Genomic DNA, 57,165 nt, shown 5'->3' with positions numbered 1-57,165 from the left:
AAGTTTGAGCCAGTCGAGCACCTCCGAGGTCGAAGGTTTCTTTTTCAGCCCTTGCGTGTCGCGAATCTCGTAGAATTGCGTCAGAGCCGCGCCGAGCAGGTCGGATTTCAGCCCCGGAAAATGCACCTCGACGATCTGTTTCATGGTCTCCATGTCGGGGAAGCGGATGTAGTGGAAGAAACACCGGCGCAGGAAAGCGTCGGGCAGTTCCTTTTCATTGTTCGAGGTGATGATGACCACAGGGCGCTGTTTCGCGCTGATGGTCTCGCCGGTCTCGTAGACATGGAAGGCCATTTTGTCGAGTTCCTGCAAGAGATCGTTGGGAAACTCGATATCGGCCTTGTCAATTTCGTCGATCAGCAGAACAACCTTCTGTTCGGCTTCGAAAGCCTGCCAGAGCTTGCCTTTCTTGATGTAGTGGCGCACGTCCTCCACCCGAGGGTCGCCCAACTGGCTGTCGCGCAGCCGCGAGACCGCGTCATATTCGTAGAGGCCCTGCTGGGCGCGGGTGGTGGATTTGATGTTCCACTCGATCATCTCCAGCCCCAAAGAGGTGGCCACCTGCCGCGCCAGTTCGGTTTTCCCTGTGCCGGGCTCGCCCTTGACCAGCAGGGGACGTTCCAGCGCGATGGCGGCATTGACCGCCACAGTGAGGTCGTGCGGGGCAACATAGCTGTCCGTCGAGGAAAATTTCATCTGGGGGCCCTGTCCTGTGCTGTCTTCGGTCGAGATCATAGCGCAGGCGGGCAAAGGTGCAACACGTGCCATATTGTGACGTGACATCCCCGAACAAACGGGGTAAATGAGCCGCAATTGGAGGACGCCTTATGGCTGATAAATCTGAAAATGTGGCCGAAGGCACGACAGAGGTGAGCATGATGAAGGCTGAGGTTTTTCTGGATGAAAATTATCGTCCGGCAGAGGACGAACCATTTATGAACGAGCGCCAGCTCGAATATTTCAGACGTAAACTTCTGGCTTGGCGGGCCGAGCTTCTTGACGAAAGCCGCCACACGATCGAGGGTCTGCAAGACGGCACCCGCAATATTCCCGACATTTCCGACCGTGCTTCCGAAGAGACCGACCGTGCTCTGGAACTGCGCACGCGGGACCGTCAGCGCAAGCTGGTGACGAAAATTGACGCGGCGCTGCGCCGGATCGAAGAGGGCGAATACGGGTATTGCGAAGTGACCGGCGAGCCGATTTCGCTCAAGCGTCTTGATGCGCGTCCGATTGCGACCATGACGCTGGAAGCGCAGGAACGCCACGAGCGCCGCGAGAAAGTCCACCGCGACGACTGATGCGGTTTCGGCTGGTCTGATGCGCCTGCACCGATGAAGCCCGACCTCAGTGCTTCTGAGACGGGGATTCGGGAAAGACGCATGGGGCGCGCGCGGGGTTTTCGGCCTGCGACGTTTGCCCTCGCGGCAATTTGGCCCCGTGAAATCCGCGACGGATTATGACAGAACACCGGAGGTAACTCCGGTGTTTTTTGTTTGGCATTTTCGGCTTTGTGGTGAAATCTGACACATTGGAGGAGTGCCCTGCCTCTGGGGGTCAGGGCGGGACAGCGTTGCGGAAGGAGAGGCCCATGTTGATCGGTCAGGATATTGCAGTTTTAGGTGCCGGTGTCGCAGGGCTGGCCGTGGCGCGGGCCTTGGCGCTGCGCGGGGCGACGGTCACGGTGTATGAGCAATCGCACGAGATCGCCGAAGTGGGGGCGGGACTTCAGATTTCGCCCAATGGCGCGCGGGTTCTGGCCGCTTTGGGGCTGGATGCGCCCTCTGTGTCGCTGCGTTCCGAAGGCGTTCGGCTGATGGATGGCTATATGGGGCGCGAGGTGCTGCATCTCGATTTCGCCAAGGCGCGGCCCAATGACGATTTCCTGATGATGCATCGCGCCGATCTGATTGCGCTTCTCGAAGAGGGCGTGCGCGATCTTGGCGTCAATATCCGTCTGTCCTACACGGTGGAGAGCATCCACGGAGATGGCGACGGGGTGCGCCTGAGTTTCGCAGGCGGAGGCGGTGCGCGGCACGGGATTGTGTTGGGGGCAGACGGGTTGCATTCGCGGCTGCGTCCGAAGCTCAACGGTCCGGAAAAGCCGTTTTTCACCGGCCAGACCGCATGGCGCGCCATCGTGCCGGCCCTTGGCAATGAGGAGCCAGTTGCGCTGGTGCATATGGCGGCGGGGCGGCATGTGGTGAGCTATCCGCTCAGGGATGGCAGCCTGATCAACATCGTGGCCATCGAGGAGCGCTCCGACTGGATGGAAGAGGGCTGGAACCACGCGGGGGATCCGGCGGAGATGATGCGCAATTTCTCGAATTTCTGCCCCGGAGTGAAAGGGCTTTTGAACCGTGTCGAGGAGGTGTCGCGCTGGGGGCTGTTCCGGCATCCGGTGGCGCAGAACTGGCATTCGGAGCGCACGGCCCTGTTGGGGGACGCGGCCCATCCGACCCTGCCGTTTCTGGCGCAAGGGGCGAATATGGCGCTGGAAGATGCGTGGTGCCTTGCGGACTGTCTTGCGAATTTGCCTCTGGATCAGGCGCTTCCGGCCTATCAGGCCAAGCGGCGCGCGCGGGTTGTGCGGGTGATCGAGGCGGCCAATGCCAATGCGAAGAACTACCACCTGAGCGGGGCGAAACGCGTGGTGGGTCATGCGGCCTTGCGTCTGGCGGGCAAGCTGGCGCCGAAACAGGCGGTGGAGCGGTTTGCGTGGCTCTATGATTATGATGTGACCGCGGAGTGAGAGCGCAGGCGGGTTGCGCCTCCGGCGGGAGTATTTGGGCCATCAGAAAGCAGAAGCGTTTTGAAGGTAGAGGCACGAAAAGCATCTCAAATTTACATTGTTGTGCATGTTTAATTGAGTGGATACCGAATTGGCTTTGGTTTTAGCTGTGCGGACTGTGTCATTCTACTTATTTCCTAGGATAGAGTTCAGGAAAAACATTTGAATATTATGCGAATATTTAGCTTTTATCCTGTGTAGGAAGAACGTCCTTCGCAAAGATTTAAATTGAGGAGAGGGCTTGAGGTGGCAAAATCTTTATCAGACTTTATTGTTCAGAAACTTCTTGCTGAAAAAGAAAAGAGATTGACCGCCCGGCAGATCGCCGAGTGGATATTTGAAAATGAACAGGAATGGTGCGCTCGGAAGAAGGAGCGCAGCGCGGCAATTTCCACTGATAGCGAATTGATCCAGCAGCTTGTTGCGGAAATAGGTTCTCAAAGGCCCGCTCTTCAAAAGAGGTATCCGGAAATCAAGACAACAGCGGAGCGTCCCAAGAAATATTATTGGAGCGACAAGTCAGAGGAGGAAGAGGTTGCGGATGCTCTTGATCAAGCTATTGACGCGGGGTCATCCAAGTCAGTGTCCGAAGCCGATATGTATCCGATATTGTCTAAATATTTGCGCGATGAACTGGGTGTTTACAGTAAGAGGATTGATGAACGTAAATCTTCTAATTCCTTGAAGTCGGGAAGCAATCAATGGCTTTATCCAGATTTGGTCGGGATGGAAGATTTATTCTCTTCTTGGGATGATGATGTGCAAAGGCTTGTGAAGGAAACCTCGCACCAGCACGCAAGCCTTTGGTCATTTGAGGTTAAGATTAAGGTGAATAGATCAAACCTTCGCCAAGTTTATTTTCAGGCTGTTTCAAATTCAACGTGGGCCAATTTTGGTTATTTGGTGGCTGGCGAGATTTCGGGAAATGATACCATGTCTGAACTTCGTATGTTGCATGGCCTTCATGGTATTGGCGTGATTCAATTGGATGTGGAGAACCCGTCGGAAAGCCAGATACTTATTCCAGCCCGCGAGCGTAGCGATATTGATTGGGCTACATGTTCGCGCATCTCTAAAGAAAACCGTGACTTCAGAGATTACCTGAAGCTCGTTCGACAATTTTACCAAACAGGAGATCCGCGAAAAGAGCGGTGGGACAAAGGCACGGGGGAATGACTTGCGTATGACTTTGCGCGTGTTGTCTGCGGATAATATTCTCGTTTCACCTTGATTTTGTTTCGGAGGCCATTCGATAATTATTCTCAAGGATTTCTTGTATGTTTCAGAAAGCAGAAGCGCCGCGCTCCGTTGGGAGGCGGCGCTTTGTTTTGGTGGTCTGCGTTTTGCAGGCCTGCGTTTTGGTCGTTTGCGAGGATCAAGCGGCTTCGAGGGCTTTCACGATGCCGGAGAAATCCGCCGCCTTGAGAGAGGCACCGCCCACCAGTGCGCCGTCGACGTTGGAGGTGGCGAAGATCTCGGCGGCGTTGGCCGGTTTCACAGAGCCGCCATAGAGCAGGGGGATGTCCTTTGCGCCGTCGCCGTAGCGGGCCACAAGGGTGGCGCGCATGTCGTCATGGACTTCGGCGATCTGTTCGAGCGTCGGGATTTTGCCGGTGCCGATGGCCCAGACCGGTTCATAGGCGATGACGAGCTTTTCGAGATCGACCGCATCAGGCAGCGAGCCGGAGAGTTGCTGGCGGATCACGGTGAGGGTTTCGCCCGCTTCGCGCTGCGCCAGTGTTTCCCCGACACAGACCACGGGGGAGAGCCCGGCCTGTGTGGCGGCCACAGTTTTTTCGGCGACCATCTGGTCGGTCTCGCCATGATCGGCGCGGCGTTCGGAGTGGCCGAGGATCACATGATCCGCGCCCGCATCCAGCAGCATTTCGGCGGAAATATCGCCCGTATGCGCGCCCGAGGTCTTCATGTGGCAGTCCTGACCGCCCACATGCACCTGTGTGCCGAAGAGGGCCTGTGCCATCGGGGCGACCAGCGTGGCGGGCGGGCACAGGAGGATGTCGACCTTGGGAGCGGGGAACATCTCGGCCAGCGCGGTGGCCTCGCCGAGGCTCGCTTTGACACCGTTCATTTTCCAATTTCCTGCGGCCAGTTTGCGTGCCATGCGGAATCCTCCTTGTTCATATGCGCTTGCATCATTGCAGCCTGTGACGGGCAGTCAAGCGCAGGCTTGCGCTCTGGGACGCGACGCCGCACAAAAGGAGGGCGCGATGGCGGAGGACGGCTTATTTTCCGGCGGAGAGGCTCTCGTCGAATTTGATGCTCTCGCCGCAGCCGCAGGCATCCACCACATTGGGATTGCGGAATTTGAAGCCGGATTCGAGCAGGGAGACCTCGTAATCAATCTCCGTGCCGAACAGGAACATCTGCGCCATCGGAGCGATCATCACGCGCGCGCCATCCTGTTCCACGACCTCGTCCATCGGGTCGATTTCGGAGACGTATTCCATGGTATATTCCATGCCCGCACAGCCGCCTTTCTTGACGCCGATACGCAGCCCCTTGGAACCGTCCTGTTTCATCAGCTTTGCAATCTGTGCCGAGGCCGCGGGGGTCATGGTCACAGCCTGTTTTCCGGGAATGCCGAACATATGCGTGTCTCCTTTGGGGATAATCTAGTGGTTCGGGAGCGAAATTCCAACAGGCGGCAGCAAACTGGCCATGAACATCACCGCGAGCGTGACGGCAATGGCCCAACCAAAGGAGGCTAGCGTGCCGATGATCACCCATTCGGCCTTTTTGCCATCCTGTGTCGCCTCGAAACGCAGCACGGATTTGGCGGCGACGAGAAAGCCGATTCCGCCGGGCATCTGGCCGATGAGCAAAAGAAAGATCAGGGTGCGTTCCAGCAGGCCGATCCAGAAACCACCCTTGTCGAGACTGTCTTCGATGGGGTTGTCGCCGAAATGCGCCATGAGCTTGCCCACGGCGAAACCGCCCGCGCGGGTGGCATAGATCGCGCCTGCACCGAGCAGCATGAGTTTGGGCAGCCACGTCACATCGCCATAAAGGCCGGTGGCGAAAAGATCGGGGCAGAGCAGGGCGGTGGCCGCCAGTGTCACAAGGTGCAGCGCTTGATCGGTAACATGCGGGATGAAACTGTCGGAGAAGCACCGGACTTTCACGGCGTCGATCACGATATGGACCAGCGCCAGTGCGTAAACGGCGGGAGAGGCCAGTTGGCCGGTGCAGAGCATGGCGGTGAAAACAACGGCGAGGAAGTGCAGAAACAGGGTCTCGGGCTTGGCCTTGTCCTCGACCATCCATGCGGGCTGGACAACGTAATCGGCCAGCACATGGGCGAGAAAGAGGGCGGCGAGGGTTTCAGGCATGGGCTTCTCCTCTTTTTACGAGGATTTTTTTCTCTTCGATGGATGTCATGGCGTAATTCAGTGTTTCGAAGCTTGCCGCAGAGAGAGATTTTGAGATTGCTTGTCTGGACTTCTCTAGTTTTTTCGCGACTGCGGTATAGGTCCAAGGTGCCTTCGGGTGAATAACTTCCAAAACCGCTTCGGATTGTGTCTGCGTCCATTTCGACGATATGGCTTCAGCAAGAATGAAGGCGGCGCCGAGTGGTCCGAAACCGTTTACAAAAAAACGAGATTCAAACTGCTCCATTTTTGCGAGTTCAAGGCATTGCCCAGATAGGACAAATGGCGCGAAGGTTGCCAAGTTTAAATTGGAGTAGGATTCTTGAGGGGCCTCCCCCTCGGCAATCCCGATATAGCTGTCGAATTCTTCGCCCAACGCTCGCAATGCGGCGCGGAAGCACAGGGCGGATCGGAGGGCGTATTTCGGGTCTGCCAAGGCCACCTGCCAGCCGTCGCCACGGTGGCGGGTGAAGTGGAGGCTTTGACCCTCCATCCAGTCGGCTTGCATCTTGGCGCAGGCTTCGAGCGCATCAAAAGCGCGTTCCACGTTTTCGGGGCCGAGCTCTGTGGAATTGACCAGATCGCCGGTGAGGACGGCTATTTTGCGGAGTTTGTTGCTCATGATGCAGCCAGTATAGGTTGCGTTTTGATTAATGCAACCGTTTTGGGTTGCGTTTTGGGCGTTGCAGCCTTTTCCGGTTGCGCTATGTGGCTTGCTTAGCCTGAGAATGCACGGCCAAAACAAAAGCGGCCGCAGGGGCCGCTTTCGGAACGTGTCTCACACCATCACCGCAAGATCACCGCAGGGCGGTCAGCGGCGGATTACATAAAGCCGAGTTCGAGACGTGCCTCGTCGGACATCATCTCCATGCCCCACGGCGGGTTCCATGTCAGTTCGACATCGACCTGTTTGACGCCGGGCAGGGGTTCGATGGCATCTGCGACCCAGCCGGGCATTTCTCCGGCCACCGGACAGCCCGGCGCGGTTAGGGTCATGAGCACAAGAACCTCGTTCTCGTCGTTGATCTCGATCGTGTAGACAAGGCCGAGATCATAGATATTCACCGGAATTTCCGGATCATAGACCGAGCGGCAGGCCTCGACCACGGCTTCATGCAGCGGATGATCCGTGGTTGACGGTTTGATCAGCGGGGCGCCCTCGATGGGGGTGTCTTCGGATTGTGCTTGTTCGCTCATGCGCGCATTCCTCTATTTCCGAGAGAACATATAGGGATTGGGGCGCGGGGCGTCCAGTGATTAGAATACAGGATCAAAGCGACAGATTGCCCTTCCATGACCGCAGCGGCGCGAGGCGGGCGGATTTTTTCGACATATGGCGGTCCATCCGGCCAAGGATGCGCGACAGGAAATGGATGGTGTCGAGCACATAGGGGCCTTTGTTGAGCATGACGCAATCGGCGCGCTGCGCCATGGCGGCGTCGGTGGTCTCGGCGCGGGTGGCCAGCCCCTGTTTCATCAGCCCTTCGAGCACCTGCGTGGCCCAGACCACGGGGGTATGGGCGGCTTCGCAGAGCCAGAGCAGCTCTTCCTGAATCTCGCTCATCCGTTCCATGCCGATCTCGACGGCCAGATCGCCGCGTGCGATCATCACGGCGGTTTCGCTCAGGGCTCCCGCCTGCACGATCAGCCGCGGCAGGTTGCGCACGGCCAGCGCGGTTTCGATCTTGAGCACAAGCCCCGGACGTGCGGCCCCTTTGGCAAGGCGTTGGTCCACCTCCTTGATCAGCAGGCGGATGTCTTCGGGGGTCTGGACAAAGGAATAGCCGATCATATCGGCGTGCCCGACGACGAAGTCGAGCGCGGTGCGGTCGGCCTCGGTGAGCGCGGGAATGTCGATCTCCACCGACGGCAGGTTGAAGCCTTTCTCCGGCTTGACCTTCACGCCTTTGGGACCGGCGCGGGTGACACGCAGCCTTGCGCCTTTCTTGGTGCGCTTGACCACCTCCGCGCCGATTTTGCCGTCATCTATAAAGACCGGCATCCCCACGGTGAGATGGTCGATCAGTTCGGGATGGCTCAGGGTGGTGCTGATATGTTTGACCTTGCCCGCTGGTGTCTCGCGCAGGATGTCGAGCCGGTCGCCGACAAAGACCCGCGGCTTTTTCGGGCCGAACACCGACCCCGTGCGCAGTTTTGGCCCCGCCAGATCCATCAGCACCGGCACAGAGCGGCCGATCTCGTCCTCTGCTGCGCGGATGCGGGCGATCATGGCGGCCCAGACTTCCGGCCCGTCATGGGCACAGTTGATGCGCATGGAGTCGGCACCGGCGCGGATCATCTCGGGGATGAGGTCGGGATCAGATGCGGCGTCGGTCGGCAGGGTCAGCAGGATGCGCGAGCGCGGCGCACCGGAGGCCCCCGCTCCAAAGAGCCTGTCGCGGCGGGCGGCGAGGCGGGCGGGGCCTTGGGCGAAATCCTCGCAACTGGGGCGCGGCAGACGGTCCCACGGCCCGCCCTCGGCAAGCGTGGCCAAAGTGGCTTCCACAGCGTCAAGCGAGGCGCGGACATGCGGCTCGGTGCGGCCCAGAGTGGACAGGCCAAGCCCCGCCAGATCGGGTTGCAACGGGGTCAGGTCGGCATGGCGCAGGGCCAGATAATGGGCGAGGTTCTGCGCCGAGGGGCGAAACTCCGGACGCATGTCCTCGCTCTCCCACGCGTTCCACAGCGCCTTGCATTCGGCGGTGATTTTGGCGCGGAGCGTTTGAAACTCGGTCAAAAGCCGTTTCGGGTCGGGAGACTGCGGGCAATGGGTTTTGGTCATCGGGCACCTGTAAAATATCGACCATGCACCTGTGGTCACGGTATGGAATAGGGAGCGTGTAACAGGAGAATGTCACGATAACAGATGGGGAGGCGCAGCGCGGTTTCCCAGAGGGCTGCGACGTTATGGTAGCGATTATAGCAGCGGTGGTCTGTCGCGGGCTGCGTCAGGGCTTGCCCTTGCGTGCAGGCGGTGCTTTCTTTCTCCGACTTTGTAAAATATGAAACCTGACGGGATGCTGTATGGCTTCGGGTCTCATGAAAACGGGTTCGACAGAAAACGGGTGTGACGGGTGATGAAACAGGCTGCGGATAAACAGGCCGCCGGAGAGCTGCGGGTGGATTTTGTCAGCGGTCCGGTCGCACACCGTTTGCGCTTTGGCGGGGGGCGCGGTCAGGCGCTGCCCAAAGCGATGGGGCTGCGCAACGGCAAGACGCCCAGCATCATTGATGCGACTGCGGGTCTGGGGCGGGATTCATTCCTGCTGGCCTCGCTGGGCGCACAGGTGACCCTGATCGAACGTTCTGACAAGATGCATGCGCTGCTGGCCGAGGGCATGGAACGGGCCGCGCGCGAGGGGGGCGAGTTGCAAGAGATCATCGGGCGCATGACGCTTTTGCACGGGGATGCAAAGGATTTGCTGCCGCAGCTGGACGGGGAAGCCATCCTGATCGACCCGATGCATCCGCCGCGCAAGACCACGGCTCTGGTGAAGCTGGAATTGCGTCAGGTGCGCGAGATTGTCGGCGCAGACGAGGATGCGGCGGATTTGGTGCGCGTTGCTCTAGACAACGCGCGTTCCAGAGTTGTGTTGAAATGGCCCGCCAAGGCCGATCCGATCGAGGGGATCAGGCCGTGTTCGCACCAGATACGCGGGAAAACGACGCGCTATGATGTCTGGATGACGGGCTGACGCGAGAGGCGGAATGCCCCGCGTGCGGCCTCGCACACCGGCTTCGCTTACTGACCTCACTCACACACCGGCCCCGCGCATGGTCTGCGGCGAAACTCCGGTGCGCGAGGCATTAGCCGTCACTCAGGCGCTTTTGGTGCGTGACTTTCGTGCGGGCGCAGGACGAACCCGCTTTTCGATTACATCGAACAAAGCTCCCGCGAGATCCTTGCCGGTGGCGGTTTCTGCCCCTTCAAAACCGGGAGAGGAATTGACCTCCAGCACTTTCGGCCCGTCATCGGCGCGCAACAGATCGACGCCTGCCATGCGCAGCCCGAAGGCCTTGGCCGAGCGCAGGGCGGTTTCGCGTTCGAACTTGGTGATCCGCACCGGAGAGGCCGTGCCGCCCAGATGCAGGTTGGAGCGAAAATCCCCGCCCGAGGCGCTGCGTTTGATCGCGGCCACCACCTTGCCGTCGATGACGACACAGCGGATGTCGACTCCGGCGGCCTCTTTGACAAAATGCTGGACGAGGAAATTGGCCTTGAGCCCGCGAAAGGCGGAGATCACCGATTGCGCGGCTTTCTTGGTCTCGGCCAGAACGACGCCGCGCCCTTGGGTGCTTTCCAGAAGTTTGACGATCAACGGGGCCTGACCGGCCAGCGCGATCAGGTTGTCCGTATCTTTCGGAGAGGCGGCAAAGGCGGTGGTGGGCATGCCGATGCGGTGTCGGGCGAGGACTTGGTGCGCCTGCAGCTTGTCCCGCGATTTGGTGATGCCTTCGGAGCCGTTGAGGCAAAAGGTGCCGATGGTTTCGAACTGGCGGATCACGGCGGTGCCGTAAGAGGTGACCGAAGCCCCGATGCGCGGGATCACCGCGTCATAGCGCGGCAGACGTTCGCCGTCATAGTAGATTTCCGGTGCCATAGCGTTGATCGCCATATAGCAGCGCGTGGTGTCGATCACCTCGACCACATGGCCGCGCGCCTCGCCTGTGTCGATGAGGCGGCGCGTGGTGTAATTGTCCGGCTCGCGCGACAGGACCGCGATGCGCAGCGGCCGGTTGGGGGTGGCATGGCGGATGGCGGAGGTGAAATAGACCGCGTCATCGCGTTCGGGCTGACAGAAGCTTTCTGTCGGCTGCACGATCATATCGTCCTGTATCGCCTGACGCCCCAAGAGCATCCGGTAGGCCATATTGGTGCGGTTGGTCAGTGTGATCTCGATGGGCCAGCGACGCTCGCCGATCTCGATCTCCGTGCGGATGACATAGCGCAACTCGGTCTCGCCGTTGGACGAGGTGACTTCGCGGCGGTCCACCACATCCGCCGAGCAGGAAATGGTGATGTCCTCGCGTCCGGGCACGGGGTGGATATTGAACCGCACTTTGGGCGTGTCGGCCTTGCCGAAAGGCTCGATATCAAAGGCATGCAGCGCAGAGGTTTTCGCGCCGGTGTCTACCTTGATCTTGAGCGCAGGCAGGCCGAGAGCGGGCAGGGCGGCCCATTCTTCCCAGCCCAGAGCGAAGCCATAAGGCGCTTTGTCCGTCATCTCGCATATCTCTCATGTAAGGGGAGAGGTCCTGCACGGTGAATCGTGGCGGACCCTGTTTCGCCCAATGTCAAACTTGTCCGAGTCTGGCAAGAGGATTTGTGGGTTTTATGACATCGGCGGCGTTTATTTTCATGCGCGTCATAGGGGCTCTGCGGTGCGGCTTGAGTGCGGGCCTGTGTGTTGACCTGTGTGGGGAGAAAGGCGCGATGCAGCAAACTCTCGTTTGATGAATTTTTAGGCAGTCATTGCGAGGAGTGCGGAGACCCGCCTGTTTCTTGTGCAGCTTTTCTCCGGCGCCGGACGGCTGCTGCGTAACGCTTTTGTTACAGACATCCTCACCGCAGGCTTGGGGCAGGGACATAAAAACCAAGGGGAATTAAAATGAGCAAAGAAGATTTCATACCGCTCGTCTACAAACTGGACGATGTGCCGCCGCCACCCAAAGCCGCTCTGGCCGCGATCCAGCATGTTCTGGCCTCGATTGTCGGCATCGCCACACCGTCCCTCATCATCGGCGGAGCTTTGGGGCTGGGCGAATATATCCCCTATCTGATTGCCATGGCGTTTTTCGTCTCCGGTGTGGCGACCTTTATCCAGTGCAAAACCATCGGTCCGGTGGGTTCGGGGCTTTTGTCGATACAGGGCACGTCTTTCGCCTTTTTGGGTGCCATTCTCGCCGCAGGGTTTGCGGTGAAGGGGCGCGGGGGCACGCCTGAGGATATTCTGGCGATGATTTTCGGCCTCAGTCTGGTCGGCTCTCTGGTGGAGATCATCCTGTCGCAATTCCTCGACAAGCTCAAACGCATCATCACGCCGACGGTGACGGGCATCGTCATTACGGTGATCGGGCTGTCGCTCATCAAATCGGGGTTCACAGATTTCGCCGGTGGCGCGCGTGCAGGCGAAGACCTTGGCAAGCCGCTCTATCTGCTCATGGGCGCGCTGGTGGTGGCGATCATTCTGGTGATGACCTTTATCGGCAAACCGATGCTGCGCATTTCCGCCATCATGATCGGGCTGGTTGTCGGCACGATCGTGTCGAGTTTCTTCGGAATGGTGGATTTCGGCGCGTTGAGGACGGCCGAGCTTTTCGCCCTGCCGGTGCCGTTCAAATACGGGTTCGATTTTGATCTGGGCCTCTTTATCCCGCTGGCCTTTCTCTATCTGGTCACAGCGATTGAAACCTCCGGCGATCTGACCGCCAACTCGGTGATTTCCGGCCAGCCGGTCGAAGGCCCGCTTTATATGAAGCGCATCAAGGGCGGGGTTCTGGGCGACGGGGTGAATTCGGCCATTGCGGCGGTGTTCAACACTTTCCCGAACACCACGTTCTCGCAAAACAACGGTGTGATCCAGATGACCGGTGTCGCCTCGCGCCATGTCGGGCTGTATATGGCAGGGTTTCTGGTGCTTATGGGGCTGTTCCCGATCATAGGCACGTTTTTCCTGATCATCCCGAAACCGGTTCTGGGCGGGGCGACGCTGGTGCTGTTCTCCACCATTGCGGTGGCGGGTATCCGTATCCTGTCCTCCGAGGAGATGACGCTGCGCAGGGTCTATATCATGGCCGTGTCTTTCGGGCTGGCGCTTGGCGTGACGCTGGTGCCGGATGCAACACAGAACCTGCCGCCCTTCCTCAAACAGGTCTTCGCTGCGCCCATCACCATCGGCGGTCTGTCCGCGATCATCCTGTCGCTGGCCATTCCCGAAGATGCCAAGGCGACGATTGAAGCGGCGGAGTGAGAGCTGCGGAATCGTTTATGTTGATCTCGCGCTTTGATTGTATGCGATGAGCATGTGTTCCGAGTGCAGACAAGGCCCGCCCCTGATCGGGGCGGGTTTTGAGTATTTGGACCATCAGAAAGCCGCAGGGGCAGCGCGCGGGGGCTGGCAGCTGTGCTCTGGCCTCGGGCGGGGTTTACGGGTAAATCCGGCGGTATGACCCAGAATATACAGCCCCAACGATTCTCATTTTCCCTCAATGCCACGGATGGCAAGGCGCGGACCGGTGTGATTTCCACCCCGCGCGGCGAGATCCGTACGCCGGCTTTCATGCCTGTGGGCACGGCGGCCACCGTCAAGGCGATGATGCCCGAAAGCGTGCGTGCGACGGGGGCGGATATTCTGCTGGGCAACACCTATCACCTGATGCTGCGCCCGACGGCGGAGCGGATTGCCAATCTTGGCGGGTTGCACAAGTTCATGAACTGGGAACGGCCGATCCTGACCGACAGCGGCGGGTTTCAGGTGATGAGCCTGTCCGAGCTGCGCAAGCTGACGGAAAAGGGCGTGACCTTCCGCTCCCATGTGGATGGCTCCAAGCATGAGTTGACGCCCGAGCGGTCGATGGAAATCCAGAAACTTCTGGGCTCCGACATTGTGATGTGTTTCGACGAATGTCCGGCGCTTCCGGCGGATCGGGACCGGATCGCGGAGTCGATGCGTTTGTCGATGCGGTGGGCGGCGCGCTCGAAAGAGGCCTTTGGCGACCGTCCGGGCTATGCCCTGTTCGGCATCCAGCAAGGCGGGTTGGAGCGCGATTTCCGCGAGGAGAGCGCCGAGGCGCTCAAGGAGATCGGCTTTGACGGTTATGCGCTTGGCGGTCTGGCCGTGGGTGAGGGGCAGGAGGCGATGTTCGACACGCTTGATTTCGCCCCTGACATGCTGCCAACCGACAAGCCGCGCTATCTGATGGGCGTGGGCAAGCCCGATGATATCGTGGGCGCGGTCAAGCGCGGCATTGATATGATGGATTGCGTGCTGCCGTCGCGGTCGGGGCGGACAGGGCAGGCATGGACCCGTCGCGGGCAGGTCAACATCAAGAACGCACGCCATGCCGACGATCCGCGTCCGCTGGACGAGCATTGCACATGCCCCGCCTGTCGCAACTATTCGCGCGCCTATCTGCACCATGTGTTCCGCAGCCACGAGATCATTTCGTCGATGCTTCTGACATGGCACAACCTGCATTATTTTCAGGAGATCATGCAGGGAATGCGCGATGCGATTGCGGGAGGGCGTTTCGCGGCGTGGGAGAAAGAGTTCCATGATACGCGGGCTCTGGGCGACATCGAGCCGCTTTGAGCGCAGGTGAACCCCGGTCCGGAGCGGCGCGATTTGCGCCATACACGGAATTTTGTGTGATCCGGTGCTTTTAAGCGCGTTTTTATGCATTTCAGGGTGAAAAACCTGCAGTATGGCTGCATTTCCGCCCTTGCAGGGCAGGGCCATGAAAGGCAAACTGTTCGGCAAGCTGCAACTTGCCTTGGTTGAAATCATGGGGACAGGCCCCCAGATATAGTCACCAAGACAGGAAAGAGTCTATGGCTGCCATTCGTGGGGTCCGGCTCTTTTGCCAAGATAAGGAATGACAATGCACGAGCAACTCCAATCCTATCCCGTTCTGCCGCTGCGCGACATTGTGGTGTTCCCGCATATGGTCGTGCCGCTCTTTGTGGGACGTGACAAATCCGTGAAAGCGCTCGAAGAGGTGATGGCGCAGGACAAGCAGATTCTGCTGTCTGCCCAGAAAGACCCCGCTGTGGACGATCCGGACACGGACGGGATTTACCGCGTCGGCGTGCTGGCCAATGTGCTTCAGCTTCTCAAATTGCCCGACGGCACGGTTAAAGTGCTGGTCGAGGGCGAACGCCGCGTGCAACTGACGCGTTTTCTCGACAATGACAGCTATTTCGAGGCCGAGATCACCCCGCTTGAAGAAAGCGCGGGCGATGCGGAAGCTGTGACCGCTCTTTTGCGCTCTGTGCGCGAGGAATTCGAACATTACGCCAAGGTGAAAAAGAACGTGCCGGAAGAGGCGCTGGTGGCGGTGTCCGAGACCCGCGAACCGGCCAAGCTTGCCGATCTTGTGGCGGGCCATCTGGGCGTTGAAGTGGAGCAAAAGCAACGGCTTCTGGAAACCCTTGCAGTGGACGACCGTCTTGAGGCGGTCTACGGGCTGATGCAGGGCGAGATGTCCGTCTTGCAGGTCGAGAAAAAGATCAAGACCCGCGTCAAATCGCAGATGGAGAAAACCCAGCGCGAATATTACCTGAATGAGCAGATGAAGGCCATTCAGAAGGAGCTGGGTGACGGCGATGAGGGGGCTGGCGAAATTGCCGAGCTCGAAGAAAAAATCGCCGCCACGAAACTGTCGAAAGAGGCGAAAGAAAAGGCCGAGGCGGAGCTGAAAAAGCTCAAGAACATGTCGCCCATGTCGGCCGAGGCCACTGTGGTGCGCAATTACCTCGACTGGATGCTGTCGATCCCGTGGGGCACGAAATCGCGTGTGAAAAAGGATCTGGGACGGGCCGAGGAAATTCTCGACGCGGATCACTACGGGCTTGAGAAGGTCAAGGAACGCATCGTCGAATATCTCGCGGTGCAGCAACGCTCGCAAAAGCTCAAAGGCCCGATCATGTGCCTTGTCGGTCCTCCGGGTGTGGGGAAAACCAGCTTGGGCAAATCTGTTGCCAGAGCCACGGGACGCGAATTCATTCGCATCTCGCTCGGTGGTGTGCGCGACGAGTCCGAGATCCGCGGCCACCGCCGGACCTATATCGGCTCCATGCCGGGCAAGATCATTCAGGCGTTGAAAAAGGCCAAGACGACGAATCCGCTTATCCTGCTCGACGAGATTGACAAGATGGGGCAGGACTTCCGTGGAGATCCGGCATCGGCCATGCTCGAAGTGCTTGATCCGGAACAGAATTCCACTTTTGTGGATCACTATCTTGAGGTTGAATATGACCTCTCGAACGTGATGTTCCTGACCACCTCCAACAGCTACAACATGCCGGGGCCGCTTCTGGACCGGATGGAGATCATTCCGCTGTCGGGTTACACCGAAGAGGAAAAATCCGAGATCGCGAAACAGCATTTGCTGCCCAAGCAGATCAAGAACCACGGTCTCAAGTCCAAGGAATTCTCTGTCTCGGATGATGCGATCATGGATGTGATCCGCTATTATACCCGCGAGGCGGGGGTGCGAAATCTGGAACGTGAATTTGCCAAGATCGCCCGCAAGGCGGTGACCAAGATCATCAAGAAAGAGGTCGAAAGCGTTCATGTGACCTCCGACAATCTCGAAGAGTTCTTGGGTGTGAAAAAGTTCCGCTATGGTCTGGCCGAGAAAGAGGACCAGATCGGCGTTGTCACCGGATTGGCCTACACCTCCGTTGGCGGTGATCTGTTGCAGATCGAGGCTCTGAAACTGCCCGGCAAGGGGCGGATGAAGACTACGGGGAAACTGGGCGATGTGATGAAGGAATCCATCGACGCGGCCAGTTCCTATGTGCGCTCGATTGCGCCGAAAATCGGGGTCAAACCGCCGCTCTTTGACACGATGGACATCCACGTTCACGTGCCGGACGGGGCGACGCCGAAGGACGGGCCGAGTGCGGGGCTGGCGATGGTCACGACCATTGTCTCCGTGCTGACGCAAATTCCGGTGCGCAAGGATATCGCCATGACGGGCGAGGTCTCTTTGCGCGGCAATGCCACCGCCATCGGCGGGCTGAAGGAGAAACTCCTTGCGGCATTGCGCGGCGGGATCAAGACCGTGCTGATCCCCGAGGAAAACGTCAAGGATCTGGCGGACATTCCGGACAATGTGAAGGAAGGGCTGGAAATCATCCCTGTCACCCATGTGTCCGAAGTGCTCGAACATGCTCTGGTGCGTCAGCCGGAGCCGATCGAATGGGATGATGCCGCAGAAGAGGCCGCACGACTGGCCAAAATTACGGCAACCGGTGAAAATCAGGGCGCTGTGGCGCACTGATCTCACGTTCTGACCTTTGGTCGGTCCTGACGTTACGGGCGCGGACTGATGATATTTGGAGAAAGCCGGCTCTTGGAGTCGGCTTTTTCATTTCAGCGGCGCAGATATGGGCCGTTTGTGGTTTCTGGCGCGTAAATTTTTTAACGCGCATTGCATCAGTGCGGCGCGCGGCGTTACAGTTGCTGCACAAGCAACATACGTCCAGACGAGGCTCCTATGGCTAAGCGGAAACCCGCATCGAAAAAGACAGCGACATCTTCCAAAACCGGTCGAAAAAGCGCAAGCGCGACCACCGAGACAGCAAGGACCGCACCTGTGACAGATAACGAGAAACCCGCCCCCGCCCCGAAAACCACGGTTTCGGCCATTGCCGATCCGGCTCCGGTTGAAGCGCCCGAAGCGAGTCTGGTGACGGTTGTGAAGAAAAAAGACCTGATCGAAAAGGTGACCGAGGCCTCCGGCGTGAAACGCTCCGAGGCGAAAAAAGTCATCGAGGCGATGCTCAAGGAACTCGGCGATGCGCTGCAGCGCGAGGATGAGTTGAACCTGCCGCCCTTGGGCAAGATGAGCGTCAACCGTATCCGCGAGGGCTCCGGCGCGCATATCATCATTGCCAAACTGCGTCGTCCCAAAGCCATGCTGGGCGAGGTGACACCACCGGCTTCGACTGCGGATGACACGGCTGTGGACGAGGCGTGAGATTGCCGCTCTGAAAGCGGAATTTTCTCGCAAAAACCTCTTGCATCAGGGTGGGGCAGCCGCTAAATACCGCGCCACGGCGGGTGATTAGCTCAGTGGTAGAGCGCTTCGTTCACATCGAAGATGTCAGGAGTTCAAATCTCTTATCACCCACCACCGAATTTCCGGGCGCCTAAGGGCGCCCTTTTTCGTATCATGAGGTCGTGTAAGTCATTGTCATGATGAGTGTTTCCCGCTCCGCCAGCCTGTCTGCGTTCTTACGAATTTTTTAAGGGTCCGCTGCTTGCAGGGCGGGTGCCTCTTTGATGGCATAGAGGCTATTGGCTTGGGAGACAGACATCGGACGGGCGTAGAGGAAGCCCTGATGCAGGTGCAGCCCCATGCTGAGCAGGATGTTGCGTTGCGCATGGGTTTCCACACCTTCTGCAATGATTTCAAAATCCAGAGCGTCAGCCAGTTGGATGATCGAGCGCAGTGCCTCGCGCGAGCGGCGGTCGGTGACGATCCGGTCGATCAGGGACTTGTCAATTTTGACGATATCAATAGGCAGATGGGTAAGGCGGTTCAGGTTGGAGGCCTCTTTCCCGAAATCATCCAGAGCAATGCGGATGCCATGACTGCGCAGGATGGCGATTTCCATGATGACCTGATCCATGTCGACCCGGTCGGTGATGGTATCCTCGCAGAGTTCAATGACGATATTGTGCCGGTGGGTGCTGAAATCACCGAAACTTTTCATGATGGTCTGAGCTGCGCCGCGAAACGCCAGTGATTCCAGCCGCGTGTTGAAGCTGATGAACGCGCCGGGACAGGCGGTCAGGCCGGACAGAAGCGCGTTGCGCATATGTCTGGGCACGTCCGCGTAGTTTTCATGCAAAAGCACATGGCGCAGTTGCGGCATGAATTGGCGGGGGACGACGAGTGTGCCATCCGCCCGCTCCCATCGCATCAGAGCTTCAAATCCGACAATTTCCGAACTGGATGAATCGAAAATGGGTTGAACATATTTTTTGATCTCATCCTTTTTCAGCGCCTCGATAATGTCCTGATGGTTCGTGAGTTTGCCAATGTCGCGCAGTTTTTCGGTGAAGGCCTCATCGGCAACGACGACCCTGTTGCGACCGTCCTCTTTGGCGTCGCGCAGGGCCCAGTCCGACCATTTGATGGCCTCTTCGAGACGGTCTGTCCGGTTCAGACGCGTCACGCCGATGGAGACCGTGCGGGTGATCGGGCCCGAGGCGGTCTGTAGCGTGGCCGTCGAGATCGCTTTCATAAGCTCTTCTGCAAAGGCGCGGTCGGGGGAGTGGCCCGTTGCGGGGCGTATAACGGCAAATTCCTCCCCACCAATGCGGCTGGCGCATCCCAGTGGTTGTGTTTTGACCTCCAGAACCTGTGCAATGAGACGGAGAAGGTCATCGCCGGTTTCATGCCCGTAGGCGTCATTGACACTTTTGAAATGATCCACATCGATCATGAAGAGGTCGAAATTGCAGGGGCGCTGGCCATCGGCATAAAATGTATTGAAACCACGCCGCGACAAGAGGCCGGTCAGGTCGTCATGGGCCACCAGATGTTCGAGTTTCTGCCGCGCCAGCGAGATGTCGGTGATGTCGATGAGCATGACGATGTTGAGCCACCTCCCGTCTTGCTGTTCGATCACGCTGCGCAGCTCGACGATCCGCTTTTCTCCGGTTTTTGTGAGCAAGGTCAGGGTGTTGTTGCGGGGTTTGCTGTCTTGGACCTTGGAGAGGACTTGAGTGCGGAAGGTCGTGGATGTGGCGCGGTCATCTTCGGGCATGAAGTCGTTCAGGTCTCGCCCGATGGTTTCCTCGCGACTGTAACCGAAATGCGAACACCATGCGTCGGAGGCGGATTGAATGCGCCAGTTGCGGTCTTGAGACAGGACAATGGCGGCGTTGCGGTTAAGCAGGGTCTCGGTCAGGCTGCGGTGGGCTTCGAGCTCGGTGACATCGGTGAAGAGAACAACATATTTCGGCTCGCTCCCTTGCGCCAGCGGGTCGATGATCCGGCATTCGGCTTTCACCTTGAGGATGGTGCCGTTCTTTGTTCTGACTTCGAGCACTTTATCAGAAGGCTGCGCCACGGAATCGCCTTGGGTTCTGGCATTTTCGACGAATTGTCGGGTCTCTGAAGTGGTCAGTTCGATGGCATCTTTCCCGATCAACTCCGTGCGGGAAAATTCGAGCAGTCTGCACAGGGCCGGTGCGACATCAAGCGTGATGCGTTTGGCATCTTGCACCAACAAAAGCGCAGGGCCTTCCTCTAAGGTCAGTTTGTAGAGGCGGCTGTTGCGGTGAAGTGCAGTCGTATCCGTGATTTGCGCGAGATAGTGAAATTGCGTTCCGACGGTGCTGGACTTGTGGATTGCGGCAAGGGCTTTGCGCAACTGACCATCGGGTCTCCGGATGTCGATTTCGAGGGTGAAATCACGATCCGGCGTTTTGCGGATAAAGTCCTGCATATTGCGTAAAGCGGTATCGGGTATTCGGAGAAATCCCGCTTCGTAGGGTGTCAAGCCGATGAGAGTGTCGCGGGACATGCAGACATATTCGCAAAAGCGGTGGGACGCGCTGGTGATGCGAAACCGGTCATCCATGGTGACGGTCATCGCCGGCCCGTCTTCCAGTATTTCCCGATACAACAATCGGGCACGGCTGCGTTGGAATTTATATGCGCCGATAATGGAAATCAGGATGGAGGCAAGGCTGACGAGGAGCAGGATATCGACATGAAAGGCGACGCTTTCCGAGGCGGTGCCGAGCAGGACCGCGGTGGAGGTCAGCAGACTGGCGGTTCCCGTAGCGGCGGGTGTCGGCAGCATAAGCGGCAACAAGAGAATACCCAGCCCCATGATAAGGGCAGGGGTGGGCGCATGATCATGGAGGTCTATCGGATATTGGACGAGCGCAAACGCCAGCACGGCAAGTAGAATGACCACGGGCCAAAGCGGTGTTTGTTGGACCTCAGTGACCGCTGGTTCGAAATGCAGACGCCAGATCAAGCCGAGGATCAACGGGACCGCGAGGCTGAAACCGGCGCTGTGGGCGAGCCACAGGTGTTTGAAGGGCGGCAGGTCTGGCGGCGGGGCCAGCGCGGTGATGAGAGTATAGTCCGCATAGGTGAAAAGAGAGCAGATACACAGGCTCACCAGCAAGGAGATGCTGATGTCCTGCGGGCGGGAACTCATATGTATGATGTGCCGGCCACTTCGTCTGATCTTGAGGGTTAGAATGGCGGTTTTTGCGATGACGAGTGCGCAAATGCCATTGCTGATCGAGAAAAACAGGGCCGGACCCAACGGGGAACCCATCAGAAGGTGTGCGACGCAGAGGGTGACAATGCCTGCGGCCAGCATGACGAGGCGGTCATGCGGGCGATGTAGGGTGAGGAAATAGGCCAAGGTTGCCGTTGCAGGCCAGATTGCGGGAAGGTCGGGCGATATCCATGAGAACAAGGCCTGTGAAAGAAGCGTCACGCAGGCGAGGACGGCCGAGGCGAGAAGGCAGCGTTGAAAGAGGTTTGCGTGAAAACTCGCCCAATGATGGAGGCGCAAAATATAGGCGTGTTTCGGGATCGCCGTGGTGTCGGAGGTGGGTGCTTCCTGTAATTTCCGAGGGTCTTGTGTCGGGACGCTCGTGAGGGTCGGGGCCGTAGGGAGGACCGACTGCGATGTCTGCCCAGAGGGGCTTTCCAGCGGGCGCAAATACCGTTCTGCCACAAAGGTCATTGTCACGCCCGCCAAGATGAACAGGAACATATCGGCCCTTGTCCAGCCGTGCAGGAGCGGGCTGGAAAGCAGATATATCGCGCAGGTCGAAAGCCCGATCCACAGGGTGCGGTTGACGACAGGTGTGTCGCGCCTGTCCACAAGTCGTCTGGCGGAGGTGAGGGGCATGGACAGGGCCGCGAGGCCGAGAAACAGGAGGGCCTCGCTGGTCGAGAACGCCGCGAGAAAGGGGGTGGGAACACCGGGCGAGAAAAGCGCGTGGGAGAGTTTGGAGAGCGCAATGCCGGTGACTGTCGCGAGGGAGGTAAGGGAAACCCATTTCCCGACATGACGCTGTGGGCCGACAAGAGGGATCAGAGACAGGATGAAAAAACAGGTCAGCGCGGCGATCCCGAGGGGCATGTGCCGCTCTCTGGCATCGATGAAAGTGAAGTTCCAACCTGTAAAGTCGCCCTTCGCATTGGCCATTTGAAGCAGGATGAGCGTCAGGGCAACGGGCGTTCCGAAGGCGAGGTATGAGGCTCTGCGCCGTTTGCCGTGCTGCAGGCTGTAGAGTTGGTGGCTCAGATCAAGTGTGAGCGCGGTAATAGTGATCAGAACAAGAGGATGCACATGGCCCAGAAACTCCGGAGGTGCCGGAAATTGCGGAAAAAACGCAAGGCTCTGGAGCAACAACAGGGTCGCGATACACCCGATTATAGCGCGTATGACTTGGGGCGCTGCGTCGTTTGATCTCTGGCTTTGTTCGTCTGTGCCTGACCGTCTCACATGACTCGTCCGCGTTAGGTTCGAGGGCCGTGTGTGCGTAAAGGCGCTGTAAATATCATTCGCATGTCTTTGAAAATCCTGAGCTTATCCGGTTTCTTAAAATACCAACCTTGTTGACGTGTGAATTGTGCCGTTTTTATGTTTCAGCCCCTTGTATGCCGTTTACGCAGGGCTCATGGCTCAAGTTCATCATAAAAGGCTTTAAGAAAGGTTAACGGATCAGCTTCAAGAGTCAATTTGGAGGAAAAAATCTTCTTGAGGTTGTGCTGTGGGCTTGCCGTTTCAATCGTCGAACCATGGCAAAGCTATCGCCGGTAAAAGCGCGGGTTGCGCTGGCCCCAGTCGGTGTAAAGATCGGCCAGAATAGTGCCGAATTGCTGCTCAACCCGTTGCTGCGTGACCGGATCTCCACCCGCGCCGCCGAAGATGCTTACCGTATCGCCTAGGCTGACGCCATCGACCGCAGTCACATCGGCGACAATGGCATTCATCGACACTTTTCCGAGCACGGGAACCGGTTTGTTGCGGATCGAAACGACGCAGTCCTCTTGTACCAAACGTCTGAACCCGTTCTCATAACCGATTGAAATACAAGCCAAACGGCGATCTCCGGACAGGTGCGCGGCGCGGTCGTAGCCGATGCTGCTGCCCTCGGGATAGTCCTGAAGACTGACCACGCGGGCTTCAAGGTCCAACGTCGGGCGAAACCCCAGTTCCGGCTTCAAAATCCCGTAAAGAATGGCACCGCAGCGATACATATCCGTGTCGATTTTCGTGTCCGAAATCAGCGTCAGGGAACTGCCCGCATGGACGCAGACCGTGTCGCGCTGCAAGTGGCTGTTGTCAAAGACCCAATCCACATGTTTCTGAAAGAGATCATTGCTATCGCGCAAGTCCTGCGGGAGGTTTGACGGGAAATGCGAGGATATTCCGCCGATCCGCTCGCCCAGAAGGTCCAGAATGGCACGGCAGTCGTCTCGCCCCGCCGCAGTCGCAATCTCCAGACCATCGCGCGACATGCCGCCAGCGTTCAGGGCCAGATGCAGGTTGGTCCCGAGCCGTCCGCTTGTGATATGTTTGTGCAATTCGCGGGCGATGGCGGGAGAGGAGACATATTCCTGCACGCGGTCCGGCAGTGCAGCTTCGATCTCTTGCGGTGTCGCGGCGCGCAGGCGGATCAGATCGCCGTCAAACCCAGCCTTGCGAACGGCGTGGGCTTCGGCGTTGGAGGTGATGCCGATGCAGGTCACGCCCTGTTCCTGAACGACAGGCACGACCTGCGCGATCCCGTGCCCGTAGGCATCGGCCTTGAGAACCGCGCAAAACCGCCGCCCTTCAGGGACGAGGTCCAAGGCCAGCGCGAGGTTGCTGGCAATCCGGTCCAGATGGATGGTGCACCATGAGGAAGGGCAGGGATCAGGCGCGGTCATGCGGGTGTCGGGCCCAGTATCTCTTGTACGATCCCGATCAACAGGTCGATCACACCGGGCAGCAGCGCGTCCGGAAAGTCGTAATCCGGATTATGCAATTGCGGGTGATCTTCGCCCGAGCCGATATAGAGCAGAGTGGCCTTGGCCCCGTCATCTCCGAACCGGCCGAAATCCTCGGACCATCGCATGGGCAGGGGCATGTCGCGGCAGGACAGCCCCAAGTTTTCGGCCACTTGGCGTGCAATTGCGGTGGCGTCTGGATCATTGATGACAGCACGGAAGACATCATGCCAGTGGATGTCCACGCGAAGCGCTCCCGCATGTGATCTGACCAGTGCCAGAGCCTCCTCCATCAGCGCATCCATCCGCATGTTGGTCATGGTGCGCAAGGTGACGCGCAATTCGCCATCCGCCGGTGAAATGCCGAATGTCGGTGCGCCGAGCTTGGCATGGGTCAGGGTGCTGAGGGCAAAATCCGGCTCTCCGATACGGCCATGAGCGAGGTCGGGCAGGGCGCGCATAAGCTCTGCCATCGCGTTTGCGGGAGACAAACCGTCTTCGGGGGCTGCGGCATGGGAGCTTTTGCCCTCCAGCAAGATCTGCATCCCGCGCGAGGCGCAGTTGCCCGGCCCAGAGCGCAGCCCGACCTCGCCCAAGGGACGGCCTGGGACATTGTGATAGGCAAAGGCATAGTCGGGCCGGATTTCGGGCCAGCGCGGATCGTCTATCACGGCTTTTGCCCCTGCGCCGGTCTCCTCGGCGGGCTGGAAGAGCAGGATCACGCGGCCTCGTGGCGGACGTTGGGCTTTGAGTGCCTGTGCCACGCCCAAGAGGGAGACCATATGCCCGTCATGGCCGCACAGATGTCCCTTGCCCGCAACTTCCGACTTGTAGGGCAGGTCCGAGATTTCGCGGATGGGCAAACCGTCCAATTCGCAGCGCAGCAGGACGGTCGGACCATCGCCCGCGCCGGTGAATTCGGCGGCAACACCATGTCCGCCGAGGTCACGCCAGAGACGGTCCGCACCCAGCGCGGTCAGATGTCGGGCGATCCGCTCTGCCGTGGCGCGTTCTTCGCCGGAGATTTCGGGATGGCGGTGCAAGTCATGACGCAGGGTGGTCAGCTCTGCAATCCGGTCCGGAGAAAGTGCGTTCATGTGAGGCTCCTCAGAATATCTCGAACAGGCCGGCGGCCCCTTGGCCACCACCGACACACATGGAGACCACGCCCCATTTCGCGCCGCGTCTGTGGCCTTCCAAGAGGATGTGACCTGCCATCCGCGCCCCTGACATGCCGTAGGGGTGGCCGATGGAAATGGCGCCGCCGTTCATGTTCAGATGGTCGTCGGGAATGCCAAGCCTGTCGCGGCAGTAGAGCAGCTGGGCGGCGAAGGCTTCGTTGATTTCCCAAAGGTCAATGTCCGCGATCGACAGACCCGCACGGTCGAGCAGACGCGGAATGGCCACCACCGGACCGATGCCCATTTCCTCAGGGGCGACACCGGCCACGGCAAAGCCGCGCAGAGCGCCCAGAGGCGTCAACCCGCGCTGTTTCGCCTCGCGTGCCTCCATCACCACAAGAGCGGCGGCCCCGTCCGAAAGCTGGCTGGCATTTCCGGCGGTGACGGTCTTTCCCTCGCCACGCACGGCGGGCAGACCGGCCAGACCTTCGGCGGTTGTGGCGGGGCGGTTGCATTCGTCCTGTGTCAGGGTGACGGTCTCTTCGCGGGTCTGCTTGCTGGCCTTGTCGGTCACAAGTTTGGTCGCGGTGACCGGCACGATTTCATCGGCAAAGAGACCGGCCTCTTGCGCGTGCGCTGTGCGTTGCTGGCTTTGCAGGGCATAGGCATCCTGCGCGGCGCGGGTGACCCCGTAGCGCTCGGCCACGACCTCTGCCGTGTCGAGCATGCTCATGTAATAGGTTTCGGCCACATTGGGGTCGCGGTATCGGTGGGCGTTCCAATGGGTATTCTGGACGAGGGAAATGCTTTCCAGCCCGCCCGCCAGAGCGACGTTTACGCCGTCGCATTGCACCATATTGCTGGCGATTGCGATGGCGTTCAGGCCGGAGGCGCATTGCCGGTCGATTGTGCCACCGGCCACGCTGTCGGGCAGTCCGGCGGCCTGTGCGATGTGGCGGGCGACATTGACGCCGGAGCTGCCTTGGGTCAGGGCCGAGCCGAAAATCGCGTCTTCGACCTCGCCGCCGTCCAGACCGGCGCGGGCCAGTGCGGCAATGACTGCGGGGGCGGCGAGGCTGGGGGCTTCCAGAGAATTGAACGCGCCACGATAGGCTTTGCCAATCGGTGTGCGGGCGGTGGACACGATAACGGCGTCGCGCATGGGCGGGGGCCTCCTTAGATTGTTTCAACACCGCACCAGTCGGCGATGAACAGGGCTGTGGCTTTGGTCACGCGGCGCAGGCTTTCCAGATCGACGCGTTCGTTGAAACCGTGGATCGCTTCGGCGTGCGGACCGTAGACCAGAGCGGGCGTGTCGGCATAGAGGCCGAAGAAACGTGCGTCCGTGGTGGCGGTGATGGCTGCGCGGTCAAGCGTCTCGCCGGTGGCCGACAGATGCGCCTGATCGAGTGCGGAGATGGCCGAGGCGGCTTTGGCGGAACTGTCCTGAGACAGGGCATAACCTTCGGCGTGAAAGCCGTGATAGACGATCTCCGGCAGGGAATTGCGCAAAAAGGCATTCTCGTGTGCGGCGTCCAGAATGACCTGTTCGATCTCGGCCTTGGCCGCCTCGATCGACTGGCCCGGAAAGATTGCCATGCGCACGTCAAAGACACTCCACGCGGGCACGGAACTGGTCCAGTCGCCGCCTTCGATCTTGCCGATATTCAGGTTCAGCGCATGGTCCATATGGGCAAAGTCGTCGGGCCGGTTTTCAGCCGCGTTCCAGCGATGCTCCATCTCGTGCAGGGCGTGGATCAGGGGAAAGGCGGCCTCGATGGCATTGGCGCCACTACCTGCATAGGCGACATGGGTGGGCAGGCCCTTGAGATGCACCTGAAACCAGATCACGCCCAGTTGCGCGGTCACCAGATGTTCGGAAAACGGTTCGGGGATCAATGCGGCATCGGCGGTGTAGCCGCGGGCCAGACAGGCCAGCGCGCCGTTGCCGGTGCATTCTTCCTCGACGACGGACTGGAAAAACACATCTGCGGCGGGGGCCAGTCCCAGTGATGTAAGCGCATCCAGCGCAAAGAGGTTGGAACTCAGTCCGGCCTTCATATCACCGCCGCCGCGCCCGTAGAGCCAGCCGTCTTTGACCTCCGGCGCGAAGGGCGGGCTGTCCCACATGTCGAGAGGCCCCGCAGGCACCACGTCGATATGACCGTTCAGGATCAGGGAGCGGCCCTTTTGCGTGCGCGCACGGTGCTGCCCTACGACATTCACCGCGTCCTCATAGGGACCAAGCACGGGGGAAAAACCGGGAAGGTGTTGGATATCTGCCAGATCAATTTGCCAGCGGTCGATCTCGTAGCCGCGGGCTTCCAGCTCTGCGGCCATGAAGTTTTGCGCGGATTGCTCGTTTCCACGGGTGGACGGGTGCGAGGTGAGTTCGGACAGAAAGGCAATCTGGCGATCAAAGGCCGCGTCTACCGCGTCACAGAGGCGGGCGGGCAGGTCATGTGGCAGGTCTTGTGTCATGATATGTCACCTCAGAATGTGGGCGGTGGGGCGTCGGGCAGGATCAGCGGCGCGCCTGTGGCCTGTGCGACCTCGTGCATCGTGCGGCCTTGAGCGATCTCGCGCAGGGCAAAGCCTTGCGGGGTGATGTCGATCACGGCCATGTCGGTGAAGACCCGTGCGACACAGCGGTGTGCTGTCAGGGGCAGGGCGCATTCGGCTTTGAGCTTGGGGTTGCCCGCGCGATCTGTATGCGTGCTGAGCACCACGACGCGCCGCGCCTTTTGTGCAAGCTCGATCCCGCCACCAACGCCGGGGCTGAACTTGCCGGGGATCTTCCAGTTCGCCAGATCGCCATTGGCTGCAACCTCGAAGGCTCCGAGCATGGTCAGGTCCAGCCGCCCCGAGCGCACCATGGCAAAGCTCGTGGCACTGTCGAAAAAGGCCGATCCGGGCACGGTGGAGACATAGGCCCCGCCTGCATCAATCAGATTGCGATCCGCGTGTTCGGGGGGCAGGGAGGGGCCGATGCCGGTCAAACCGTTCTCCGTATGCAGACATACCGGAAAATCGGCGGGCAGATGGTCCACCACTTTGGTCGGCAGGCCGATCCCGAGGTTGACCACCATTCCCGGTGCGATCTCGCGTGCGGCGCGGGCAATCATGCGGTCTTTAGCGCTGGACAACGGCATACTCCTCGGAAAGGGTTTCCAGTTCGGCAATATGATCGACAAACACCCCGACCGTCTGCACCTCGCCTGCGGCCAGTGCGCCCGTCGGCAAGAGGGTTTCGACCTCGACAATCACGCAATCGGCGGCCATCGCCATCAGCGGGTTGAAGTTCTGGGCGGTGCCTGTGTAGGCGAGGTTGCCGAAAGTGTCGGCGCGCTCTGCATGGATCAAGGCCACATCGGCGCGCAGGGCGGTCTCGACGAGATGCGGCTTTCCGGCCAGGTCCACCACCTGTTTGCCCTGCGCCAGTTCGGTGCCTATGCCGATATCGCTCAAGACGGCGCCAAGTCCGGCCCCGCCCGCGCGGATACGTTCGGCCAGAATGCCCTGTGCGTTGAATTCGACGTCGAGTTTGCCTGCATTCATCAGCGCAATGGCATGGGCATTCAGCCCAAGATGGGTGGTGATCAGCCGTGTGACCTGTCCGCTTTGCAAGAGATGGTCGATCCCCATATCGGGTTCGTTGGCGTCGTTCTTGATGAGGGTCAGATCGCGTGCACCATGATCCACAAGTGCGCGGATCAATGTCATCGGCGTGCCGGGCACTCCGAACCCGCCAACCATCACGCTGTCACCATCCTTGATGCGGGCAATGGCGGCTTTGATCGTGGTGGTCTTGTCCGGCAGTTTCATGCTTGCGCCTCAACAGGAAGGCCCGTTTCCTCGGCAAAGGCATCCAGAGCATCGCGCAGAATGGCGATCATCTCGATGATCTGGGCTTCGGTGATGATGAGCGGCGGGGCGAGCAGGAAGTGGTCGCCCGCTGTTCCGCCACGGGTGCGGCGGGAATAGATGATCAGCCCGCGCTCATAAGCCAGTTCCACCAGCCGCGAATAGGCGTCCATCTCCGGCGGCAACGGGGCCATCGTGTCACGGTCCGCGACAAATTCGAACGCGGTCAAAAGCCCTTTGCCCCGCACATCCCCGATAAAGGGGTAGCGGTCCATCAGGGTCTGCAACTGCGCCATGAGAACCTCGCCCATCCGCGCGGCATTGTCGATGAGACCTTGGTCTTCGATCTCTTCAAGCACGGCCAGCCCCGCAGAACAGGCCATCGGATTGCCCGCATAGGTGAAACCGTGCAGAAAACCGCCCGCGTCCAGAACCGGATCAACCAGATGTGCACCGGCGATGATCGCACCGAGCGGCGCATAGCCCGCGCCGAAGCCTTTGGACAGGGCGACAATATCCGGCGTGATGCCCCAATGTTCGGCGGCGAGGAATTTCCCCGTGCGCCCCGCACCGGTCATGACCTCGTCATAGATCAGCAGCACACCGAATTCGTCGCAAATCTCGCGCACACGGCCATAGTAGCTGTCGGGAGCCACCAGTGCGCCGGTGGATGCGCCGCCGACCGGTTCCATCAGAAAGGCCAGCACCGTGTCCGGCCCTTCCTCGATGATCCGGTCGCGCAAAAGCTCGGCATATTTCAGGCCGCGCTCGTCCTCGCTGAGATTGTCGCGGTCCAGATAGGTCGCAGGAGCGGCGACGCTGGGCATGGCTTGCATCATCGGCGCGAATGGATCACGCAGCGGCGCGTAGCCGGTCAGGGCAAGCGCCCCGAGGGTGCAGCCGTGATAGGAGGGAAAGCGGGAAATCACCTTGTAGCGGGAGGCCTGCCCTTGGGTGAGCGCATATTGGCGTGCCAGTTTTGTCGCGCTCTCCACGGCTTCCGAGCCGCCCGAGACGAAAAATACACGGTCCAGCCCCTCCGGCGTCATGGCCACGGTCTTCGCGGCAAGCTCTTCGGAGGGACGAGTGCGGAAGTGCAAACGGTAGCCGAAGGTGGCTTTGTCCATCTGCGCCTTCATCTTGGCCAGAACGCGCGGGTTGGAATGGCCGATATTGGACACCATCGCGCCGGACGAGCCGTCGATATAGCGTTTGCCGCTCTCGTCGAACAGGTAGATGCCCTCGCCATGATCGAGAAAGGGGCGCGGGCTGCGGGACTGGTAGAACAGAAAGGAATCGTCGCTCACTTTGCACCTTCAAGATGTTTGCGCAGGAATTCGCGGGTCCGGTCCTTGCTGGGATTTCTGAACAGCACCTCTGGCGGGCCTTCTTCGACCACCACGCCCTTGTCCATGAACAGCACACGATCACAGACCGAGGCGGCGAAATCCATTTCATGAGTGACGATGATCATGGTCATGTGCTCCTCCGCGAGCTTTTTCATCACCATGTTCACCTCTTCGACCAGTTCCGGATCGAGAGCGGAGGTGGCCTCGTCAAAGAGCATCAGCTTGGGCTCCATCGCCAGCGCACGGGCAATCGCCACACGCTGTTTCTGGCCACCGGAGAGTTGCGAGGGGTAATAGTCGATCCGCTCCAGCATCCCGACCTTGTCCAGTTGCTCTTCGGCCAGCTTGTCGGCGGCCTCTTGCGACAGGCCCTTGAGCATCATCGGGGCCATGGTGACATTCTGGCGGGCGGTCATATGCGGGAACAGGTTGAAATGCTGGAACACCATGCCAACCTGTTGGCGCATCGCATTGATATGCTTTTCATATTGCCGGTGGGGCAGGGTCTTGTTCACCTGCACACCATCCAGCCAGACCTCGCCTCCCGTGAGCGGATCAAGGTCATTGATGGCCCTGAGCAGGGTGGATTTGCCGGAACCGGAAGACCCGATGATCCCCACGATCTGGCCGCGCTCCACGGTCAGGCTGATATCCTTGAGCACTTCGAGAGAGCCAAAGGATTTCTGGGCGTGCCGGATTTCAACGAAATGTGTCTGTTCGGTCATGAAGGATCTCTTTGGTCAGCGGGAAATGGAAATGCGGCGTTCGATCTTGCGCTGCACCCATTCCATGCAAAGGTTGATGACGTAGTAGAAGGCCGCAGCAAGAATGTAGAATTCGAACGGGCGATAGGTTTTGCCAATGGCGCGTTGGGCCGAGAGGGTCAGTTCGCTCACCCCGATCACGGAGACCAGCGCGCTGTCCTTGAGCAGGGCGATCATGTTGTTGCCGATGGGCGGCACCACGGCGCGCACGGCTTGCGGAATGACCACCTTGCGCAGGGCTTGCCCGCGGCTCAGGCCAAGGGTGCGCGCCGCTTCCATCTGTCCGCGGTCCACAGCGAGGATCGAGGTCTGGATCAGTTCGGAATTATAGACCGCGAAATGCAGCCCCAACCCGATGATCCCTGCCACAAAGGCCGGCAGATCGATGCCGATCTGCACCAGTCCGAAATAGATCAGGAACAGTTGCAACAGCAGCGGCGTGCCCATGAAGACAAATTCGATCAGCCGGAACGGCTGTCGGATGATCCACGGCGCATAAAGTGCGATCACCGCAAAGACGATCCCGCCCGCAAAGCTCAGTGCGGCGGCGGCAAGGGTGATGCCAATCGTCCATGCAACGCCCAGCAGGATAATGTCCAGGTAGTCGGGAATAATCGAAAAATCGAGGCCCATCTGTCTTTCCTTTTCCGATCAGGTGATCTGGACTTTGCGATCAACCCACGCGACGGCACGGCCGGTTGCGTAGAGGATGATCATGTAGAGAATGCCGGCGAGCAGGAACATTTCAAACGGCTTGTAGGTCGAGCCGATATAGCGCTGTGCCGTGTAGGTCAGTTCGATCACCGAAATCGCGGCGACGAGTGCTGTGGCCTTGATCAGCATGTTCAGGTTGACCCCGAGCGGGCGGACCATCAGGCGCGCGGCTTGTGGCAGGATCACCTTGTATGTGGCCTGCCAGTTGCTCAGCCCCAGCGTGCGGGCGGCTTCACGCTGACCGTTGTCCACCGCGATAATCGCCCCGCGGATGGTTTCGGTCATATAGGCGCCTGCATTGATGCCCAGCCCGATCACACCGGCCTGAAACGCATCAAGCTGAATACCGATCTGCGGGCCGCCGAAATAGAGGATGAACAACTGGATCAGCGCTGGCGTGCCGCGAAAGACGCTGACATAGGCCGCGCCGAGAAAGCGGAGTATCCGGAATCGGGACAGGCGGGCGGCTGCCCCCAATGTCCCGCAGGTCAGGCCCAGAATGGCCGTCAGAACGGACAGAAGAATTGTGGTCCAAGCCGCCTCAAGAAAGAACGGAAAGACCTTTTGCATCAGTTCGAAGTCCATGCTTCGTCCCTTGGTTGTCGCGCGATGTGGGAAGGCGGTTGGCTGACGGAATGGCGTTTGCGCGCTGCACACGGGCGCAGATGTCGCAATGGGCCATCAGGCCTGACGTGTCTCCCTCTCCATCCGGTGACAGAGAGGGAAAGAGCGTTCAGCGAATGTCGGCACCGATCCATTGCTCGGCAATGGTGAGATAGGTCCCGTCATCCATCATGGATTGCAGCGCGGCTTGCATGGCTTCGGCCAGTTCCGGATTGCCTTCGCGGATCGCAATGCCTGCGCCGAAAGGTTCCGTGGTCGGATCACCGAACATCTCGAATTCCTGACCTTTTTCGGTCATCGCGAGAATGGCGGCAATCGAGTCATTGACGATGGCGTCAACGCGCCCGTTTTCCAGTTCCAGAAGCAGTTCCGGCAGGCCCTTGTAGGTCTTGATGTCATAGCCTTTTTCGCGCGCCCAGTCTTCGTGGGTCTCGCCCAGTGTCAGGCCGACTTTCTTGCCTTCGAGATCCTCAAGGCTTGTGATGCCGGAACCCGGTTTGGTGAAGATCGCGCGTTTGTCCGAATAGTAGGGGCCGACAAAATCAACAACTTCGTCGCGTTCTTCGGTGATGGTCATGGAGCCCACGATGGCGTCATATTTGTTGGCCAGAAGCCCGCCGATGATTCCGTCCCATGCGGTGGTGACGATTTCCGCCTCAAGCCCGATGCGCTTGGCAATCTCGGTTCCGATGGCCGGATCAAAGCCGACAACCTCGTTTTCATCGTTCACGAAGTTGAACGGAGGGTAGGCGCCGGACATGGCGATGCGGATCACGCCTTTTTCTTTTAGGGTGTCGAGCTCGTCTGCGGCGACAGCGTTCACTCCGAGAACCGCAAAGCCGGCAGCAGCAATGGCGGATGTCAGGATAGTTCGGCGAAGGATCATATATTTTCTCCAGTTGGACTACATGTCGGGGTTTTGCCCGATCTATGGTGCGGGTGTTCCCGTCTGTGAAAAGAGTTGCACGACTCTTGGTATCGTGCAAATAAATATTCGTGACGTTCAATATAGATGAAAATGATGAGTCTTCCGCAGCATCAACGCTTTCCTTGGAATCTCGACTGGAACCTGCTGCGCACCTTTATGGTCGTGGTGGAGCAACGCGGCATATCAAAGGCTGCGGATTTTCTGGGGCTCAAACAGCCCACGGTCTCCGCCGCGCTCAAACGGCTTGAGCAGACCACCGGCAAACAGCTCATCATCCGCAAGCCCAACGAATTCACCATCACCCGACCGGGGCAGGCGCTTTATACGGAATGTGCGAAAATCTTCGGCTCGATTTCACAACTTCCCTCGCTTCTGGACGTGGATAAGGCGGAGTTGCGCGGGCATTTGTCGATTGCCATCACCAGTTCGGTCATGTCCGAGCATTTCGACGATTTTCTCAACCGGTTCGCGCAGACCCATCCCCATGTCACCTATTCGTTTTCTGTGCAGGAAAGCGAGGATGTCGAGACGATGATCTCGCAAAACCGTGCCAGTTTCGGGATATGTCTTTTGTCGAAAATGCCCAAGAACCTGAAGGCAATGGTGCTTTACCGCGAATTTTTCGGGCTGTTTTGCGGCGCAAGGCATCCGTTGTTCGCGGTGGAGGAGATCGACCCCGATGCGTTGAAAGGGGAGCCTTTCGTGGCCTTTCATACCGAGGCAGAGGGCGGCCCCTTGGAGGTGATCGCCCATCTGCGTGCGCGTGCGGGCTTTGCCAATACATGGCGGGGCGTCTCATCGAGTCTGAATGAAATCCGGCGAATGATCATGTCCAATGTGGGCATCGGAGCCTTGCCGCTTCATGTCGCGCGACAGGATGTTCTTGCGGGCAATATCCGCCAGTTGCCGCCCTATGACGCCTTGCCGATGGTAAATATCTATCTGGTGACCAATCCGGCCCGCCGCCAGTCGGACGCGGAAGCGGCGTTTTTGACGGCTTGCAATGCCGAATTCGCTGCCATCGACATTGAGGAACGCACCTACGGGCTTGAGTGACGGCGTTGCGTGAGTAATCCGTTGCGCGCGGCTCAGCCGAGTGAGACGAGCGCGCGACAGACCTGTTCGGGATCGTATTTCGGCTCTCCCTGTCTCGCCAGAGGCAGCCGTACGCAGGGGATGCCATGGCGGGCGGTGACGTCGTCACAGGCATCCTGCGCAATGCTTGGGTCGCACAAGACATGCGACATCAGGCGGGAAGCGGGCACAGGGGTGTGCAAATCCGCTTGCAAAGGTTTGAGAATGGCCGCGACCTGATCGGCGAGGCTGTGGCCCAAGGCTTCGGGATCACGGCCAAGGCTCGGTAGGTAGAGCTTGGGGGCGTTGCGGGCGGCGATTTCCTGACCGACACCTGCGGGAATGAGATTGGCGATGACGCTCGAATAGAGGCTGCCGGGCGGGTAGCAGATCACATCGGCCTGCCGGATCAGTTTACGGTTGCGTTTGGGCAGGGCAATTTCACTCGCAGGCAGGGGGGCGTCAGCGGTCGGGCGCTTCGGATCATAGATGAACGCTTCAGTGATCCGGCTGTCGAGCGGGGCGACTTCCTTACCGCTGATCTGGCGCTGTCCAAGCACGCTGCGCCCGTCTTCAAGCCGGACACCAAGCTGGAGGTTGTCGTCAATCACCGCGCGCACCGTGCCGCGCACGTCAACCATTTTGGACATGAGAAACAGCACCGGCTCCAGTTCGCGTTCGTGTCCGAAATAGCCGCCGGCGATGATGAGATTGCCGATGCTTGCGTTGCGATAGTCAAACTCCTTTGGCGCATGGGCTGCGAAGTTTTGCAAAAAGGTCTGGATCAGACGGCGCATCGGGCGCGAGATCGCCTTGATCAAGGGATGCTTGCCGGCACAAATGGCGTCCACCTCGGATTTCAGGGCGGTGGAGCTGCCGTCTTTGGCCAGACGATGGTTGAACAGGGCGTAGATGTCGGGCTGGCCCAGATCGGTTTCATCGGCCAGCGCCATCAGGCGACTGCGCAGATCTCCGACCGCAGGCATGTCGAAGGCTTTGCGCAGCTCTTGCGAACTGCCGCCACTGTCAAACGGTGTAATCAGATGCATCGAGTTGTAGCTGTAGCTTTTCAGCCGCCGCGAGATGGCATTGAGCGCGCTGCCGCCGCTGAAAAACAGGATGCGTGGCCCGAGATGTGGTGCGCTCAGAGCACGCCGCACGCGAAGATCGTCGGGAATGGGAACGTCGCGCAGAATGTTGATGCGTGTCATAGCTTTGCCGCTTTACTCTGGAGCCGTGGGGTTCTGTCGTGGAACTGTCACATTCGTCAGGGATAAGGCTCGAATGATCATTGAATTCTCCATAAGGCCAACGGGGCGTCCTGTCATCCCAAAGACGGCCTCCGCTCCCGTTTTGCCCCCGAAATCCGCCGCAGGGGGCAAAGGCTCCCGTCACAGCAAAGCGCAGGCCTATGGGGGAGTTTTGCGCCGTGAAACTTCCTGACGCCGTTGCGGAGAATATGTCCTTTCTCTTTGTCGAGACCGACGGGCAAGTCGCCCGCTTGCAACGCTATTTCGATGCGCCGGACAGGGAGACCGCCCTGCACCTGATGCAGAGAAGCGGCTATTCCCAGAACCTCTCCGCCCGTGTGCGCAAGGCCTGTCTGGCGGGGATTCTACGCGCGCCCAAGAACGCCACCCGCCAGATGCACCTTCAGGGCATCGACACGATTGCCCGCAATCTCGACCTGATCGCGCGTCTGGGGCGGCGGGCGGTGCAGCACAGCGAAGATATGAACCATGTCGCGCTGCTGCGGGCTGAGGCCTATCGCAAACCTCTGGCCAAGGTGCGCAAGTCGATTGATCGCGTGCAGGAGGCCCTGCCGTCGAAAGACAGCCGCCTTGCCGTCGGGATCGGGCAGGTCCGCGACGAGATCGACCTGTTCTATGACCAGATGTTTCGCAGTTACACGCGTGACATGCGCGAGACGAAACACACCGAAGACCTCTCCCATGCGCTTTTGGCGCTCAACGAGGTGCGCCGGATGGGCGAGGCCTTGCAGGGGATTTCCGAGGCGATCCTGTCGATTAACATCGGTCAGACGATCCAGTTCGAACGCTATTTCACCCTGCGCAGCATTCTCACCGATGTGCGTGGTGCGGACGAGATCACGCTGACGCCGCTGGCCGACACCCGCTCCGGCAGCGCGATTTCGTCTGTGCAACTGCCGGACAGGGCGCAGGAGAAGACCGTCAATGCTGTGTTCAAGGACGGGGACCGGCGCAAGGTGAAAGAGGAACGTGTCGGGGTCAAAAGCTGGAATTCGGTCTATCCGGGTCTAGCGCCGAAAATCCTCTCCTATGAGAAACGCGGCGACAGTGCGGCGCTTCTGATCGAACATCTGGACGGCGAGACCTTCGAGGACATTGTGCTTGGCGGCTCGGAGGCGCGACTGGCGGCGGCGCAGGGGGCTTTGCACAAGACCATACGCGACATCTGGCGTCAGACCCGTATGGATGAACCCGCAGAGATGAAATCCATGACCCAGCTCTCCAAGCGGATGGGGGAGGTGTATCGCCTTCACCCGCAGTTTTCCGGCGGCACCAAACGGGTGCAGGGGCTGGTGATCCCGAGTTTCGACAGTCTGGTGGCACTGGCCGCCAAACGCGAAGATCACCTGAGCGCGCCGTTTTCGGTCTATATCCACGGTGACTTCAATCTCGACAATATCATCTATGATCCGGTGCAAAAGAAAATCCGGCTCATCGACCTGCATCGTTCCCGCTACATGGACTATGCGCAGGATGTTTCGGTCTTTATGGTGTCGAACTACCGGCTACAGGTGCTTGATGCCCGAACCCGCGCGCGGATTGCCAAGGTGGCCGCTGATATGCATATGACCGCGACGAAATTCGCCCGACGGATGAATGATCCGACATTTGAATACCGGCTGGCGCTGGGGCTGGCGCGGTCATTTGCCAGTTCGACGCGGTTTATTGTCGATCAGGCCCATGCAAAGCGGATGATGCTGCGCGCCCGCTATATTCTCGAAACCGCTCTGGCCGTGCCCGAAGGCAAGGAAGCGCGGTTCAAACTGCCGATAAGGATGCTGTTTTGTGACTGAGACCGTTGATGTGAAAATTGGTGTCGTTGGCACACCGGGGAAATGGTCGACAGAGGCGCTGGCCGATGCGCTGGAGGCGCGGACAGGGTTCCGGCTCGTGATCGATATGGGGCAGGTGACGCTGGACCTTGCTGGCGGGAGGCTGCTCTTTGACGGCGTGGATCTTGCGACGCTGGACGGGCTGGTGGTCAAGAAGATTGCGGAGACCTACAGCGTGCATGCGCTGGACCGTCTTGAGATGTTGCGGATCGCCGAGGCGCAAGGGGTCAAGGTCTTCAGCCGTCCCGAAGCGATCCTGCGCCTGATGGACCGTTTGGCCTGCACGGTAACACTGCGCAATGCCGGTGCACCGATGCCGCCGACCATCATCACCGAGGACGAACTGGCCGCCTTCGAGGCCGTTCGCGATTTCGGATCTGCCGTGTTCAAGCCGCTGTTTTCCACGAAAGCACGCGGCATGTTCGTGCTGGATCACGATGCTCCCGATGCACAGGCGCGGATTGCAGCTTTCAAAGCGGAAAATCCCGTGATGTATATCCAGAAAAAGGCCGATCTGTCGGGGCAGGACCTAGGCATGGTGTTTCTGAACGGGGCCTATGTCTGCACCTATCGCCGGATTGGCGAGAGCGGAAGCTGGAACACGACGATCAACAGCGGCGGCAAATATGCCCCCTATGAGCCGACTCCTGATCTGATTGCACTGGGGCACAAGGCGCAGGCACCTTTCGGGCTGACATTCACCACTGTGGACATCGCCCTGACGCCGGAGGGGCCTATTGTCTTTGAAGTGTCGGCCTTTGGCGGCTATAGCGGCGCACTCAAGGGCTGCGGTGTCGATGCGATGGCGCTGATGGCGGATCATGTGGTGGCGGAGGTTTCGGGATGACTTTGGTGAAGACTGTTCTCGACGGGCTGGATTTTTCCGCCACTGACGCGGCCATGCCGTTTCACATTGCCATCGGTCCGGTCGGGGTCACGGTTCTGTGCGCGGGGGGCTTGCGCGATGAGCTGATGGCCTATTTTGCGGAAGCCTTGGTCGAAACCCTTGCGCCGGAATTGGCGCATCAAACCGTGCATCTGCTGTCGGACCAAGGCCTGACTTGGGAGCCGGACTGGATCCAATGGGCGCGCGAAGGTGGCAAAACCGGTCGCAAGGATGCGGTGTTTGATCTTGAAGGCGCCCGTCTGGTTCGCAAGGTGCGCAGCGGCGTCACCTTTTTGCAATCACCCGATCATGCTGTCGCTTTCGGTCCGTTGCAGGACAATGTCAGCACCGTCATCAATTTCATCAACACCCAAGTGCTCAACATCTGCCAGCGCGACGGATGGCAGCTTTGCCATGCCGCCGCCGTGACAGGGCTGGGGCGAGGCTTGGCGATTGCCGGACTGTCGGGCGGCGGGAAGTCCACCTCGATCCTGCGGATGATGGATATCGAGGGGATGCGCTTTGTCTCGAACGATAGAGTTCTGGTGTCGGCGGGTGCGGAGCCGCACGCCCTTGGTATCCCGAAACATCCGCGCATCAATCCGGGCACCATTCTGGGGAATCCGCGGTTGCGAGACATGATCGCGCCTGCACGCCGTGCCGAGCTTGAGGCCATGCCGGTCGCGGACCTGTGGGCGCTCGAAGAAAAACACGATCTGTTCATCGGGGAGGTCTACGGGCCGGACCGCGTGCAATATGCCGCGCCGCTGACGGATTTCTGGGTGTTGAACTGGAGCCATGAGGCCGACACGCCTGTGGCGGTGACCGAGGTGGATTTGTCCGCGCGGCCTGATCTTTTGTCGGCGATTATGAAAAGTCCCGGACCGTTCTACCAACATCCCGATGGTCGATTTGAACCGAACGGGGCCTCCCCCGATCCCGCACCCTATCTGGATGCGCTCCAAGATGTGCGTGTTTGCGAAGTGTCGGGCCGGATAGATTTCGACGCCTTGGCGGGGATCGGGCAACAGCTTTTTGCCGGTTCTCTTTGAATGACCGAACGCAGCTATATCGCCGTGATCCGTCACGGGGACTATCACCAGCGCAAAGATGTCCCGTCCGCGCGGCAACCCTTTGGTCTGACGGACACTGGGATTGCGCAGGCGCAGAGCTGTGGCGATCTCCTTGCGGAGATGGCGCAATCGCAACGCCTTGAGTTTGCACCGATGATCCACTGTTCGCGGCAACTGCGGGCGTGGCAGACTGCGTCTCGCATAGCCGGACGGTTGCGGGGGCTTGGTCATGAGATCGACGCTCTGGCCGAAACCTCCGCTCTGGCCGAACGCGGGCTCGGAAGCGCGGCCAATCTTACCGTGGCGGAGATCGACGCGGTGATGCAGGCCGATCCGCGCTATCCCGCGCCACCTGCGGGGTGGAAATCCGACAGCGACTATCGCCTGCCTCTGGAGGGGGCTGAAAGCCTGATGGAGGCGGGGGCGCGTGTGGCTGCCTGCCTGACGGAGATTGCCGAGGCGGGCAGGGGGCGGCTGAACATTGTCGTCGGTCACGGGGCCTCGATCCGTCACGCCTGCCATCATCTCGGACTGCTCACACGGGCACAGATTGCACAGCTTTCCATGTTTCACGCCCGACCGTTACTTCTCTGTTACAGTGGGCATGATAACTGGCAGCACTTGGCCGGTGCATGGAAAGTCCGACCTCCCAAAGAGGAGGCGCTCGACTGATCCGGTCCGCAGATTTGGGGCGTGATTTTGGACCAGTTGATCTTTTCTCCGGAGACCGCAGGACGGCTTTTGCCGCCTGTATGCGACACGTTTGCCGATCTGGACGATGTTCCGCGCGACATCGAGCCGTGGCTGCACAGTTCCGAGCCGGAGACCCGCCCGCAGATTGCCACCTGTCTCGACAAGGCGCGGCGGCATGGCGGCTGGCGCTGGCCGTCCCGTCCCATTGTGTTCATCTCCGATCCGCATGCCGATGCCGAAGGGTTCCTGCGTTCTCTGGTCGTGGCCGGTGTCATCCGGCGCGCGGGTGAGGAGATCTGCCTGACCCGTTTCGGGGCGCAGGCGCAGATCGTTCTGGGCGGTGATTGCCTCGACAAGGGGCCGAGCAATCTGGCCCTGCTTGATGCGCTTTACAAGCTGCGGGCGACCGGCGTGGACCTGTCGCTACTGGCGGGCAACCATGACCTGCGGATGCGACTTGCGGTTGATGCTATTCGCGGTGAGCGCGCGCCGCTCAAAGATCACCTCTTCGTGCGGATGGGGCGCAAGTTGCTGCCCGCTCTCAAAGAGGTGTTCGAGCGTTTCGTCACGCCGGATGATCTGTGCGATCTGCCCTCGGAGAAAAAGTGCAAAGCACGTTTGTTGCCGCCTAAAGACTGGGCCAGCCAGTTCGAGAAAGCCGCCGCCGGACATCTCTCGGACAAGGCCATCGCCAAAGAGATCAAAAAACTGAAAGCCAAACAGAAGCAATTCGAGAAGAATGTCGCCAAAACCGGTCTCGGCTATCGCGAGCTTTTCGCGGCGACGCTGAAATGTCATGAGGTATTCTTTACCCCTGACGGCCATTATGCGTGGTTTTACGAGACGATGGACGTGGTGTCGCGGGTTGGCTCTTTGCTGTTTGTCCATGCGGGGCTGTGCGACGAGATGTGCGAACTTTTGGTGGCACAGGGGCCGGAGGCGGTTAATGCCCGCTTTCGCGCAGAGGCGGATCGCGCCAGTTTCGGTTTCTATTTCGGCCCGCTCGCCAACCTCGTGCGCACGAAATATCGGGCGTCTGATTGTGCCTTAACCGAATATGGCGTTGACTTGCTCCATAAGAATGGCCTTCACATGGTGGTGCAGGGGCATGTGAACAATCATTGCGGGCAAAGGCTCCTGACGAAACGTGGACTGTTGCATCTGGAAGGTGACATCACGCTCGACCGTGCCTCGCGCCGCCTTGAAGGGCTGGACGGGATCGGGGCGGGGGCGACGTTGATTTTCCCCACCGGAGATGTGATCGGTTTGAGTTGCGACTATCCGCGGGCCAAACACTTTGCGCCCGATCGCCTTTTGACCTGAACGCCTACAAACCTGAAAGACACCGAACGTGAAAGACACCAGATGAGCGGCCAGAACGCACGGTTTTCCCATGAGTCCCTGCAAGATCGCAAAACCATCAAGACGCTTCTGACGGCCTTGTCCAAAGGCTTGTCAAAGGGCGAAATGACATTGGGCGATGATGAGGAGGAGCTTGTGCTCCAGACCGCAGAGCTGATGAATGTCCGCATCAAAGCCACGCGCGAAGACGGCCAGTGCCAGTTCAATCTGCGTGTGTCATGGTCCGATCCGGACGCCCCGACACAGGGCAAGGGCGCGCCGAAGATCAAGTCCTGAGGCTTCAATCTCCGACAGGTCGGCGCGCTTGCATCGCATTTCACATTCCCGTGTCCGCGTGCAAATCTTCCATTTCAATGATCTGTGTCAATTCTTGTGCCGGTGCGGAGGCCTAGCGTCTGCGTAGCGAGAAGCGTGCTGTGAATGAGTCCCGCGTCACGGAGGCTGGTGCGGCGGTCGGGTTCCAAGTGATCAGCGCTTTGCGCGGCTGCGTATGCCCATAGGCATATCAACGATTATCTATGGAATACGATGATGAATGTGTCTGAGCCGGTGTCGCCTGAGGCGACGCGAGAAAGAGCATCCCGAAGGACCGGACGGGTGTCGCCGGTTGGTGGCCTCATGACTGGCGGTTTGTTCGCAGGCATCGGAGTGAAGTCATGAGCACGGACACGGATACCAAAGCCCCCATCGCGACAGAGGGCCATATCGCGGCCATTCGCGGTGGCGTCGTTGATGTGCACTTTGATGGGGCGGTCCCGAATATTCACGATCTTCTCTACGCAGGCGATGTGGCTCTGGAAGTCTCCGCGCTCATCGGACAGGGGCTTGTGCGCGCCATCGCGCTGGCGCCCGTGCGGGGATTGGGTCTCGGAATGACGGTCAAGGCCACGGGCGGGCCGATCATGGTGCCTGTGGGCGAGGGCGTTCTTGGCCGGATGCTGGACGTCTTCGGCGCGCCGATTGATGGCGGTCCGGTGCCGCAGGCGGTGGCGCGGCGCTCCATCCATCAGGAGCCGCCCAAGCTCACCGAGCGGGTGCTCCATTCCCAAATCCTCGAAACCGGCATCAAGGCGATTGATCTTCTGTCCCCCATTGAACGCGGGGGCAAAACCGGATTGTTCGGCGGGGCCGGTGTCGGCAAGACCGTGTTGATCACCGAGTTGATCAACAACACGGTCCAGCACCACAAGGGCGTGAGCCTGTTTTGCGGTATTGGCGAGCGCTCGCGGGAAGCGGAGGAGCTTTACCGCGAAATGGGCGAGGCCGGTGTGCGGGACAATACGGTGATGCTTTTCGGACAGATGAACGAGGCCCCCGGCGTGCGCTTTCTGGTCGGCAATACCGCCTTGACCATGGCGGAATATTTCCGCGACGACAAAGGGCAGGATGTTCTGCTGCTGATCGACAATATCTTCCGCTTTGTGCAGGCCGGCTCCGAAGTGTCGGGGCTGATGGGGCGGATGCCCTCGCGGGTCGGGTATCAACCGACGCTTGCCACGGAACTGGCGGGATTGGAGGAACGCATCACCTCCACGGATCGCGGCGCGATCACCTCCATTCAGGCAGTCTATGTGCCCGCCGATGATTTCACAGATCCGGCAGCAGCGCATATCTTTTCGCATCTGTCGGCCTCGGTGGTGCTCTCGCGCAAACGTGCGAGCGAAGGGCTTTACCCTGCGGTTGACCCTCTGGCCTCGGCCTCTGTCATGCTGACCCCCTCGGTGGTCGGGCAACGTCATTACGACATCGCGCGAGAGGTCCGGCGGACTTTGGCGGAGTATGAGGAGTTGCGCGACATCATCGCGATGCTTGGGTTGGAGGAACTGTCCTCGGCAGATCGCGCCACCGTGGCCCGCGCGCGCCGTCTGGAGCGATTCCTCACCCAGCCGTTTTTCACAACGGAATCTTTCTCCGGCATGTCGGGAAAGTTGGTGTCCATCGACGAGACGCTGGACGGATGCGAGACGATCCTTTCGCAGACGGAGTTCGATCATCCCGAAAGTGCCTATTACATGATCGGATCGCTGCAAGATCTGGAGGCAAACGCATGAGTATGGCCGAAGATATGAGCGTCTCTCTGCGCCTGCCCACCGAGACCCTGTTCGAAGGGCGCGCGACCCGACTGACCGCCGTGGCCGAGAACGGGGGGTTCGGCATCTTGCCGAACCATGTCGACTTTGTCACCGCTCTGGTGCCCTCGGTCATGACGCTGCGCATGGCGGACGGGACGGAGGAGATTTTCGGTGTCGATGAGGGGCTTTTGGTGAAAAAGGGCCACCGCGTTGTCGCAGCCGTTTTGCGCGGCGTGCGCGGGGATGATCTCGGCACGTTGAACGATACGGTGAAGGCCAAATTCATCGAGATGGATGACGAGGAACGACAGGCACGTTCGGCGTTCTCGCGTCTGGAAGCCGATGTGGTCCGTCGCTTCGCCGAATTACGAAAGCCGCAGCTATGACACGCAAACCCGACAAATCGGCGGAAGACATCGCCCGTCACGCCAAACGGTTGAAATCCGCCCGCGACCATCCGGGGCCGAGCCCTCTGCGCGGCATTGGCACCTTTGGCATGATCGGCTGGTCCATCGCCGTGCCGACGGTCGGGGGTGCGTTTCTGGGGCTCTGGCTTGATGAGGCCGCGCCACAGGGGTTTTCATGGACCATCGCGCTGATCCTCGGAGGCGTCGTGCTCGGCGCTTTCATCGCGGCGTCTTGGGTCAGCAAGGAAGGAGGCGACAAATGATCGATATGGCAATGTTCAACATAGAGTGGAGCGCGGTCTTGGCCGGACTGGGCATTGGCGCGGTCACATCGCTGTTGTTTTTCGCGGGTCTCGGGATCGGGATGCGGCTGGCGTTGCGACAGGAGCGCCCCGTTCTCATTCTGATGCTGAGTTCTGCGGTGCGGATCGCGGCGCTGTTGGGGATCGGCTGGGCGGTGGTCACAATTCTGGGGGCTTTCGCCTTGGCTGGGTTTGCCCTGATGTTTCTCGTCGCGCGCACCATCGCGGTGGTACTTGCGCGTGCGGGCGTGCCTGCGGGAGAGACAACATGAACCTTTCACCGGACCAGACCGTGATCTTCGAGGTATGGGGCATCCCCGTCAATGCCACGATATTCTACACATGGGTCGTCATGGCCTTGCTGACCGTGACCTCTTATCTCATCACGCGCAGGCTGCGGGCGGATGTGCCGCCGAGCCGCTGGCGCACCACCTTGGAGGTGATTGTGCAGGGCATCCAAGGCCAGATCCAAGAAGTCGCGCAGGGGCCGACCCGCTATCTGCTCTATTACGCAGGGACGCTGTTTCTCTTTGTGGCCATGTCGAACCTGTTGCTGGTTGTGCCGGGGTTCGAGCCACCCACCGCCTCGCTGTCAACCACAACCGCGCTGGCGCTGTCGGTGCTTGTCGCCGTGCCTCTGTTCGGCATCACCAGTCGGGGGCTTGGCGGCTATCTGAAGACCTATCTCGAACCTTCTTTCATCATGCTGCCGTTCAACATCATCTCCGAGTTCTCGCGCGGCATTTCTCTGGCCATCCGGCTTTACGGCAACATCATGAGCGGCGCGGTCATTGCCGCCATCCTGCTTAGCGTCGCGCCGTTCTTCTTCCCCGTCGTGATGGATGTTCTGGGTCTGCTCACCGGCATGATACAGGCCTATATCTTCGCAATCCTCGCCACGGTTTACATCTCCAGCGCGACAGCTTCTCCGGGCACGTCTCAACCTGAAAAGGAAACCCCATGACAGACCTTGGTATTATCGCAGCAATTTCGATCTTCACCGCAGGGCTGACCGTCTCATTCGGCGCCATCGGCCCTGCTTTGGGCGAAGGGCGTGCGGCGGCCACCGCTCTTGGCGCCATCGCGCAGCAGCCCGACGCCTCCTCGACCATCTCGCGGACCTTGTTCGTCAGTCTGGCCATGATTGAATCCACGGCCATCTATTGTTTCGTCGTCGCGATGATCCTGATTTTTGCCAATCCGTTCTGGACGGCTGCGGTGGCTGCGGCGCAGGCGACAGGAAGCTGATACATGTCTATTGACTGGATCACGGTTGCGGCCCAGATCGCCAATTTTCTGGTTCTGGTCCTGCTGTTAAGGCGGTTTTTATACCGTCCCATTCTGGACGGAATCGACGCCCGCGAGGCGGAGATTACCAACCGGATGCAAGAGGCTGTGCGCGCCAAGGAAAAGGCGCAGGCGGCCGAGCAGGAGCATCTGGATCAGGTCAGGGCGCTGCATGCGCAACAGGCAGACATCGCAGAGACCGTGCGCAAACAGGCCGAGGCCCAACGCGATGCGCTTCTGGCTGAAACGCACAAGCGGCTGGAGCAGGAGCGCATCGACTGGCTGGCGCATCTCGATGAGGAGAAACACAAATATGCGGCAAGGCTGCAACGCGCAGGGGGCGGGGCTTTGCTGTCTCTGACCCGCAAGGCGTTAAAGGATCTGGCCGATGACACGCTGGAAGGCCGCATCGCCCAGCACCTTGCCCGAAGGATCGAGCCGATGGCCGGTGATCTGCGCGACGCGGCGGGCAAGAGCACCGAAGCCGTGATCACCAGTAGAGAGGCCTTGCCGGAGGCGGCGCGCACCGATCTGTTGCACAGTCTGCAAGAGGTGTTTCCGGCGGTGTCGGTCCGGTTTGAAACGGATGCAGCGCAATCTCCGGGCCTGCTGTTGCGCATCGGCGGTGCGCAGCTTGATTGGACGGTGGACGGCTATATCGACAGTCTGGGCGATGTGATGGACGCGCAATTGACCGCGGGTGTTGATTTGAAGGTGGCTCAGAAATGACAGATGCAACCCCCATCCCGAATACAGACCCGCAAGCTCTGGTCGATGCAATCGTCTCCGCCCCGTCCCCCGCGCCCCGTCTGAGCGAGATCGGGCATGTGGCGGAGGTGGCGGACGGGATTGCCATTGTGAGCGGGCTGGAACGCGCCCTGTCGGAGGAGTTGCTGCATTTTGCCAGCGGTGTGCAGGGCATTGTTCTCGATCTGGAACCGGGGCGGCTTGGCGTTGTCCTGCTCGGTTCCGGCGACCGTGTCACCGTCGGGGAAAGCGTCACGCGCTCGCACAAGGTTGTCAGCACCAAGGTCGGAACGGCTCTCTTGGGGCGCGTTGTGGATGCGCTTGGCAATCCGAGGGATGCCAAAGGTCCGGTGAAGACCGAGGCCGAGCGACCGGTCGAGGCGGAGGCTCCGCAAATTCTCGACCGCCTCGCCATCACGCGCCCGCTTCAGACGGGGATCAAGACCATCGATGCCGCTGTGCCGGTCGGGCTCGGGCAGCGCGAGTTGATCATCGGCGACCGGCAGACCGGCAAGACATCGCTGGCAGTGGATACGATCCTAAACCAGAAAGAGACAGGCGTGCTCTGCATCTACTGCGCCATCGGCCAGCGCGGCGATGCCGTGGCCAAGGTGATCGGCGCTTTGCGCGAGGGCGGGATGATGGAGCGCAGCATTGTGATCGCTGCGGGCGACGAGGACGCCGCCGGACTGGCCTATGTGGCCCCCTATGCGGCGATGACCATGGCCGAGTATTTCGCGGGGCAGGCCAAGGACGTGCTGGTGGTGCTGGATGACTTGACGCATCACGCGCGCTCCTATCGCGAGTTGTCGCTTTTGCTCAGACGCCCTCCGGGGCGTGAAGCCTTTCCGGGGGATATTTTCTACATCCATGCGCGGTTGCTGGAACGGGCAGGGCAGTTCACGACACATGCGGGCGGCGGGTCTGTGACCGTGTTGCCCGTGGTCGAAACACAGGCGGAAAACCTCGCGGCCTATATCCCGACCAACCTGATTTCGATCACCGATGGGCAGATCTACCTGTCGCCGCGCCTCGTGCGCAAAAACCAGTTCCCTGCGGTGGATCTGGGCGTCTCTGTGTCGCGGGTTGGCGGCAAGGCGCAAAGCAAGGCCTTCCGCTCCGTGGCGGGCAACCTGCGTGTGACCTTGTCCCAGTTTGAGGAGCTGGAGGATTTCGCCCGTTTCGGCACACGTCTGGACGAGGCCACACGTGCACGGCTGACGCGCGGTGCGGCTGTGCGGGCGGCATTACGTCAACCGGAGCGCGATCCCGTTCCCGCCGTTGAACAACTGGCGGTTCTTGTGGCCGCGATGGAGGGGCATTTCGACGGGTTGGGCGAGGCGGAAACGGCGCGTGTCATGGCGGGGCTTCGGACGCCGGTGCTGCGCGATCTCGGAGATATTGCCGAACGTGTTGCCCGAAATGAACCGCTGTCCGACGATGACCGTGCGCGGATGGTGGCTCTGGTCCAACAGGGGCTTGCGCAGTCGGGAGTTTCAAATGGCCCAGACGCTTGAAATCCTGAGCCGCCGCACGACGAGTATGCAGGGCATCCGGAGCGTTGTTCATACGATGAAGACCCTGTCTGTGATCAATTCGGCCCCCTATGAGCAGGCGGCCAAAGCTATCGAGACCTATCACGACACGGTTCTGGACGGTTTGCATGCTTTTGTGACGCATTTCGGCCCGATCGAGACGCCCGCAAGCGATCATCCTGTGCAGGTCTTGATCGTCTTCGGTTCGGATCACGGGCTGTGCGGCAATTACAATGAGGCGCTTGCGGATCATGTTGCCGGTCACCTGCCACAGAGTGAGGACGGCCCGCCGATGGTCCTCTGTGTCGGTGCGCAGATGGCGGATGCTCTGACAGACCAGCATATCGCCATTGAGGAAACATTCTTTCCGGCGGCGTCCGTGGACGGGGTCGGGCGTCTGGCCAATCTGCTCACACAGCGGCTGGAAACGATCCGCAAACGCGCCGAGCCACAGGATCTGGCGGTCTCGCTGGCCTATGTGGCGCGGGATGGCGCGGCGGGGCAGCGCGCACTTATCGTCCCTTTGCTGCCGCTTGATCAGGCGGTTCTGGACGAGCTGGCCGCCAAGCCGTGGAAATCGCGCAGCAGGCCGTATTTTTCCATGCCGGCCAATGATCTGTTTCGGGCCTTGGTGCGCAATCACCTCTTTGCCACCCTGTTTCGTGCCATTGCCGAGGCGCTGATGACCGAAAACGCCGCGCGGCTGGCGCTCATGCAGCAGGCGGAAAGGTCGGTGGATGAAAAACTGGAAGAGCTTGCCTCGGAAACGCGCACCGTGCGTCAGGATCAGATCACCACGGAATTGCTTGATGTGATTATCGGTTTTGAAGCGTTGAAAAAGGGCAAAGGCGATCCGCCGGAAGATTGATCTCTTTGATTTCGTTGCCTTCTCAGAGGACTTGAAGGTGTCCTGTCCTGAGGGGATTGGAGAGCATGCCGGATTTCCCGCTTGCTCTCCTTGCGTCCCAAAACGCTTAGCCGAGAACGGATTTTACGGCCTTTGCTGTGGCATCAACCACAATGTCTGCCTCCTGTGTCGTCAGGCAGAAGGGCGGTGCGAAGCCGAGGATGTCGCCCTGTGGCATGGCGCGTCCGATCACCCCGTTGGAGAGAAGGGCGGCGGCCAGCGCATAGCCGGTTTTGTCATCCGGATCGAAGAAGGTCCGGCTGTCGCAGTCTTTCACAAATTCCACAGCGCACATCATGCCTTCGCCGCGGATGTCGCCGACATTGGGATGATCGCCCAAGGCGTCTTTCATGGCGTCGTTGAAGTATTTTCCGACGTTGCCTGCGTTCTCGATCAGTTTGAGGTCGTCCAGCATTTTGAGGTTGGCAACGCCTGCCGCCGCACCGATGGGGTGCGCGGAATAGGTCCAGCCGTGACCGATGGGACCGTTTTCATCGGTGCCCTGTTCCAACACCTTCCACATCTTCTCCGACACGATGGAGCCTGACAGCGGCGCATAGGCGGAAGTGAGGCCCTTGGCGATGGTGATGAGGTCGGGTTTCAGGCCGTAATGCTCCGAGCCGAACATGGTGCCCAGACGTCCGAAACCGGTGACAACCTCGTCGGCCACCAGAAGAATATCGTGTTTGTTCAAGACCTTCTGGATCGCCTCCCAATAGCCCGCAGGCGGTGGCACGATGCCTCCGGTGCCCAGAACCGGCTCGCCGATAAAGGCGGCGATGGTGTCTGCGCCCTCGGCTTCGATCAGGGCTTCGAGCTTGGACACGCAATCGGCGACAAAGGCCTCTTCGGACATCTCCAGATCATCGCGGCGGAAATAGTAGGGTGCTTCGGTGTGAAGAACCCGATCCAGCGGCAGGTCGAATTTCTTCTGGAAAGCCTCAAGCCCCGTGAGCGATCCGGTCATCAATCCGGAGCCGTGATAGCCGCGATGGCGGGAGATGATTTTCTTTTTCTCGGGACGGCCCAAGATATTGTTATAATACCAGATTAGTTTGATATTGGTCTCGTTGGCATCCGATCCGGACTGGCCGAAATAGACCTTGGACATATGATCCGGCGCACGGTCCAGAACCATTTTCGCCAGTGTGATCGAGGCCTCTGTGCCATGCCCGACATAGGAATGGTAATAGGCCAGTTCGCGGGCCTGATCCGCGATGGCTTCTGCGATTTCCTGACGTCCGTAGCCCACGTTGACACAGTAAAGACCGGCGAAAGCGTCCAGCAATTCGGCGCCGTCGCGATCGACAATATGCACGCCATGCGCGGTCTTGATGACACGGCTCGGAGTCTCCCCGCGCGCGTGCTGCGCCAGATGGGTGGAGGGGTGAAAGAAGTTTTCGCGGTCCCATTTCGAGAGCTGGTCATTCGTCAACATTTGCAATTTTCCTTGTCGGCTGTGTGTCGGATTTCTGTCGGACATCTGTCGGGCATTTTTTCGAACCTCAGGCCCAGTCGCGGCAGATGTATTTTACATCCATGAATTCGCGCATCCCCATGCCTGCGCCCTCGCGGCCCAGACCCGATTGCTTGACCCCCCCAAAGGGGATCGGCGCGCCGGTGACCTGTGTGCGGTTCACCGCGACCATGCCGTATTGCAGGGCGCGCGACAGGCGGTAGATGCGGCGCGGGTCGTGGGAGTGGACATAGGCGATGAGACCATATTCGCTGTCATTGGCGCGGGCGATGACCTCGTCCTCATGGTCGAACGGTGTGATGGGCGCGACGGGACCGAAGACCTCCTCCCGCATGATCTTCGCCTCATCGGGCACATCGGTGAGCGCGGTCGGCTCATAGAACAATGGCCCCAGACCGGAGACCGCCCCACCACAGGCCAGCGTCGCACCTTTCGCCAACGCATCTGCGACATGCTCTTGCTGCTTGGTGATGGCGGCGGCGTTCATCAGCGGACCGATGTCCGGATCTTCGATGCCAGCCCCGAGGCGCAGCGCCTTGGTGGCCTCAATGAACCGCGCGCAGAAGGCCGCATAGACGGGACGTTCGACATAGATGCGGTTCGCGCCGAGGCAATCCTGACCTGAGGTGGCAAATTTCGCTTTAATGACCTCCTCCACAGCGCGGTCGAGATCGGCCCCTTTGAACACGATCACCGGCGCATGGCCGCCCAGTTCAAGCACCAGCTTTTTCACCGTGTTCGCGGATTGCCGATAGAGCAGCCGCCCGATCTCTGTGGAGCCGGTGAAGGACAGGGCACGCACACGGGGGTCTTCGGTCCACGGTTTGACGAGGGTCGGGGCGTCCCCCGTGAGGACATTGAACACGCCTGCGGGCATGCCTGCGCGTTCGGCCAGTTCCGCCAGCGCCAGCGCCGAATAGGGCGTCTCGTGAGACGGGTGCGCGACGACAGTGCAGCCTGCCGCGAGGGCTGCAGCGGCCTTGCGTGTCAGCATGGCGGCTGGGAAATTCCACGGTGTGACCAGTGCCACAACCCCCATCGGCTCATACCAGAGCTCCATTTCCGCATCGGGCAGGTGGGAGGTCACGCCCTCGATATTCGGGCGTTTAGCTTCTTCGGCGTAGAAATCCACAAAGGAGGCGGCATAGTCGATCTCGCCGCGTGCCTCTGACAGGGGTTTGCCCTGTTCATAGACCATGATCCGCGCGAGGTCTTCTTTGGCCTCCACGATCAGCCTGTGCCAACGGCGCAGGACGGCGGCGCGTTCCTGCGGCAGAAGATGCGCCCAGACCGAAAAGGCCGCATGGGCGGAGTCTACGGATTCTGTGGCCTGCTTGGGCGACAGGGCCGCCACATCGCCCAGATGCGCCCCCGTGGCCGGATCGGTGACGGGAAAGCTCCCGCCCGTCTCGCCGGAGGTCCATTTGCCATTCACATAGGCAAACCCCCGCAACAGGCGTTTGTCCTTGATGTCGGTTCGGGCGGAAATCGCTGTGTCGAGCATGTCGGGCCTCCTTTCCCTGCCAGTCTGGCAGCGGGGAACAGAAGGGGAGACCAAATTGACTGCGTTGAGCGGAAAAACGGTCTGAATTTTCCGGCGGCGCAGTCCGTTTGGACTGTTTGGTGCTCGTCCTATGTGTTGTCTTCCATAAACAGGCCCAGCGGCGGCGGGCCGCCCCCTTTGACCTGTTTGGTGACGATATAGGTGAAATAGCGCGCGATGCCGATGCGGGCGTCCAGCAGCGTGTCAATCAGACGTTGATAGGCGTCAATGTCGCGGGTGACGATCTGCAATAGGTAGTCGAACCCGCCGCCCAGCGCCCAGCAGGCGACGATTTCTTCATGCGCCTGAAGCGAGGCCTCAAAAGTCTGAAACGAGGCCTGTGTGTGATCGGCCAGTTCGGCGGCAACAAAAACCGTGACCGAAGGCCCCAGTTTGCGCAGGTTGATCTCCGCGCGGTAGCCGTCGATCAATCCGGCGTTTTCCAGCTTCTTCAGCCGTTCCCATGCGGGCGTGGGCGACAGGCCGATTTTTTCGGCCAGCGCAGATTTGGAGATTCTGCCCTCGCGGGCCAGAACGCGTAGAATGTCGAAATCGCGGGCGTCGAGTTTGATCATGAGACAGGCTTACGTCGAAATGATCCCGCTTGCATCCCCGAATTGCGCGGCCATGTGGTGGGCGATCAAAGAGGCGGCAGACGGGCAGGGGGCGGGCAATTTCACAGCGGCTCCTGTTGATTTTTATTGACGCGGCAGAAGGCGGCGCGCCAGATGATGTGCACAACAGGAGAGTGAATCACCTGTAAGTCAAGGGTTGTGTCGCAATTTGGCGTAAGTTTGATGCCGGATTTGTGGCCTTCGCAGATATAAAAACAATAGTTGTATACAATAGGTGAGGCCATGCCGATAGAAAACGCCCCGTTCTCCCGCGACGAATATGACAGACGCATCCGGCTGACCCGCGAGGCGATGGTTCAGGCCGGAATTGACGTTCTGTTCATCACCAACCCGTCGAACCAGAACTGGCTGACCGGTTATGACGGCTGGTCCTTTTATGTGCATCAGGGGGTGATCCTGTCTCTGGAGGAGGACCCGATCTGGTGGGGCCGGATGCAGGACGCCAATGGGGCCAAGCGCACGGTCTGGATGGAGGATGACCGGATTTTCCACTATGCCGACCGCTATATTCAGGCGACCGACATGCACCCGATGGAAGACCTTGCTTCGCATCTGCGGATCATGGGCTATGGTGACAAGCGGATCGGGGTGGAGATGGAGACCTATTACTTCACCGCCCGCGCCTTTGCCGTTCTGGCGGAAGGTCTGCCGGAGGCGGTGTTTGTGGATGCCTCGACATTGGTGAACTGGAACCGGCTGGTCAAATCGCCCGAAGAACTGGGCTTTATGCGCCGCGCGGCACGGATTTCGGAGCTTGTGATCGAACGCGCGATGGAGCTGGCCGAGCCGGGGATGCGCAAGCACGATCTGGTGGGCGAGCTGTTCAAGACCTCGGTGCAGGGCGAGGACGACAGTTGGGGAGATTATCCCGCGATTGTACCGCTCCTGCCCTCGGGGGCGGATGCCTCCGCGCCGCATCTGACGTGGAACGGCGAGGCGCTCAAAAGCGGGGAGGCGACGTTTATCGAACAGTCGGGCTGTTACCGCCGCTATCACGCGCCTTTGTGCCGGACGATCTTTTTCGGCAAGCCGCCGGGGTTCATGACGGACGCGGCCGAGGCGCTGACCGAAGGGTTGAACGCGGGGATCGAAGTGGCCCGCGCGGGCAATCGCGCCTGTGACATCGCCCGTGCGCTGGATGCGGAATTGCTCAAGGTCGGGATCGAGCGCCCGAACCGCTGCGGCTATGCGGTGGGCCTGTCCTACCCGCCGGATTGGGGCGAACACACGGTGTCGCTGCGGGCTTTTGACGAGACGGTGCTGGAACCGGGGATGACGTTTCACTTCATGCCGGGGCTGTGGATGGACGGCTGGGGCATGGAGACCACCGAGACCATCCTGATCCGCGAGGACGGTCCGGCGGAGACCCTGTGCAACGTGCCACGCAAACTCTATGTGAAAGACTGACCATGTCCGATCTTGCGCGTTGCCGTGACATATTGGGCGATCTGGTGGCCTTTCCGAGTGTGTCCTCACAGAGCAATCTGGGGGCGATTTCCTATATTGCGGAGCGGCTGGAGGCCGCCGGTGCGCGGGTTGAGGTTTTGGAGGATCAAAGCGGGCAAAAGGCCAATCTCTTTGCGACCCTTGGGCCTGATCGCTCCGGAGGGCTGGTCCTGTCGGGGCATACGGATGTGGTGCCCGTCGAGGATCAGCCGTGGAGCAGTGATCCCTTCGAGATGGTCGAGCGCGACGGGCGGCTCTACGGGCGCGGCACATGCGATATGAAGGGCTTTATCGCCACCTGTCTGGCCAAGCTCGATGTGCTCACGCAGGCGGCGCGCACCCGTCCGATCCATTTTGCCTTTACCCATGACGAAGAGGTGGGCTGTCTCGGCGCGCGCTCACTCGTTGACGTATTGCGCGGGCGCGAGGTCCGTCCGGCGATGGCGCTGATCGGTGAGCCGACCAATATGCAGGTGATCGAAGGCCACAAGGGATGTTGCGAATATACGGTGACATTTACGGGGGCCGAAGGGCATGGCTCTGTGCCGGACAAAGGCGTGAATGCGGTGGAATATGCGGCGCGCTATATCAACCGGCTTCTGGAACTGCGTCGTGCCTTGATTGCGCGCTGTCCCGAAGGCTCGCGGTTTGATCCGCCCTATACCACGCTCAACATCGGCGCGCTCAAGGGCGGTCACGCGCATAATGTGATTGCGGGCAAGGCGGTGCTGGAGTGGGAAATGCGCCCTGTGGTCTGGGAGGATCACGATTTTGTCCGGCGCGAGATCGCCAGCTATGTCGCGGATGTGCTGTTGCCGGAGATGCGGCAGGTGGCACAGCAGGCCGAGATTTCCACCGAGGTGATTGGCGAGGTGGCGGGGCTTGTGCCGATGGAGGAAAATGCCGCGCGGGATCTCGCCTTCTGCCTGACGGGGGCAAACCGCGCAGATCTTGTGCCTTTTGCCACAGAAGCGGGATTATTCCAGCAGATCGGCATGGCGGCAGTGATTTGCGGGCCCGGAGCCATTGACCAGGCCCACAAGCCCGACGAATATGTTACGCTCGATCAGCTTGGTCAGTCTATGGCCATGCTGGAACGGTTGGGAGACAGCTATGGTGGACGATGACGTGACGGAGACCCGCGACGGTCCACTGACGGCGCGGGACCGGTTCGACAGGATTCACGCAGACATCCGCAACCGGATTTGCCTGTTGGAATATCCGCCGGGGGAAAAACTGTCCGAGGTGGAGCTGGCCGAGGAATTCGGCATTTCCCGCACGCCCTTGCGCCGCGTTCTGGCGCGGCTTGAGGACGAGGGGCTGGTGACATCCGTTCATGGTGTCGGCACGATGGTCACCGATATCGAGATGGAGGAACTGGCGCAGGTCTACCGCTTGCGCAAGGAGCTTGTGCTTTTGCAGACCTCTCTGGATGTGGCACCGCCGGACGCTGTCTATATCGCGCGGGTCGAGGCGCTTCTGGCGCGCGCGGAGGCGCTCAAAACCGCGCCATCGGCCAAGGCCTTTTCGACGCTCGACCGCGATATGTTCCTGACCTTGCTGGAACTGACTGTCAACACGCCGCTGCGCACCATGTCCAAACGGCTGTATTTCCGCACGGCGCGGATATGGCTGCAACAGGTGACGGCCTCCAAGATCGACCTGATGCAGGAGATCGAGGTCTATGCGCGCGAAGTGCGTGACATTCTGGAGGCGCTCAAGTTGGGCGATCTTGATGCGGTGGGGCATATGCGGCGCAGTCATATCTCGCTGAGTTTTGCGCGTATGATCAAGTGATGAGCCCCCGCGGTAGGTGCATCCGTGCTCTGGACAAAGCGGCGCGTGCGGGGTTTTGTGTTGCACCATGTCGCATTGGCCTCTGACCCCCGAAGATATCACCCGTCCGGCTTACCGCAGTCTCGCGCAGGCGATTGCTGCGGCAATCAGCGCGGGCAATTTGCGCACGGGCGACCGTCTGCCCACGCACCGGCAACTGGCGTGGGAACTGGATGTCTCTGTGCAAACCGTGAGCCGCGCCTATGAGGAGCTGATCCGCGCCGATCTTGTGGTCGGTGAGGTCGGGCGGGGCACATTCGTCAATTCCCTGCCGCCGGAAACTCTGGAGACACCGTGGCACAGCACCGCCGCCGCGCTGCCCCGTTTCGATCTCTCGATCATGACACCCGTGGCCTTGCCGGAGATGGAACAGGCGTGGACGGAGAGCCTGTCGCGTATGTCGGGCCATCTGGGGCCGGAGATCATCCACGAATTGCGTCCCGAACAGATTGCCGAACGCTATGCCGACATGGCGACGGGGTGGCTGGCGCGGTGCGGGCTTGTGGTGGGCAAGCGGCGCGTTCTGATCACCAACGGGGTGACGCCTGCGATGTTTGTCGCCCTGTCCTCGGCGCTGATCCCCGGCGATATCATTGCCACCGAGGGACTGACCACCCACACGCTCATCCAGTCGGCCCGTCTTTTGAACCTGCAACTGCAAGGGATTGCCTGTGACGAGCGCGGGATGATCCCCGAGGCGCTGGTGGCGGCGGCTGAAGAGTCTGCCGGTCAGATGAAAGCCGTGTTTCTCATGCCCGCAGGGGCCGGACCCAACCCCCGTGTTATGGACAAGGCGCGGCGGGATGCTCTGGCGAAAGCGGCGCTTGAAACCGGTCTGACGGTGCTGGAGAGCGATCCGCTCGGCCCCTTGCCGGCACGGCGCGCCCCGCCGATCTGCGGCCTTGTTCCGCGACAGGGGTTCTATTTCACAGGGCTGACCAAATGCCTCTCGCCGGGGCTGAGGCTCGGGTTTCTGGTGATGCCGGAGGGGTTGTTCGAACATGTCACCAGCCGCCATCTTTCGACCTCTTGGATGGCCACGCCGCTGATTGCGGAGATCGCGCGGGACTGGATCGAGCGCGGCACGGCGGACAGGATTCTGGCCGCGCATCGCGTCGAACTGGCCGCGCGCAACCGTCTGGCGCAGTCCATTCTGGGGCCGCGTTGCGAGGGGGGATTGCACAATCTGCACCGCTGGCTGCACCTGCCGCCCCAGATGGAGGAGGACACATTCATGCGCCGCGCGATGGAGCAGAATGTCGCCGTGGCGGCGGGCGCGGGATTCGCCGTGTCGGATCATCGCCCTGCTGTGCGGCTCTGTTTGGGGGCAGGGGGACGGCGTGATCTGGAGCGTGCGTTGCGCACTCTCGCTAAAGTTGTGCCGGAATTTTGACATCAAGCCCCTGTCAGGCGCATCCCCGCTGGCCTCAAATTGTCATGGTTCAATATAAATATTGACTTGTATTCCCCAGCCCCGGAGGTTTCGGGAGAGCCGTGTTTGCAGGGAGTTGCAAACATCAGCGG

53 protein-coding genes and 1 tRNA gene (1 of these 54 only partly in view) are annotated in these 57,165 nt (G+C 60.0%); 30 read left to right on the top strand and 24 right to left on the bottom strand.

Going from position 1 to position 57,165, the window contains the following annotated elements; genetic code table 11:
• Positions 1-696, bottom strand: the 5' portion of a protein-coding gene (locus tag KO492_RS13210; protein WP_216045922.1) for an AAA family ATPase. The gene continues 147 nt to the left of window position 1, outside the view; 696 of the gene's 843 nt are visible here — the first part of the coding sequence; its start codon is at positions 694-696; the stop codon falls past the left edge of the window.
• Between the two features lie 182 nt (positions 697-878).
• Here KO492_RS13210 and dksA point away from each other — a divergent pair, with 182 nt between their 5' ends.
• The 3 genes from dksA to KO492_RS13195 all read left to right on the top strand — a co-directional run bounded on the left by dksA (position 879) and on the right by KO492_RS13195 (position 3,967).
• On the top strand, positions 879-1,301 hold the full coding sequence (gene dksA / locus KO492_RS13205) for an RNA polymerase-binding protein DksA (RefSeq protein ID WP_216045921.1): 423 nt from the start codon (positions 879-881) through the stop codon (positions 1,299-1,301).
• 290 nt (positions 1,302-1,591) lie between these two features.
• Positions 1,592-2,752, top strand: a complete 1,161-nt coding sequence (locus KO492_RS13200; RefSeq protein WP_216045388.1) for an FAD-dependent oxidoreductase — start codon at positions 1,592-1,594, stop codon at positions 2,750-2,752.
• A 285-nt stretch (positions 2,753-3,037) separates the two neighbouring features.
• Positions 3,038-3,967, top strand: a complete 930-nt coding sequence (locus tag KO492_RS13195; RefSeq protein WP_216045387.1) for a COG2958 family protein — start codon at positions 3,038-3,040, stop codon at positions 3,965-3,967.
• A 199-nt stretch (positions 3,968-4,166) separates the two neighbouring features.
• Here KO492_RS13195 and tpiA read toward each other — a convergent pair whose 3' ends face one another.
• From tpiA to KO492_RS13165, 6 genes are all read right to left on the bottom strand, one after another.
• Entirely contained in the window at positions 4,167-4,913 is a 747-nt protein-coding gene (tpiA, locus tag KO492_RS13190) for a triose-phosphate isomerase (protein WP_216045386.1), read from the bottom strand.
• A 121-nt stretch (positions 4,914-5,034) separates the two neighbouring features.
• Positions 5,035-5,400: a HesB/IscA family protein gene (locus KO492_RS13185; RefSeq protein WP_066607919.1), complete on the bottom strand. Its 366-nt coding sequence runs from the start codon at positions 5,398-5,400 to the stop codon at positions 5,035-5,037.
• Between the two features lie 24 nt (positions 5,401-5,424).
• Positions 5,425-6,141 (bottom strand): DUF3307 domain-containing protein, encoded by a 717-nt coding sequence (locus KO492_RS13180; protein WP_216045385.1) that lies wholly within the window; start codon positions 6,139-6,141, stop codon positions 5,425-5,427.
• Positions 6,134-6,802, bottom strand: coding sequence for a hypothetical protein (locus KO492_RS13175; RefSeq protein ID WP_216045384.1), 669 nt, complete (start codon positions 6,800-6,802; stop codon positions 6,134-6,136). Before KO492_RS13175 ends, KO492_RS13180 begins: the two co-directional genes overlap by 8 nt.
• A gap of 200 nt (positions 6,803-7,002) precedes the next feature.
• Complete coding sequence (locus KO492_RS13170) at positions 7,003-7,377, bottom strand: SUF system Fe-S cluster assembly protein (protein WP_066607925.1); 375 nt, start codon at positions 7,375-7,377, stop codon at positions 7,003-7,005.
• 73 nt (positions 7,378-7,450) lie between these two features.
• Entirely contained in the window at positions 7,451-8,962 is a 1,512-nt protein-coding gene (locus KO492_RS13165) for a pyruvate kinase (protein ID WP_216045383.1), read from the bottom strand.
• Positions 8,963-9,257: 295 nt separating this feature from the next.
• Here KO492_RS13165 and KO492_RS13160 point away from each other — a divergent pair, with 295 nt between their 5' ends.
• Complete coding sequence (locus KO492_RS13160; RefSeq protein WP_216045382.1) at positions 9,258-9,875, top strand: class I SAM-dependent methyltransferase; 618 nt, start codon at positions 9,258-9,260, stop codon at positions 9,873-9,875.
• A gap of 123 nt (positions 9,876-9,998) precedes the next feature.
• On the opposite strand, the gene rimK is transcribed toward KO492_RS13160, so the two are convergent.
• On the bottom strand, positions 9,999-11,405 hold the full coding sequence (gene rimK / locus KO492_RS13155; protein WP_216045381.1) for a 30S ribosomal protein S6--L-glutamate ligase: 1,407 nt from the start codon (positions 11,403-11,405) through the stop codon (positions 9,999-10,001).
• Positions 11,406-11,789: 384 nt separating this feature from the next.
• Here rimK and KO492_RS13150 point away from each other — a divergent pair, with 384 nt between their 5' ends.
• From KO492_RS13150 to KO492_RS13130, 5 genes are all read left to right on the top strand, one after another.
• On the top strand, positions 11,790-13,151 hold the full coding sequence (locus KO492_RS13150) for a nucleobase:cation symporter-2 family protein (RefSeq protein ID WP_216045380.1): 1,362 nt from the start codon (positions 11,790-11,792) through the stop codon (positions 13,149-13,151).
• Between the two features lie 195 nt (positions 13,152-13,346).
• Positions 13,347-14,492: a tRNA guanosine(34) transglycosylase Tgt gene (gene tgt / locus KO492_RS13145; RefSeq protein WP_216045379.1), complete on the top strand. Its 1,146-nt coding sequence runs from the start codon at positions 13,347-13,349 to the stop codon at positions 14,490-14,492.
• 289 nt (positions 14,493-14,781) lie between these two features.
• Positions 14,782-17,187, top strand: a complete 2,406-nt coding sequence (gene lon, locus KO492_RS13140; protein ID WP_216045378.1) for an endopeptidase La — start codon at positions 14,782-14,784, stop codon at positions 17,185-17,187.
• Positions 17,188-17,502: 315 nt separating this feature from the next.
• The gene (locus KO492_RS18700) at positions 17,503-17,886 is read left to right on the top strand and encodes an HU family DNA-binding protein (RefSeq protein ID WP_303578293.1); all 384 of its coding nucleotides are present in this window, start codon (positions 17,503-17,505) and stop codon (positions 17,884-17,886) included.
• A gap of 81 nt (positions 17,887-17,967) precedes the next feature.
• Positions 17,968-18,042, top strand: a tRNA-Val gene (locus KO492_RS13130).
• 112 nt (positions 18,043-18,154) lie between these two features.
• Here KO492_RS13130 and KO492_RS13125 read toward each other — a convergent pair.
• The 12 genes from KO492_RS13125 to KO492_RS13070 form a co-directional block, all read right to left on the bottom strand.
• Complete coding sequence (locus KO492_RS13125; RefSeq protein ID WP_216045376.1) at positions 18,155-22,306, bottom strand: EAL domain-containing protein; 4,152 nt, start codon at positions 22,304-22,306, stop codon at positions 18,155-18,157.
• Between the two features lie 401 nt (positions 22,307-22,707).
• Positions 22,708-23,832, bottom strand: a complete 1,125-nt coding sequence (locus KO492_RS13120; protein WP_216045375.1) for an alanine racemase — start codon at positions 23,830-23,832, stop codon at positions 22,708-22,710.
• The gene (locus KO492_RS13115; RefSeq protein ID WP_216045374.1) at positions 23,829-24,989 is read right to left on the bottom strand and encodes an amidohydrolase; all 1,161 of its coding nucleotides are present in this window, start codon (positions 24,987-24,989) and stop codon (positions 23,829-23,831) included. Before KO492_RS13115 ends, KO492_RS13120 begins: the two co-directional genes overlap by 4 nt.
• A gap of 10 nt (positions 24,990-24,999) precedes the next feature.
• Positions 25,000-26,175, bottom strand: coding sequence for an acetyl-CoA C-acyltransferase (locus tag KO492_RS13110; protein WP_216045373.1), 1,176 nt, complete (start codon positions 26,173-26,175; stop codon positions 25,000-25,002).
• 14 nt (positions 26,176-26,189) lie between these two features.
• A complete protein-coding gene (locus tag KO492_RS13105; RefSeq protein WP_216045372.1) occupies positions 26,190-27,494 on the bottom strand; it encodes an ArgE/DapE family deacylase in 1,305 nt (434 codons plus the stop codon).
• Positions 27,495-27,505: 11 nt separating this feature from the next.
• Positions 27,506-28,159 (bottom strand): 3-oxoacid CoA-transferase subunit B, encoded by a 654-nt coding sequence (locus tag KO492_RS13100; RefSeq protein WP_252735521.1) that lies wholly within the window; start codon positions 28,157-28,159, stop codon positions 27,506-27,508.
• Positions 28,146-28,838 (bottom strand): CoA transferase subunit A, encoded by a 693-nt coding sequence (locus KO492_RS13095; protein WP_216045370.1) that lies wholly within the window; start codon positions 28,836-28,838, stop codon positions 28,146-28,148. The genes KO492_RS13100 and KO492_RS13095 overlap by 14 nt, the downstream gene beginning before the upstream one ends.
• Positions 28,835-30,184, bottom strand: a complete 1,350-nt coding sequence (locus KO492_RS13090) for an aminotransferase family protein (protein ID WP_216045369.1) — start codon at positions 30,182-30,184, stop codon at positions 28,835-28,837. The genes KO492_RS13095 and KO492_RS13090 overlap by 4 nt, the downstream gene beginning before the upstream one ends.
• Entirely contained in the window at positions 30,181-30,951 is a 771-nt protein-coding gene (locus KO492_RS13085) for an amino acid ABC transporter ATP-binding protein (protein WP_216045368.1), read from the bottom strand. Before KO492_RS13085 ends, KO492_RS13090 begins: the two co-directional genes overlap by 4 nt.
• A 15-nt stretch (positions 30,952-30,966) precedes the next feature.
• Positions 30,967-31,623: an amino acid ABC transporter permease gene (locus KO492_RS13080; protein ID WP_216045367.1), complete on the bottom strand. Its 657-nt coding sequence runs from the start codon at positions 31,621-31,623 to the stop codon at positions 30,967-30,969.
• A gap of 18 nt (positions 31,624-31,641) precedes the next feature.
• Complete coding sequence (locus tag KO492_RS13075) at positions 31,642-32,289, bottom strand: amino acid ABC transporter permease (protein ID WP_216045366.1); 648 nt, start codon at positions 32,287-32,289, stop codon at positions 31,642-31,644.
• A 148-nt stretch (positions 32,290-32,437) separates the two neighbouring features.
• On the bottom strand, positions 32,438-33,214 hold the full coding sequence (locus tag KO492_RS13070) for a transporter substrate-binding domain-containing protein (RefSeq protein ID WP_066607974.1): 777 nt from the start codon (positions 33,212-33,214) through the stop codon (positions 32,438-32,440).
• Between the two features lie 135 nt (positions 33,215-33,349).
• Between KO492_RS13070 and KO492_RS13065 the strand changes: the two genes are divergently transcribed.
• On the top strand, positions 33,350-34,312 hold the full coding sequence (locus KO492_RS13065; RefSeq protein WP_216045365.1) for a LysR family transcriptional regulator: 963 nt from the start codon (positions 33,350-33,352) through the stop codon (positions 34,310-34,312).
• Between the two features lie 32 nt (positions 34,313-34,344).
• On the opposite strand, the gene KO492_RS13060 is transcribed toward KO492_RS13065, so the two are convergent.
• Entirely contained in the window at positions 34,345-35,541 is a 1,197-nt protein-coding gene (locus tag KO492_RS13060) for a GAK system CofD-like protein (protein WP_216045364.1), read from the bottom strand.
• Positions 35,542-35,759: 218 nt separating this feature from the next.
• On the opposite strand from KO492_RS13060, the gene KO492_RS13055 reads away from it, so the two are divergent.
• The 15 genes from KO492_RS13055 to KO492_RS12985 all read left to right on the top strand — a co-directional run bounded on the left by KO492_RS13055 (position 35,760) and on the right by KO492_RS12985 (position 48,665).
• Positions 35,760-37,394: a phosphotransferase gene (locus KO492_RS13055; RefSeq protein ID WP_216045363.1), complete on the top strand. Its 1,635-nt coding sequence runs from the start codon at positions 35,760-35,762 to the stop codon at positions 37,392-37,394.
• Positions 37,387-38,280 carry a GAK system ATP-grasp enzyme gene (locus tag KO492_RS13050; protein WP_216045362.1) on the top strand — a complete coding sequence of 298 codons (894 nt, stop codon included), beginning with the start codon at positions 37,387-37,389 and terminating at the stop codon, positions 38,278-38,280. Before KO492_RS13055 ends, KO492_RS13050 begins: the two co-directional genes overlap by 8 nt.
• Positions 38,277-39,371, top strand: a complete 1,095-nt coding sequence (locus tag KO492_RS13045) for an HprK-related kinase B (protein WP_216045361.1) — start codon at positions 38,277-38,279, stop codon at positions 39,369-39,371. The genes KO492_RS13050 and KO492_RS13045 overlap by 4 nt, the downstream gene beginning before the upstream one ends.
• Entirely contained in the window at positions 39,372-40,064 is a 693-nt protein-coding gene (locus KO492_RS13040; protein WP_216045360.1) for a histidine phosphatase family protein, read from the top strand. It abuts the gene before it with no gap.
• Positions 40,065-40,091: 27 nt separating this feature from the next.
• Positions 40,092-41,408 (top strand): metallophosphoesterase, encoded by a 1,317-nt coding sequence (locus tag KO492_RS13035; RefSeq protein ID WP_216045359.1) that lies wholly within the window; start codon positions 40,092-40,094, stop codon positions 41,406-41,408.
• A gap of 42 nt (positions 41,409-41,450) precedes the next feature.
• Positions 41,451-41,723 (top strand): amphi-Trp domain-containing protein, encoded by a 273-nt coding sequence (locus KO492_RS13030; RefSeq protein ID WP_216045358.1) that lies wholly within the window; start codon positions 41,451-41,453, stop codon positions 41,721-41,723.
• A 380-nt stretch (positions 41,724-42,103) separates the two neighbouring features.
• Positions 42,104-43,498: a F0F1 ATP synthase subunit beta gene (gene atpD / locus KO492_RS13025; protein ID WP_216045357.1), complete on the top strand. Its 1,395-nt coding sequence runs from the start codon at positions 42,104-42,106 to the stop codon at positions 43,496-43,498.
• Positions 43,495-43,905, top strand: a complete 411-nt coding sequence (locus KO492_RS13020) for an ATPase (RefSeq protein ID WP_216045356.1) — start codon at positions 43,495-43,497, stop codon at positions 43,903-43,905. The genes atpD and KO492_RS13020 overlap by 4 nt, the downstream gene beginning before the upstream one ends.
• A complete protein-coding gene (locus KO492_RS13015) occupies positions 43,902-44,189 on the top strand; it encodes an AtpZ/AtpI family protein (protein ID WP_066608005.1) in 288 nt (95 codons plus the stop codon). Before KO492_RS13020 ends, KO492_RS13015 begins: the two co-directional genes overlap by 4 nt.
• Positions 44,186-44,500, top strand: coding sequence for an ATP synthase subunit AtpR (locus KO492_RS13010; protein WP_216045355.1), 315 nt, complete (start codon positions 44,186-44,188; stop codon positions 44,498-44,500). Before KO492_RS13015 ends, KO492_RS13010 begins: the two co-directional genes overlap by 4 nt.
• Positions 44,497-45,192 carry a F0F1 ATP synthase subunit A gene (locus KO492_RS13005; RefSeq protein WP_216045354.1) on the top strand — a complete coding sequence of 232 codons (696 nt, stop codon included), beginning with the start codon at positions 44,497-44,499 and terminating at the stop codon, positions 45,190-45,192. The genes KO492_RS13010 and KO492_RS13005 overlap by 4 nt, the downstream gene beginning before the upstream one ends.
• Positions 45,189-45,476 (top strand): F0F1 ATP synthase subunit C, encoded by a 288-nt coding sequence (locus tag KO492_RS13000; protein ID WP_066608014.1) that lies wholly within the window; start codon positions 45,189-45,191, stop codon positions 45,474-45,476. The genes KO492_RS13005 and KO492_RS13000 overlap by 4 nt, the downstream gene beginning before the upstream one ends.
• A 3-nt stretch (positions 45,477-45,479) precedes the next feature.
• Complete coding sequence (locus KO492_RS12995; protein WP_216045353.1) at positions 45,480-46,244, top strand: F0F1 ATP synthase subunit delta; 765 nt, start codon at positions 45,480-45,482, stop codon at positions 46,242-46,244.
• On the top strand, positions 46,241-47,779 hold the full coding sequence (locus KO492_RS12990) for a F0F1 ATP synthase subunit alpha (protein WP_216045352.1): 1,539 nt from the start codon (positions 46,241-46,243) through the stop codon (positions 47,777-47,779). Before KO492_RS12995 ends, KO492_RS12990 begins: the two co-directional genes overlap by 4 nt.
• Positions 47,763-48,665 (top strand): F0F1 ATP synthase subunit gamma, encoded by a 903-nt coding sequence (locus KO492_RS12985; RefSeq protein ID WP_216045351.1) that lies wholly within the window; start codon positions 47,763-47,765, stop codon positions 48,663-48,665. Before KO492_RS12990 ends, KO492_RS12985 begins: the two co-directional genes overlap by 17 nt.
• Positions 48,666-48,771: 106 nt before the next feature.
• On the opposite strand, the gene KO492_RS12980 is transcribed toward KO492_RS12985, so the two are convergent.
• The 3 genes from KO492_RS12980 to KO492_RS12970 all read right to left on the bottom strand — a co-directional run bounded on the left by KO492_RS12980 (position 48,772) and on the right by KO492_RS12970 (position 52,296).
• Positions 48,772-50,142: an aspartate aminotransferase family protein gene (locus KO492_RS12980; protein ID WP_216045350.1), complete on the bottom strand. Its 1,371-nt coding sequence runs from the start codon at positions 50,140-50,142 to the stop codon at positions 48,772-48,774.
• Between the two features lie 67 nt (positions 50,143-50,209).
• Positions 50,210-51,685, bottom strand: coding sequence for an NAD-dependent succinate-semialdehyde dehydrogenase (locus tag KO492_RS12975; RefSeq protein WP_216045349.1), 1,476 nt, complete (start codon positions 51,683-51,685; stop codon positions 50,210-50,212).
• A 128-nt stretch (positions 51,686-51,813) separates the two neighbouring features.
• Positions 51,814-52,296, bottom strand: a complete 483-nt coding sequence (locus tag KO492_RS12970) for an Lrp/AsnC family transcriptional regulator (RefSeq protein ID WP_216045920.1) — start codon at positions 52,294-52,296, stop codon at positions 51,814-51,816.
• 1 nt (position 52,297) lies between these two features.
• Here KO492_RS12970 and KO492_RS18820 point away from each other — a divergent pair, with 1 nt between their 5' ends.
• From KO492_RS18820 to KO492_RS12950, 5 genes are all read left to right on the top strand, one after another.
• Complete coding sequence (locus tag KO492_RS18820; protein ID WP_289847587.1) at positions 52,298-52,429, top strand: hypothetical protein; 132 nt, start codon at positions 52,298-52,300, stop codon at positions 52,427-52,429.
• Positions 52,430-52,581: 152 nt separating this feature from the next.
• Entirely contained in the window at positions 52,582-53,766 is a 1,185-nt protein-coding gene (locus KO492_RS12965) for a M24 family metallopeptidase (protein ID WP_216045348.1), read from the top strand.
• 2 nt (positions 53,767-53,768) lie between these two features.
• A complete protein-coding gene (gene argE, locus KO492_RS12960; RefSeq protein WP_216045347.1) occupies positions 53,769-54,932 on the top strand; it encodes an acetylornithine deacetylase in 1,164 nt (387 codons plus the stop codon).
• Complete coding sequence (locus KO492_RS12955) at positions 54,919-55,602, top strand: GntR family transcriptional regulator (protein WP_216045346.1); 684 nt, start codon at positions 54,919-54,921, stop codon at positions 55,600-55,602. The genes argE and KO492_RS12955 overlap by 14 nt, the downstream gene beginning before the upstream one ends.
• Positions 55,603-55,669: 67 nt before the next feature.
• Positions 55,670-57,034, top strand: coding sequence for a PLP-dependent aminotransferase family protein (locus tag KO492_RS12950; RefSeq protein WP_216045345.1), 1,365 nt, complete (start codon positions 55,670-55,672; stop codon positions 57,032-57,034).
• The last annotated feature ends 131 nt before the right edge of the window (positions 57,035-57,165 follow it).

Origin of the sequence: Celeribacter halophilus, assembly GCF_018860305.1 — a bacterium.
Taxonomy (GTDB): domain Bacteria; phylum Pseudomonadota; class Alphaproteobacteria; order Rhodobacterales; family Rhodobacteraceae; genus Celeribacter; species Celeribacter halophilus_A.
The sequence above is the reverse complement of the archived record's forward strand: the minus strand, read 5'-3'. Positions and strand labels throughout refer to the sequence as shown.

Coding starts and splice junctions, on each gene's coding strand:
- KO492_RS13110 (WP_216045373.1), bottom strand. CDS start 26,175: ATGCGCGACGCCGTTATCGTGTCCACCGCCCGCACACCGATTGGCAAA.
- KO492_RS13005 (WP_216045354.1), top strand. CDS start 44,497: ATGAACCTTTCACCGGACCAGACCGTGATCTTCGAGGTATGGGGCATC.
- KO492_RS13160 (WP_216045382.1), top strand. CDS start 9,258: ATGAAACAGGCTGCGGATAAACAGGCCGCCGGAGAGCTGCGGGTGGAT.
- atpD (WP_216045357.1), top strand. CDS start 42,104: ATGAGCACGGACACGGATACCAAAGCCCCCATCGCGACAGAGGGCCAT.
- tpiA (WP_216045386.1), bottom strand. CDS start 4,913: ATGGCACGCAAACTGGCCGCAGGAAATTGGAAAATGAACGGTGTCAAA.
- KO492_RS13085 (WP_216045368.1), bottom strand. CDS start 30,951: ATGACCGAACAGACACATTTCGTTGAAATCCGGCACGCCCAGAAATCC.
- KO492_RS13105 (WP_216045372.1), bottom strand. CDS start 27,494: ATGACACAAGACCTGCCACATGACCTGCCCGCCCGCCTCTGTGACGCG.
- KO492_RS12950 (WP_216045345.1), top strand. CDS start 55,670: ATGTCGCATTGGCCTCTGACCCCCGAAGATATCACCCGTCCGGCTTAC.
- KO492_RS13175 (WP_216045384.1), bottom strand. CDS start 6,802: ATGAGCAACAAACTCCGCAAAATAGCCGTCCTCACCGGCGATCTGGTC.
- dksA (WP_216045921.1), top strand. CDS start 879: ATGAAGGCTGAGGTTTTTCTGGATGAAAATTATCGTCCGGCAGAGGAC.
- KO492_RS13060 (WP_216045364.1), bottom strand. CDS start 35,541: ATGACACGCATCAACATTCTGCGCGACGTTCCCATTCCCGACGATCTT.
- KO492_RS12965 (WP_216045348.1), top strand. CDS start 52,582: ATGCCGATAGAAAACGCCCCGTTCTCCCGCGACGAATATGACAGACGC.
- KO492_RS13020 (WP_216045356.1), top strand. CDS start 43,495: ATGAGTATGGCCGAAGATATGAGCGTCTCTCTGCGCCTGCCCACCGAG.
- KO492_RS13165 (WP_216045383.1), bottom strand. CDS start 8,962: ATGACCAAAACCCATTGCCCGCAGTCTCCCGACCCGAAACGGCTTTTG.
- KO492_RS13075 (WP_216045366.1), bottom strand. CDS start 32,289: ATGGACTTCGAACTGATGCAAAAGGTCTTTCCGTTCTTTCTTGAGGCG.
- KO492_RS13115 (WP_216045374.1), bottom strand. CDS start 24,989: ATGAACGCACTTTCTCCGGACCGGATTGCAGAGCTGACCACCCTGCGT.
- KO492_RS13070 (WP_066607974.1), bottom strand. CDS start 33,214: ATGATCCTTCGCCGAACTATCCTGACATCCGCCATTGCTGCTGCCGGC.
- KO492_RS12985 (WP_216045351.1), top strand. CDS start 47,763: ATGGCCCAGACGCTTGAAATCCTGAGCCGCCGCACGACGAGTATGCAG.
- KO492_RS13200 (WP_216045388.1), top strand. CDS start 1,592: ATGTTGATCGGTCAGGATATTGCAGTTTTAGGTGCCGGTGTCGCAGGG.
- KO492_RS12995 (WP_216045353.1), top strand. CDS start 45,480: ATGTCTATTGACTGGATCACGGTTGCGGCCCAGATCGCCAATTTTCTG.
- KO492_RS13010 (WP_216045355.1), top strand. CDS start 44,186: ATGATCGATATGGCAATGTTCAACATAGAGTGGAGCGCGGTCTTGGCC.
- KO492_RS13150 (WP_216045380.1), top strand. CDS start 11,790: ATGAGCAAAGAAGATTTCATACCGCTCGTCTACAAACTGGACGATGTG.
- KO492_RS18820 (WP_289847587.1), top strand. CDS start 52,298: ATGAGACAGGCTTACGTCGAAATGATCCCGCTTGCATCCCCGAATTGC.
- KO492_RS13030 (WP_216045358.1), top strand. CDS start 41,451: ATGAGCGGCCAGAACGCACGGTTTTCCCATGAGTCCCTGCAAGATCGC.
- KO492_RS13170 (WP_066607925.1), bottom strand. CDS start 7,377: ATGAGCGAACAAGCACAATCCGAAGACACCCCCATCGAGGGCGCCCCG.
- KO492_RS13045 (WP_216045361.1), top strand. CDS start 38,277: ATGACTTTGGTGAAGACTGTTCTCGACGGGCTGGATTTTTCCGCCACT.
- KO492_RS13080 (WP_216045367.1), bottom strand. CDS start 31,623: ATGGGCCTCGATTTTTCGATTATTCCCGACTACCTGGACATTATCCTG.
- KO492_RS13015 (WP_066608005.1), top strand. CDS start 43,902: ATGACACGCAAACCCGACAAATCGGCGGAAGACATCGCCCGTCACGCC.
- KO492_RS12955 (WP_216045346.1), top strand. CDS start 54,919: ATGGTGGACGATGACGTGACGGAGACCCGCGACGGTCCACTGACGGCG.
- KO492_RS13040 (WP_216045360.1), top strand. CDS start 39,372: ATGACCGAACGCAGCTATATCGCCGTGATCCGTCACGGGGACTATCAC.
- KO492_RS12980 (WP_216045350.1), bottom strand. CDS start 50,142: ATGTTGACGAATGACCAGCTCTCGAAATGGGACCGCGAAAACTTCTTT.
- argE (WP_216045347.1), top strand. CDS start 53,769: ATGTCCGATCTTGCGCGTTGCCGTGACATATTGGGCGATCTGGTGGCC.
- KO492_RS13120 (WP_216045375.1), bottom strand. CDS start 23,832: ATGACCGCGCCTGATCCCTGCCCTTCCTCATGGTGCACCATCCATCTG.
- KO492_RS13000 (WP_066608014.1), top strand. CDS start 45,189: ATGACAGACCTTGGTATTATCGCAGCAATTTCGATCTTCACCGCAGGG.
- KO492_RS13185 (WP_066607919.1), bottom strand. CDS start 5,400: ATGTTCGGCATTCCCGGAAAACAGGCTGTGACCATGACCCCCGCGGCC.
- KO492_RS13180 (WP_216045385.1), bottom strand. CDS start 6,141: ATGCCTGAAACCCTCGCCGCCCTCTTTCTCGCCCATGTGCTGGCCGAT.
- tgt (WP_216045379.1), top strand. CDS start 13,347: ATGACCCAGAATATACAGCCCCAACGATTCTCATTTTCCCTCAATGCC.
- lon (WP_216045378.1), top strand. CDS start 14,782: ATGCACGAGCAACTCCAATCCTATCCCGTTCTGCCGCTGCGCGACATT.
- KO492_RS13095 (WP_216045370.1), bottom strand. CDS start 28,838: ATGAAACTGCCGGACAAGACCACCACGATCAAAGCCGCCATTGCCCGC.
- KO492_RS13065 (WP_216045365.1), top strand. CDS start 33,350: ATGAGTCTTCCGCAGCATCAACGCTTTCCTTGGAATCTCGACTGGAAC.
- KO492_RS12975 (WP_216045349.1), bottom strand. CDS start 51,685: ATGCTCGACACAGCGATTTCCGCCCGAACCGACATCAAGGACAAACGC.
- KO492_RS12990 (WP_216045352.1), top strand. CDS start 46,241: ATGACAGATGCAACCCCCATCCCGAATACAGACCCGCAAGCTCTGGTC.
- rimK (WP_216045381.1), bottom strand. CDS start 11,405: ATGACGGACAAAGCGCCTTATGGCTTCGCTCTGGGCTGGGAAGAATGG.